Origin of the sequence: Candidatus Methanoperedens sp. (genome assembly GCA_027460535.1) — an archaeon.
In the GTDB taxonomy this organism is placed as follows: Archaea; Halobacteriota; Methanosarcinia; order Methanosarcinales; family Methanoperedenaceae; genus Methanoperedens.
This window is the reverse complement of sequence record JAPZAR010000029.1, coordinates 1-56349: the sequence shown is the minus strand read 5'-3', so window position 1 is coordinate 56349 and position 56349 is coordinate 1. Positions and strand designations below refer to the sequence as shown.

Annotated in this window: 63 protein-coding genes, 2 tRNA genes and 3 pseudogenes (1 of these 68 only partly in view); 36 read left to right on the top strand and 32 right to left on the bottom strand. The window is 43.0% G+C overall.

The window, feature by feature from the left end; translation table 11 throughout:
- The 3 genes in view from phaC to O8C65_13565 are tightly spaced (at most 2 nt apart) and all read right to left on the bottom strand, a layout consistent with a single transcriptional unit that may run on beyond the window.
- On the bottom strand, positions 1-614 hold the 5' portion of the coding sequence (gene phaC, locus O8C65_13575) for a class III poly(R)-hydroxyalkanoic acid synthase subunit PhaC (GenBank protein MCZ7357949.1). 571 nt of this gene lie to the left of the window's left edge; the window shows 614 of its 1185 coding nt (coding positions 1-614); the start codon lies at positions 612-614; its stop codon lies off the left edge, out of view.
- Entirely contained in the window at positions 601-1161 is a 561-nt protein-coding gene (locus tag O8C65_13570) for a hypothetical protein (protein ID MCZ7357948.1), read from the bottom strand. The genes phaC and O8C65_13570 overlap by 14 nt, the downstream gene beginning before the upstream one ends.
- Positions 1162-1163: 2 nt before the next feature.
- Complete coding sequence (locus O8C65_13565) at positions 1164-2249, bottom strand: hypothetical protein (protein ID MCZ7357947.1); 1086 nt, start codon at positions 2247-2249, stop codon at positions 1164-1166.
- 365 nt (positions 2250-2614) lie between these two features.
- Between O8C65_13565 and O8C65_13560 the strand changes: the two genes are divergently transcribed.
- Positions 2615-3040 carry an archease gene (locus tag O8C65_13560; protein ID MCZ7357946.1) on the top strand — a complete coding sequence of 142 codons (426 nt, stop codon included), beginning with the start codon at positions 2615-2617 and terminating at the stop codon, positions 3038-3040.
- Positions 3041-3105: 65 nt separating this feature from the next.
- Here O8C65_13560 and O8C65_13555 read toward each other — a convergent pair whose 3' ends face one another.
- Entirely contained in the window at positions 3106-4671 is a 1566-nt protein-coding gene (locus O8C65_13555) for a hypothetical protein (protein MCZ7357945.1), read from the bottom strand.
- A 274-nt stretch (positions 4672-4945) separates the two neighbouring features.
- Between O8C65_13555 and O8C65_13550 the strand changes: the two genes are divergently transcribed.
- Complete coding sequence (locus tag O8C65_13550) at positions 4946-6319, top strand: hypothetical protein (protein ID MCZ7357944.1); 1374 nt, start codon at positions 4946-4948, stop codon at positions 6317-6319.
- On the opposite strand, the gene O8C65_13545 is transcribed toward O8C65_13550, so the two are convergent.
- Positions 6316-7224, bottom strand: coding sequence for a UbiA family prenyltransferase (locus tag O8C65_13545; GenBank protein ID MCZ7357943.1), 909 nt, complete (start codon positions 7222-7224; stop codon positions 6316-6318). The two genes, O8C65_13550 and O8C65_13545, sit on opposite strands and share 4 nt — an antisense overlap.
- Positions 7225-7483: 259 nt before the next feature.
- On the opposite strand from O8C65_13545, the gene O8C65_13540 reads away from it, so the two are divergent.
- Positions 7484-7687 carry a hypothetical protein gene (locus O8C65_13540; GenBank protein ID MCZ7357942.1) on the top strand — a complete coding sequence of 68 codons (204 nt, stop codon included), beginning with the start codon at positions 7484-7486 and terminating at the stop codon, positions 7685-7687.
- Here O8C65_13540 and O8C65_13535 read toward each other — a convergent pair.
- The 3 genes from O8C65_13535 to O8C65_13525 all read right to left on the bottom strand — a co-directional run bounded on the left by O8C65_13535 (position 7650) and on the right by O8C65_13525 (position 8482).
- The gene (locus O8C65_13535; protein ID MCZ7357941.1) at positions 7650-7901 is read right to left on the bottom strand and encodes a hypothetical protein; all 252 of its coding nucleotides are present in this window, start codon (positions 7899-7901) and stop codon (positions 7650-7652) included. The genes O8C65_13540 and O8C65_13535 overlap by 38 nt on opposite strands.
- 147 nt (positions 7902-8048) lie before the next feature.
- A complete protein-coding gene (locus O8C65_13530; GenBank protein MCZ7357940.1) occupies positions 8049-8192 on the bottom strand; it encodes a hypothetical protein in 144 nt (47 codons plus the stop codon).
- A 71-nt stretch (positions 8193-8263) separates the two neighbouring features.
- Positions 8264-8482, bottom strand: a complete 219-nt coding sequence (locus O8C65_13525) for a hypothetical protein (protein ID MCZ7357939.1) — start codon at positions 8480-8482, stop codon at positions 8264-8266.
- Between the two features lie 429 nt (positions 8483-8911).
- Here O8C65_13525 and aroD point away from each other — a divergent pair, with 429 nt between their 5' ends.
- Positions 8912-9586 (top strand): type I 3-dehydroquinate dehydratase, encoded by a 675-nt coding sequence (aroD, locus tag O8C65_13520; protein MCZ7357938.1) that lies wholly within the window; start codon positions 8912-8914, stop codon positions 9584-9586.
- Positions 9587-10031: 445 nt separating this feature from the next.
- Entirely contained in the window at positions 10032-10340 is a 309-nt protein-coding gene (locus O8C65_13515; GenBank protein MCZ7357937.1) for a hypothetical protein, read from the top strand.
- A gap of 54 nt (positions 10341-10394) precedes the next feature.
- Here O8C65_13515 and O8C65_13510 read toward each other — a convergent pair whose 3' ends face one another.
- Entirely contained in the window at positions 10395-10544 is a 150-nt protein-coding gene (locus O8C65_13510; GenBank protein MCZ7357936.1) for an AbrB/MazE/SpoVT family DNA-binding domain-containing protein, read from the bottom strand.
- 210 nt (positions 10545-10754) lie between these two features.
- Between O8C65_13510 and O8C65_13505 the strand changes: the two genes are divergently transcribed.
- Complete coding sequence (locus O8C65_13505) at positions 10755-12272, top strand: AMP phosphorylase (protein MCZ7357935.1); 1518 nt, start codon at positions 10755-10757, stop codon at positions 12270-12272.
- Positions 12273-12275: 3 nt separating this feature from the next.
- Here the strand turns inward: O8C65_13505 and O8C65_13500 are convergent, their stop codons facing one another.
- The 3 genes from O8C65_13500 to O8C65_13490 form a co-directional block, all read right to left on the bottom strand.
- Positions 12276-12623, bottom strand: a complete 348-nt coding sequence (locus O8C65_13500) for a hypothetical protein (protein ID MCZ7357934.1) — start codon at positions 12621-12623, stop codon at positions 12276-12278.
- Between the two features lie 36 nt (positions 12624-12659).
- Complete coding sequence (locus O8C65_13495) at positions 12660-13571, bottom strand: ribonuclease Z (protein MCZ7357933.1); 912 nt, start codon at positions 13569-13571, stop codon at positions 12660-12662.
- A 68-nt stretch (positions 13572-13639) separates the two neighbouring features.
- Positions 13640-13750, bottom strand: a tRNA-Tyr gene (locus tag O8C65_13490).
- 93 nt (positions 13751-13843) lie between these two features.
- Between O8C65_13490 and O8C65_13485 the strand changes: the two genes are divergently transcribed.
- The 6 genes from O8C65_13485 to O8C65_13460 all read left to right on the top strand — a co-directional run bounded on the left by O8C65_13485 (position 13844) and on the right by O8C65_13460 (position 19481).
- Positions 13844-13930 (top strand) — tRNA-Arg (locus O8C65_13485).
- Positions 13931-14015: 85 nt separating this feature from the next.
- Positions 14016-14372 (top strand): fluoride efflux transporter CrcB, encoded by a 357-nt coding sequence (crcB, locus tag O8C65_13480; protein MCZ7357932.1) that lies wholly within the window; start codon positions 14016-14018, stop codon positions 14370-14372.
- Positions 14369-14716 carry a CrcB family protein gene (locus O8C65_13475; GenBank protein ID MCZ7357931.1) on the top strand — a complete coding sequence of 116 codons (348 nt, stop codon included), beginning with the start codon at positions 14369-14371 and terminating at the stop codon, positions 14714-14716. The genes crcB and O8C65_13475 overlap by 4 nt, the downstream gene beginning before the upstream one ends.
- Positions 14717-14739: 23 nt before the next feature.
- Positions 14740-15069, top strand: a complete 330-nt coding sequence (locus tag O8C65_13470; protein ID MCZ7357930.1) for a DUF190 domain-containing protein — start codon at positions 14740-14742, stop codon at positions 15067-15069.
- A 662-nt stretch (positions 15070-15731) separates the two neighbouring features.
- The gene (locus tag O8C65_13465; protein ID MCZ7357929.1) at positions 15732-16664 is read left to right on the top strand and encodes a hypothetical protein; all 933 of its coding nucleotides are present in this window, start codon (positions 15732-15734) and stop codon (positions 16662-16664) included.
- Between the two features lie 261 nt (positions 16665-16925).
- Positions 16926-19481 carry a valine--tRNA ligase gene (locus tag O8C65_13460; protein MCZ7357928.1) on the top strand — a complete coding sequence of 852 codons (2556 nt, stop codon included), beginning with the start codon at positions 16926-16928 and terminating at the stop codon, positions 19479-19481.
- Here the strand turns inward: O8C65_13460 and O8C65_13455 are convergent.
- On the bottom strand, positions 19471-19839 hold the full coding sequence (locus tag O8C65_13455) for a hypothetical protein (GenBank protein MCZ7357927.1): 369 nt from the start codon (positions 19837-19839) through the stop codon (positions 19471-19473). The two genes, O8C65_13460 and O8C65_13455, sit on opposite strands and share 11 nt — an antisense overlap.
- Before the next feature lie 128 nt (positions 19840-19967).
- On the opposite strand from O8C65_13455, the gene O8C65_13450 reads away from it, so the two are divergent.
- From O8C65_13450 to O8C65_13415, 8 genes and pseudogenes are all read left to right on the top strand, one after another.
- Positions 19968-20810, top strand: a complete 843-nt coding sequence (locus tag O8C65_13450) for a sulfide-dependent adenosine diphosphate thiazole synthase (GenBank protein ID MCZ7357926.1) — start codon at positions 19968-19970, stop codon at positions 20808-20810.
- A gap of 112 nt (positions 20811-20922) precedes the next feature.
- Entirely contained in the window at positions 20923-21159 is a 237-nt protein-coding gene (locus tag O8C65_13445; GenBank protein ID MCZ7357925.1) for an SHOCT domain-containing protein, read from the top strand.
- Complete coding sequence (locus O8C65_13440) at positions 21156-21620, top strand: cytochrome c (protein MCZ7357924.1); 465 nt, start codon at positions 21156-21158, stop codon at positions 21618-21620. Before O8C65_13445 ends, O8C65_13440 begins: the two co-directional genes overlap by 4 nt.
- 56 nt (positions 21621-21676) lie before the next feature.
- On the top strand, positions 21677-23041 hold the full coding sequence (locus O8C65_13435) for a DHH family phosphoesterase (GenBank protein ID MCZ7357923.1): 1365 nt from the start codon (positions 21677-21679) through the stop codon (positions 23039-23041).
- Positions 23042-23585: 544 nt separating this feature from the next.
- Positions 23586-23759: a hypothetical protein gene (locus O8C65_13430; protein ID MCZ7357922.1), complete on the top strand. Its 174-nt coding sequence runs from the start codon at positions 23586-23588 to the stop codon at positions 23757-23759.
- 397 nt (positions 23760-24156) lie between these two features.
- Positions 24157-25180 (top strand): annotated as a pseudogene (locus O8C65_13425) (IS630 family transposase).
- Positions 25181-25270: 90 nt separating this feature from the next.
- Positions 25271-27196: an ice-binding family protein gene (locus tag O8C65_13420; GenBank protein MCZ7357921.1), complete on the top strand. Its 1926-nt coding sequence runs from the start codon at positions 25271-25273 to the stop codon at positions 27194-27196.
- Between the two features lie 505 nt (positions 27197-27701).
- Positions 27702-28256 (top strand): type 1 glutamine amidotransferase, encoded by a 555-nt coding sequence (locus O8C65_13415; GenBank protein ID MCZ7357920.1) that lies wholly within the window; start codon positions 27702-27704, stop codon positions 28254-28256.
- 99 nt (positions 28257-28355) lie between these two features.
- Here O8C65_13415 and O8C65_13410 read toward each other — a convergent pair whose 3' ends face one another.
- On the bottom strand, positions 28356-29105 hold the full coding sequence (locus O8C65_13410; GenBank protein ID MCZ7357919.1) for a DUF128 domain-containing protein: 750 nt from the start codon (positions 29103-29105) through the stop codon (positions 28356-28358).
- Positions 29106-29212: 107 nt separating this feature from the next.
- Here O8C65_13410 and O8C65_13405 point away from each other — a divergent pair, with 107 nt between their 5' ends.
- The 3 genes and pseudogenes from O8C65_13405 to O8C65_13395 all read left to right on the top strand — a co-directional run bounded on the left by O8C65_13405 (position 29213) and on the right by O8C65_13395 (position 30990).
- Positions 29213-30217 carry a hypothetical protein gene (locus tag O8C65_13405; protein MCZ7357918.1) on the top strand — a complete coding sequence of 335 codons (1005 nt, stop codon included), beginning with the start codon at positions 29213-29215 and terminating at the stop codon, positions 30215-30217.
- Positions 30218-30269: 52 nt separating this feature from the next.
- Positions 30270-30581, top strand: a complete 312-nt coding sequence (locus O8C65_13400) for a DUF5611 family protein (protein ID MCZ7357917.1) — start codon at positions 30270-30272, stop codon at positions 30579-30581.
- Positions 30578-30990, top strand: a pseudogene (locus tag O8C65_13395) (chorismate pyruvate-lyase family protein). The gene O8C65_13400 and the pseudogene O8C65_13395 overlap by 4 nt, the downstream one beginning before the upstream one ends.
- Positions 30991-31038: 48 nt before the next feature.
- On the opposite strand, the gene O8C65_13390 reads toward O8C65_13395, so the two are convergent.
- The 4 genes from O8C65_13390 to carA all read right to left on the bottom strand — a co-directional run bounded on the left by O8C65_13390 (position 31039) and on the right by carA (position 34282).
- Positions 31039-31218: a hypothetical protein gene (locus O8C65_13390; GenBank protein ID MCZ7357916.1), complete on the bottom strand. Its 180-nt coding sequence runs from the start codon at positions 31216-31218 to the stop codon at positions 31039-31041.
- Between the two features lie 3 nt (positions 31219-31221).
- Positions 31222-32523, bottom strand: a complete 1302-nt coding sequence (locus O8C65_13385; GenBank protein ID MCZ7357915.1) for a hypothetical protein — start codon at positions 32521-32523, stop codon at positions 31222-31224.
- A 41-nt stretch (positions 32524-32564) separates the two neighbouring features.
- Entirely contained in the window at positions 32565-32696 is a 132-nt protein-coding gene (locus O8C65_13380; GenBank protein MCZ7357914.1) for a hypothetical protein, read from the bottom strand.
- A 488-nt stretch (positions 32697-33184) separates the two neighbouring features.
- Positions 33185-34282: a glutamine-hydrolyzing carbamoyl-phosphate synthase small subunit gene (gene carA, locus O8C65_13375; GenBank protein MCZ7357913.1), complete on the bottom strand. Its 1098-nt coding sequence runs from the start codon at positions 34280-34282 to the stop codon at positions 33185-33187.
- Positions 34283-34411: 129 nt separating this feature from the next.
- Between carA and O8C65_13370 the strand changes: the two genes are divergently transcribed.
- The 3 genes and pseudogenes from O8C65_13370 (at position 34412) to O8C65_13360 (ending at position 36795) form a co-directional block, all read left to right on the top strand.
- On the top strand, positions 34412-35770 hold the full coding sequence (locus O8C65_13370; protein MCZ7357912.1) for an asparagine synthetase B: 1359 nt from the start codon (positions 34412-34414) through the stop codon (positions 35768-35770).
- Between the two features lie 151 nt (positions 35771-35921).
- A pseudogene (gene tnpA / locus O8C65_13365) lies at positions 35922-36341 on the top strand (IS200/IS605 family transposase).
- Positions 36342-36387: 46 nt separating this feature from the next.
- Complete coding sequence (locus O8C65_13360) at positions 36388-36795, top strand: hypothetical protein (protein ID MCZ7357911.1); 408 nt, start codon at positions 36388-36390, stop codon at positions 36793-36795.
- Positions 36796-36817: 22 nt separating this feature from the next.
- Here the strand turns inward: O8C65_13360 and O8C65_13355 are convergent, their stop codons facing one another.
- The 4 genes from O8C65_13355 to O8C65_13340 all read right to left on the bottom strand — a co-directional run bounded on the left by O8C65_13355 (position 36818) and on the right by O8C65_13340 (position 39440).
- Positions 36818-37627, bottom strand: a complete 810-nt coding sequence (locus tag O8C65_13355) for a hypothetical protein (protein MCZ7357910.1) — start codon at positions 37625-37627, stop codon at positions 36818-36820.
- A gap of 164 nt (positions 37628-37791) precedes the next feature.
- Positions 37792-38286: a CPBP family intramembrane metalloprotease gene (locus O8C65_13350; GenBank protein ID MCZ7357909.1), complete on the bottom strand. Its 495-nt coding sequence runs from the start codon at positions 38284-38286 to the stop codon at positions 37792-37794.
- Positions 38287-38654: 368 nt separating this feature from the next.
- On the bottom strand, positions 38655-38861 hold the full coding sequence (locus O8C65_13345) for a hypothetical protein (GenBank protein MCZ7357908.1): 207 nt from the start codon (positions 38859-38861) through the stop codon (positions 38655-38657).
- A 30-nt stretch (positions 38862-38891) separates the two neighbouring features.
- Positions 38892-39440: a hypothetical protein gene (locus O8C65_13340; protein ID MCZ7357907.1), complete on the bottom strand. Its 549-nt coding sequence runs from the start codon at positions 39438-39440 to the stop codon at positions 38892-38894.
- A gap of 551 nt (positions 39441-39991) precedes the next feature.
- On the opposite strand from O8C65_13340, the gene O8C65_13335 reads away from it, so the two are divergent.
- Positions 39992-40240 carry a hypothetical protein gene (locus O8C65_13335; protein ID MCZ7357906.1) on the top strand — a complete coding sequence of 83 codons (249 nt, stop codon included), beginning with the start codon at positions 39992-39994 and terminating at the stop codon, positions 40238-40240.
- 102 nt (positions 40241-40342) lie between these two features.
- Here the strand turns inward: O8C65_13335 and O8C65_13330 are convergent, their stop codons facing one another.
- Positions 40343-40681 carry a hypothetical protein gene (locus O8C65_13330; GenBank protein ID MCZ7357905.1) on the bottom strand — a complete coding sequence of 113 codons (339 nt, stop codon included), beginning with the start codon at positions 40679-40681 and terminating at the stop codon, positions 40343-40345.
- Between the two features lie 50 nt (positions 40682-40731).
- Here O8C65_13330 and ahcY point away from each other — a divergent pair, with 50 nt between their 5' ends.
- From ahcY to O8C65_13295, 7 genes are all read left to right on the top strand, one after another.
- The gene (ahcY, locus tag O8C65_13325; protein MCZ7357904.1) at positions 40732-41988 is read left to right on the top strand and encodes an adenosylhomocysteinase; all 1257 of its coding nucleotides are present in this window, start codon (positions 40732-40734) and stop codon (positions 41986-41988) included.
- Between the two features lies 1 nt (position 41989).
- Positions 41990-43075 (top strand): phosphotransferase, encoded by a 1086-nt coding sequence (locus O8C65_13320; GenBank protein MCZ7357903.1) that lies wholly within the window; start codon positions 41990-41992, stop codon positions 43073-43075.
- A gap of 7 nt (positions 43076-43082) precedes the next feature.
- Entirely contained in the window at positions 43083-43634 is a 552-nt protein-coding gene (locus O8C65_13315) for an adenylyl-sulfate kinase (protein ID MCZ7357902.1), read from the top strand.
- The gene (locus O8C65_13310) at positions 43624-44421 is read left to right on the top strand and encodes a hypothetical protein (protein ID MCZ7357901.1); all 798 of its coding nucleotides are present in this window, start codon (positions 43624-43626) and stop codon (positions 44419-44421) included. The genes O8C65_13315 and O8C65_13310 overlap by 11 nt, the downstream gene beginning before the upstream one ends.
- Positions 44418-44633, top strand: coding sequence for a hypothetical protein (locus O8C65_13305; protein ID MCZ7357900.1), 216 nt, complete (start codon positions 44418-44420; stop codon positions 44631-44633). The genes O8C65_13310 and O8C65_13305 overlap by 4 nt, the downstream gene beginning before the upstream one ends.
- Before the next feature lie 59 nt (positions 44634-44692).
- Complete coding sequence (locus O8C65_13300) at positions 44693-45118, top strand: hypothetical protein (GenBank protein ID MCZ7357899.1); 426 nt, start codon at positions 44693-44695, stop codon at positions 45116-45118.
- Positions 45119-45350: 232 nt separating this feature from the next.
- Positions 45351-45485, top strand: a complete 135-nt coding sequence (locus O8C65_13295; GenBank protein ID MCZ7357898.1) for a hypothetical protein — start codon at positions 45351-45353, stop codon at positions 45483-45485.
- 23 nt (positions 45486-45508) lie between these two features.
- On the opposite strand, the gene O8C65_13290 is transcribed toward O8C65_13295, so the two are convergent.
- The gene (locus tag O8C65_13290) at positions 45509-46108 is read right to left on the bottom strand and encodes a hypothetical protein (GenBank protein ID MCZ7357897.1); all 600 of its coding nucleotides are present in this window, start codon (positions 46106-46108) and stop codon (positions 45509-45511) included.
- 61 nt (positions 46109-46169) lie between these two features.
- A complete protein-coding gene (locus O8C65_13285) occupies positions 46170-46895 on the bottom strand; it encodes a hypothetical protein (GenBank protein MCZ7357896.1) in 726 nt (241 codons plus the stop codon).
- A 437-nt stretch (positions 46896-47332) separates the two neighbouring features.
- Between O8C65_13285 and O8C65_13280 the strand changes: the two genes are divergently transcribed.
- Positions 47333-47512 (top strand): hypothetical protein, encoded by a 180-nt coding sequence (locus O8C65_13280; GenBank protein MCZ7357895.1) that lies wholly within the window; start codon positions 47333-47335, stop codon positions 47510-47512.
- Positions 47509-50928, top strand: coding sequence for a DNA polymerase II large subunit (locus O8C65_13275; protein ID MCZ7357894.1), 3420 nt, complete (start codon positions 47509-47511; stop codon positions 50926-50928). Before O8C65_13280 ends, O8C65_13275 begins: the two co-directional genes overlap by 4 nt.
- On the opposite strand, the gene rsmA is transcribed toward O8C65_13275, so the two are convergent.
- The 7 genes from rsmA to trmY all read right to left on the bottom strand — a co-directional run bounded on the left by rsmA (position 50921) and on the right by trmY (position 56159).
- Entirely contained in the window at positions 50921-51715 is a 795-nt protein-coding gene (rsmA, locus tag O8C65_13270) for a 16S rRNA (adenine(1518)-N(6)/adenine(1519)-N(6))-dimethyltransferase RsmA (GenBank protein MCZ7357893.1), read from the bottom strand. The genes O8C65_13275 and rsmA overlap by 8 nt on opposite strands.
- 8 nt (positions 51716-51723) lie before the next feature.
- Complete coding sequence (locus tag O8C65_13265) at positions 51724-52314, bottom strand: DUF655 domain-containing protein (GenBank protein ID MCZ7357892.1); 591 nt, start codon at positions 52312-52314, stop codon at positions 51724-51726.
- A gap of 79 nt (positions 52315-52393) precedes the next feature.
- Positions 52394-52747: an RNA polymerase Rpb4 family protein gene (locus O8C65_13260; GenBank protein MCZ7357891.1), complete on the bottom strand. Its 354-nt coding sequence runs from the start codon at positions 52745-52747 to the stop codon at positions 52394-52396.
- Positions 52748-52758: 11 nt separating this feature from the next.
- Positions 52759-53049, bottom strand: coding sequence for a 50S ribosomal protein L21e (locus O8C65_13255; GenBank protein MCZ7357890.1), 291 nt, complete (start codon positions 53047-53049; stop codon positions 52759-52761).
- Between the two features lie 36 nt (positions 53050-53085).
- Positions 53086-54333, bottom strand: a complete 1248-nt coding sequence (locus tag O8C65_13250; GenBank protein MCZ7357889.1) for a tRNA pseudouridine(54/55) synthase Pus10 — start codon at positions 54331-54333, stop codon at positions 53086-53088.
- Positions 54334-54435: 102 nt separating this feature from the next.
- Positions 54436-55275 carry a hypothetical protein gene (locus O8C65_13245; GenBank protein ID MCZ7357888.1) on the bottom strand — a complete coding sequence of 280 codons (840 nt, stop codon included), beginning with the start codon at positions 55273-55275 and terminating at the stop codon, positions 54436-54438.
- 290 nt (positions 55276-55565) lie between these two features.
- The gene (trmY, locus tag O8C65_13240; protein ID MCZ7357887.1) at positions 55566-56159 is read right to left on the bottom strand and encodes a tRNA (pseudouridine(54)-N(1))-methyltransferase TrmY; all 594 of its coding nucleotides are present in this window, start codon (positions 56157-56159) and stop codon (positions 55566-55568) included.
- Positions 56160-56349 lie beyond the last annotated feature (190 nt).

Below are 56349 nucleotides of genomic sequence, written 5' to 3'. Positions count from 1 at the left end.
GTGAGCAGGAATCCAACATTCAGCAGATCCCCTGGTACTATCCCATAGTAGTCAACCATCTTGTCAACATCCAGGCTTTTTGCCCAGATATGGAGAAGTCCTTTATCCGTATCGAAATTCACCGGTGTCACAAGGGCAACAAGGTTCTTCACTTTTTCAGGATAAAGTGAGGCGTACATCACGGAAAGCGTTCCCCCCTGGCACACCCCGAGCAGTGTGATCTTTTCCGTTCCCGATATTTCCCTGACTTTGTCCACTGCATTATTTATATAGCCGTTAACGTAATCATCAAGGGTCAGGTACATGTCTGCCCCCGAAGGGTATCCCCAATCAATGATGTAGACATCGAGGCCCTCATTCAGCAGCTTTTTTATCACGCTCTTATCGGGCTGGAGATCCAGGATGTAATACCTGTTAACAAATGCATATACTATCAACACCGGAATCGGATACGATTTTTCTGATGTTGGAATGTAATGCAGAAGCTTCATGTCGTCTTCTGCATAGACGACCTCCGAAGGGGTAGTCCCAACTGTAATTTCGGGAGGTTCCAGCAGTATTTCCATCCCTCTTACGAATTTTATCTGCCTCTCTATGAAATCAAGACTGTTCATGGAGTCCTCCCATCCCCTGCGAGTTCCTTGACGCTCCTGCCAGCTCCTTTACCTTTTTCTTGAGAAAATAGACTTCCCTGTTTATCTCATCGATCTCGGTCCTTGTGGGAAGGCCCAATGTTTTCATGTAATTCTCCTCAAGCATTTCCCTGTTATTTTTCTGGAAATCGATAGAATATGACATGAGCCTGCCCATGCCCGAGGAAAAATGGCCTGACTTCAAGAATTCTTTGAACGTCTCGCTGTAAGTTTCAATCCATAACCTATAAAAATCCCTATATGCTTCAGGGCTGACCTCCCCCTCCACTGCCATCTTTTCGCGCATCCTGCGCATGGCTTCAATGAAAACACTCTGGAAATCGGCCAGGGATTCCATCCATGCCGTGTAAAGGTTGACTGAAAGCGAAAAATTCTTCATCACTTTTTCTGATTTCTCGCGCATCGGGCCCATGGGAGGCATTTCTATGAGCCTGCCATAGGTTGCTTCATAGGTCTTTAACCACATCTCAAAAAACTCGTGGGTGGATTCAAAACAGGTTCTTTCCATACTCAGGCCCGGGCTGTGCTGGGAAAAGACTCGATCCACATATTTGACATGTTCGCAAATGTGTCGGCGTATATCTTGGCCGCGCTCTTTACAGGTTCCATCATCTTCTTCATAGGGCCAATAGTGGGCATGTTCTCGAAGAAGTCTTCGAAAGCTTTCTCATATGTCGTTACCCAGAGGTCGTAAAATTCCTTATAAGCTTCAGGATCGGACGTGCGTCCCGACAGGTCTTTGACCTTTTCCGACATCTTTTCCATGGCAGCTATCCACGTTTTATACATGTTGAGATAGATATTGGTGCTCTCGAGGAAATTTTCAAGCATTTCCTTTGACGGCTTCATGGATTGGACATTGAACATCTTGCCATATGTTTCCTGGTATGTTTTCATCCAAAGATTGTAGAATTCCTTGTAGTCTTCAGGAGTTGCGTTTCCCCTTGAGAGCTCAGCCGTCTTCCCGGAGAGCCTGAACATGGGGTCAACCCAGGGCAAGTACAAGTCAGAGAACGAATTCTTCCATATTTTTGACATCTCTGCAAAATTCTTTAAGTACATATTAGGTATGCCGCCATAATTCCCGAATATTTCCTTCGTGCTTTCCATAGCCGGCATGGAAATGAACTCATCGAATATTTTTTCATAGGATTTCATCCACATATTAAAATGATCCCTGTACTTTTCGGGGTCGGGTGTACCTTTCAGCAAATCTTGCGTTCTCTGCGTGTTCTCCTCTATCTCGGCGACCCAGGATTTGAAGAGGTTGTTCGCTTCCTCCGCGCTTACAAGAAGTTTCTCAAGCGTCTCCCGGTCGGATTTCTGCATCGGGATAGGATAGATTTTCCCAAACGTCTTCTGCTGTGCCTTTATCCATTCATCATAGAATTCTTTGTACTTCTCAGGCGTGGCTTCCTTTGATAGCTCAACTGCTTTTTCGAACATTTCACCCGTGGTTTCTATCCAGGGCTTGTACAGGTTCATGTAGGATTCCTCCCACATTTTTGAAACAGCGGTATAGCTGTCGGCCCATACTTTGAAAACATCTTTTTTTTCTTGACCTTCTTCTTTCTTCATCTCACTTTTCTTCACCATATAAACTCCTCCGATTACATAGTTGATTTTTTCGATCTAAATTTATAATTTTCGAAGATTATAAATTTATAAAGTTGATCTGCTAAAATCCGTTTTTCCCCATAATGGCTGCAATTTTTGCAAATCCATTCCAACCCCTATTATGCGATTTGCTTATATAAAGTTTTTTTATATTGATTAATCATTTAATTTCGCCAACCCTTGCCAGCAATCACTCCTTTCCCTCCCCAGGCGGAAATCCTGGGCATATTAAAATTCTGTCAAGATTTAATGTAACCATAATTCCTTTCGACCCCGGTTTCGATTATAATTTCCACTGTCCTTTCAGGGAAATCATAAAGAGTGCAGGATTATAATAAGATTATATGCCTTTTCGATATCTTGAGGACATCGCTACTTCGGATGTTGCCTTTGAGGCCGAAGGCAGGAATCTGGAAGAATTGTTCAGGGATGCGGCATTCGCGATCTCTGAGGTCATGGCAGATACGAAAAGCATAAAACCAGCGGTTAGCAGAAAGATCGAATTGAAAAACGAATCTATTGAGGGGCTTCTTTTTGACTGGCTCTCAGAGCTGGTCTATCTTAAGGACGCCGAATCGATTCTCTTTGGAAGATTTGATGTGACAATCAAAAAAAATGATGAATACGAACTTTACGCAATAATATCCGGCGAGACCATCGACCGGGAAAAGCATACCTTGAGATCGGACGTAAAAGCAGTCACCTACCATCTATACGAGGTCAGGAAGAAAGGACAAAACTGGATCGCAAGGGTCGTACTTGACATTTAGAAGAACTTTCTATTTTACGAATAGGTTTTTATTGAAAATTTCGCACCCGAAATGTTCTTTGAATTTTATTTTTCCATTTTATTGTATAGTTCAAGCGCATTTAATCCCAAATAGGTAAAATATATGGGGTCATTATAATAAATACCGAAATAGATTCCTGTATAAGATCTTGAAAAAGATCCGTCGGGGTTTTGTTCATCCAATAAGAATTGAACTGCCTTATCAACATCCACTTTTTCAAAAAGGCATGCCATGAATGCTGTTAACGCTAATGACGTTTCTGGTACGGTGCCATTGCCAAAACTCCCATCAGAGCGCTGTTGACCACCAACCCATTCTAAACCTCTGGATATAGTTTCTCCCTCAATGCCAAATTTATGCAAAGTGGTTATAGCCTCAGAAGTCGCGTAGATATTACCCCTGAACCATGTCGATTCCCATGAGCCATCTTTGTTCTGAGCTGAGACTAACCAGTCGAGAGCCGACTCTATGAAAGGTTCTTTATTTGTTAATGGTTCGTCGTATAAGGCTTTTAAAACATGACACGTTACATCCACACTTGGTAAATGAACAACTTTTCCTGAAATGCAATACGGGGGACTGCCAAAGAACTCCGGGAATGTGCTCCAGCTTCCATCTGCATTCTGCATAAATTTTAAATATCGAGATGTCTGTAGAGTTTTCTCTGAACAGAGATTTTTAAGCCCTATTAAAGCCACTGCAGTGTCATCAATATCCGGCCCTGCATGTGGCAATGTGAACCCAAAACTTCCGTCCAAATACATTCCATCTTCAAGATACTTTTTCGCTCTTTGTAGTCTTTCATCCCGCAAAAATTTTCCAGCAAGAATAGAACTGGCCCAACCTATATCCCAACAAGCTAATTGGTTGAAAGCTGGCCAAGCACCATCTGAATATTGCACCTCGGAAAACCAATGATTCGGATTTATTCTGGGATTTATTTTAGCTTTTTGAAACGCCAATGTTGCGAAAGAAGTAAGTATAACCTCTTGATCCCAAGAACCATCCAGTCCCTGAACACTTTCTAAAAATCCCAGTGTTTTGTTAGCATTTTCCTTTTTAGCCAACATTTCCAGCGCGGTAAGGCTAAAAACCATATTTTTCGCAGTAGGATTCAGATTAGCATAAAATGAAGGTGTAAATCGCAGTTCCGGAAGAGGCAATCTTGAGGCACCAACACCTGGAGTACGAATCTCATCCGGGGAGTATTTGTCAAATAAACTTGAAATCACTTGAACAAACCATTCTGTTTTTGAGAAACCACCATTTTCTTTCATGAAAATGCGGGCTCTTTTTTCTATCTGTCTTTCAGTCTCTTCCAGAGCCAGAATGCATAGAGCAGTGCTATTAATATCGCTGGGCACGCTATCCGCAAAACCCCATCCGCCATCCTTATTCTGTATTTTCCGAAGCCAGGTGATTGCGTTTTTTACTGGTTCACAATTTCTCTCGGATGCTAGAATTGCAAGGGCTGTGGCTAATGGGCATGGATTTATTAGGAATTCTTGCTGTCTTCTCCCATTTAATATCAAATGGTTCTCTACGCCTTTAAGCAGAAAAGCCTGACTTTTTCTAATAGCCTCTCTGACCTGACTTTTTTCCAAGCTCATAATTTTTCCTCCCTCGGATTAATAATCGATGGATACCTGTATCGGATTAAAATTAATCTCCAAAATAGATATAGTTCTGCCTTTGCATCCTCATAGAATGTTTATCAAGTTGACCTAGGCATTCTCCCTTTAAACCTGGTGAGAAGGTTAAAATATTAAGAACACTGCATCTTAATAATATAGCGGAAAAATATATATTCCCAAACAAACTAATTGAAATTCTGGATATAATGGAAAGTAAAAACGCCCCGGAGACAAAAATACAAAAGGTGAAATGAGATCTCTTACGCTTTTCAGTAATAAAAAAGACCATAAGCAGGCTGCACTGGATATTTTAGAGCAAGCTCATTTGCATCTGGATTTTAAACCTGACCTTGCTTTATTCTATGCCACGTTAAAGTATGGCGGCAAATATCAGTCCATGCTGGATATATTCCATGAAGAGTATGGCGATATACCACAGATAGGCGCTTCTGTGGATGGAATGATATTTCCAGATGATTTAAGAATGGATGGTGCCGCGCTGGTACTATGCACTGACCCTGACGCAAAGATAAGAGTTCAAGGAGCGAATGAAAATGGTGCAATAGAATCTGCGAAAAAACTCGCCAAAAAAATAGATTGCAAGAAAGGGGTTGTTATATTACATTTTCCATTAGCACATATGGCAAGTGCGTTTAAGGTCAGTCAAATTTGTGCGAGAGGATTATATTACAGTACATTATGCAAAAGAGCGAATCCGGAAAAACAAAAAGAATATGCGGGAAAATTCGCAGATTACTGCGATAAAGAGAAATTTATCTACCCACCTCCGACTGTACTTGATATTTTTGCACAAAGTACCGATTATAAAGTGCCGATTATAGGAATTAACGTATTGCATACACAACTGAGGTTTAATTCTCCCAGCATTTTCTGTAACTTCAGGGATATAGAAGAAGGCATTGCTGCACTCACAATCGAGAAAGAGAATATAAATGCTGTATATGATGAGATCTTTCCTGATAAAGGTAAAACTCTTGATGAAACAAGATGCATAATCAATAATAACTTTAAAGTTATAAAGGAATTTAAAGCAAACTTTGAAAAAAATATTTTAATATCGCTGGATGGCATACCCTCCCCCGAAGCAGTAAAGAATCTGATACATGTATTTGATAAAAAAGAGAAAGAAATTTTAGGGAATCTTGACAAAGGAGACTATAAAATCTTCATACCGTATGGGTTGTTTTTTTTCAATAAAAAAACAAAGGGAGCGTTTGTTATTGGTATGGGCAACTTTTTACCATTCGACCTGTTCCCTCTAATTATGGATGTTTCAGATTATTCAGAAAAGGTTGCCCTAGTTTATGAAATGGTGAATGATAAATTTGATGCATTCATCTCAAGTTTAAATAATTTGAAATATAATAATGGTAGTTTTATTTATTTCTGCATTGATGTAGGAGTTGCAACCACATTCGGAGAGAAAACTTTTGAATATAAAGATAAAGTGAAAAAACTATTAGGTAAAAATTATTTTGGAATTTTATCTTACCCTCCTTCAGCGTATATTCCACCTGAATTCCAGTTAAGAAATTATTTATCAGAAGCGAATGATAATATTTTTTTTACAAATGCTGGTACAAATACCTGTTTGGAAATTTAATGAAAAGCGCTCAGCCCTATAAATATCACCGATGCATAGATAGATTTGCCTATGCATTTCAGTGCTTTCATATCTTCTAGCTCTAAAACCCAGTTTTTTTTATACATGTGGGCAAAGGTATTTTTAAAAAAATAAACGAATGGAAAGATCATGACCAAAATACCGATACCAAAAAGATTTAAAGAAAGTGGATTCAGTAAGATAAAATAAAATAACAACATCATGTAAGAGGAGTATCGTATTAGTCGAGAAGGGGAGAATGTTACTCCAAAAGTTTTTAAACCAGCTTTCCTATCTCCTGTTATGTCTTTTAAATCCTTTAACAGTAGCGCTGATATGCTAAGTAAAAAGAATGCCGCAGATGTCAATACTCCTTTGGCATTTAAATCAGAATATACAAGCCAGATGCTCAATGTATACGTGGGCCATGCAACGCCATAGGTGATAAACTCACCTATATAATGCTCTTTTAGTCTAAAACCAATAATTTTTTTAAGAATTAGATTATCCGAATACCACCAGGTTGCAAAAGCCCAAATTAAAAAAAACAAGTAAATTGGCTTTTTAAGTTCGATTGATAAATAATAAACAAAGAGTATAGAGAATGCGTAGAGCATGACAGCGATAAACAGTGCTGTTTTTTGCATTGATCTATCCTGTGTTAAAATCGTTTTCTTGCCTTGTGCCAAATCCTCTTTTATATCATTGCAATGGTTCCATAAGTTAGAACCAAAGTTCGAAAAAAGTGAGATAACTATTCCGGCAAATAGAATGGGTAAATCGTGAATATTGAACTCTCTGCGAGATATTAGAAAAAGGGAAATTGCAAAAATAGGGAAAGGTGAAATTATAGAAGCTGGAGAGTTGCACAATCTTAATAGTTCAATATTGTTTCTCCAGCTCATTTTAAGATGCCTCTTAACCGAAGTTTAGAGGATATTTCTGGAATATTTCCTCTGCTGCCCTTTCTTCTTCTGTCCTATTCGGTTTCTCGTTATTCATTTTATCACCTGTTTTATCCTGCCCATGAAGGGCAAACACTCCTACGCTTGAAGGTAATATAAAATATTAGTAAATATAGTTAAGAAATTATATTAAGAAAGCACGTTAAGGAACTCTGTTAAGTTGAGTTATATATACTATTTCATCATTATCAAGAAAGGTATGACAAAATTCGGAGAAACCGCAGATAGAATCCTTGAAATAATCAGTGAGAAAGAAAAACTCCGTATAAATGAAATTGAAAAAGAAATTCCATCAAAGGTTGCTGCAACCCTGGATTTCATGAATGAGTATGGGCTTGTAGAAATAAAAAATGAGGAGATTGGTATTACCAGTTTCGGTCAGGCTCTTCTAAATGTAGATTGATTTCTTTGGCTTTCTCCAAAAAGATCTTCCCTTTGTCTGTTGTTATATATTTATCCACTCTATTCTCTACAAATCCTTGCCTCTGCAGTAACTCAAGATATTTATCCGCCAGCCTAAAATTCAGATTCGTCCTGTAGACAACGCTCGTTTTATTCACGCCCATCCTTGCCACCTCCAGAACATCGATAATGATATCTATCCTGCTTCGTCGCATATTCCGCCTATCATTATACCTTAGGTTATTTGTATTTATAGGTTACTCTTTAATTAATTATGATTATAATAATGAGATTCCATTCTTTTTTCAAGTATCCCGTATTGAAGACCACATTATCAAATAAAAACATGAGGGGTTTACTGCTTATCGAATGGCAGCGCTCTTAACATGCTTGACGTAGCCGTATTTCCATGTATGATCTATATCAAGCTGCTTTGCCCTATTGCAGGCATCTTCATTCTTCTCTATTATGAAAATATAATTGTTCCTGCAAAGCATCTTTTCCACACGATGCCCACCTCATCTGCACGCATGATTATTAGCCGCATTGTAAAGGAAGAGCTCCTGCACGTTTACTCTCATTCAAGCAAATTTTTACCCTTGGTAAAACCAAGCAGGAACGCGCCTGCCGAAATTAATATTATAATTATTAAAGAAATATATATCGTAGTTACCCTGTCTAAATTTTTAAGGATTAAATTGAATAAGAGGTCTGCGCTCCATATCCCAATAATAAGTCCCATGAATCCAAATACAATAGCATAGGCAGAGTTCTTGAGCAGTTCAGATATTGTCATATTCAGGTCAATTACGGCTTCTTTGTATAATAAATATATCGAACGATTTCACTTCTTGGGATAGGAGTTTAATTTCGGTCAACAAAATAGTACCCGCAGGGTTGATGTAACTGCTCCTCCTTGGTCCTTGGATATTTCCTGCACATTGGAGGTCTGAGTCTGTGTACTGTGCATACGGCTTTATGAGAGTTGTGGTTCTCAAATCTCAGGAAAGGGCATTTATATAAAAACATGCAACATGAGCCGCAATTCTTGCATTCTCCTACCCTTCTCTCATCGACCTCGAGCACTAAACTTGCCGCCGCCCTTTTAACCTTTTCCGACAAGTGGTTCATTCTTATGTTTAATTTACTTCAAACGATATAAATATGTTGATAGATTAAATTACTCTAATAAATCTTATTATCACGGAGAGACATTTACCTTCATATGGTGCGCTTAGGAGGTCTGGAACTTAAAAGATCGGTGGTTGCGGCATTAGGAGAAAATCCTGTCGAATATGCAAATAAAGCAAAACAGCTTGGGGCAGATATCCTGGAATTAAGGATCGATCTCCTGGATGGCGATGCCCGTCAATCACTTCAGGATGTTAAAGGAATCGGCCTCCCTGTAATTATTACAAACCGGATGAAGCAGGAGGGAGGAGAGTGGCACAGGGATGAGTCATTGCGCATTAAGACATTGGTCTCTTTATTGCCTCTTTCAGATGCAGTTGACATTGAGTTATGCTCGGATAAGAGAGATGATGTCGTTAAAGTAGCGAGTGATGCAGGGAAAACAGTTATAATATCCACACATGATTTCCAGAAGACACCGAGGTTAGATGTTATGATGGGAATATTCAATGAATCATTTGAGGCTGGGGCTGATATCGCTAAACTCGCTGTAATGCCGAATTCCCTTGAAGATGTGCTGCGATTATTTGAGGCTACCCTGCGAGCAAAAGGACCGGTGTGCACCATTGCCATGGGTGAAACAGGAAGGCACTCGCGTGTTATAGCTCCCATCTATGGATCTGTCATGACATATGGGTATGTAGAGAATGCGCTAGCTCCAGGGCAGTTGCGTGTAGATGAGTTGAAAAATATCTTAGGAAAAATCTGATCCCGGCTTTACCCCATACGAGTCGGATCATGTTTTCGCGCCCGTTCTTTGTTTTTTGATACCCTAATAGAGGAGATGACAGCCTGAGAACTAATCATGAAAACATCCTGCGGATTAATCAATAGTGCTAAATACAACCTATTTGCCGATGACTTATAAATTTATTTTACCTTAAGTTGCATGTATCGACAGTTATAAATATTATATAGGTAATTAAACTTTGATGGTACTATGGTGAAATATAATTTGAATGTACTATTTTTAATAGCAGTCATAGGTTCGTTTGTTATTGTTTCGGAAGGTATAACTTCAAATGACCTGCTCATAAAATTTCATAAAGGAGGAATTAGAGATTTTAACAAAAGGGCTTGTTGAGGTTTTCTTAGAAATATTTACTGCATGTGCTGCGTTTATTTTAATCATCCTCATTGGGCAGATTCTCTTTATGATACGCAAAGCGGACAGGGACTTATCAAATACTGATTTATTTCTTGACAAGGCAGTGCTGGAGCGAACTTGGATATATATTTCAGTTGCTGGAGCAGGGTTTGCTCTAAATATACTAATCAAGTTTACGATTTGGTTCAGAGATGCAGGAGATGTGCTAAACACCTATTATATTGCCGAGATAACACAGGTTGTCTTCCTGATAGCATTTATCATGGCACTTTACAATAAGATGCTAATTGTGAAATCACAGATATATGCGGAGGAAGGGACAGAAATCTGGAGTAGAATGTTTAAAAATGGGTGAGCATATTTATCAACCGGATGGTTTATCTCCGGAAGGGATAGGTAAAAGTAACGGTCATTTTACCTTAAGCTGCATGGAGCTAGAGGTAAATGGCTCAATCTCTACCAACGATCCTTCTTTGAGGTTAAACATTTCAGCTATTGCCATTGGTATGGTTATGATCAGGCTTTTGCCCGACTTCCGGAGCTTTACAACTTTACCCATAATTTCTAATCTCCTTTTTATAATAAATTATTTTAGTATTACTTTGATATCTATTAATATAAAGCTTTTTATCGAATAAGAGCCTATTTTTGGTATTAGTAAGAATGTTATTAAAAATGGCACTGTTTAACAAATGTCTCTAAAAACATTAAAAAATTATATCCTAAATATTGCAAACAGTAAATATAGACTGAACAAGGGTACGATAAAATGGAATTAAAAGTCCAACCACTTCAAATAAAGGCAGGAAAATTCAAGGTTGTCCTAAATACCGAAGATGCTAAGGAACTGGGGGTTCGCGGCGGCGACCGAGTTCAATTAAAAGATCATAGTTATATCACTGCGATCGTTGAAACAGGCGATATGATTCAAAGAGGTAACCTAGGGGTATACCAGGAATGTTGCGAGAAACTTGGAAAGATATGCCCACTTACAGTAGATATCATACCCACTTCAAGACCCAGCTCCGTCGGCTTCATTAAAAAATATATGGATCACCAGAAGCTGACGCAGGAAGAGATATACCAGATCGTCCAGGATATTGTCAGGGATAACCTTACGGAAATAGAGTTGTCTGCATTCGTTACCTCTTCATACATCCACGGAATGAGCTCGGATGAGGTCGAATGGCTCACAAGGGCAATGATCGATACGGGCGAGAAGATCGAATTCGATACCCATCCCATTGTGGACAAGCACAGCATCGGGGGTGTACCTGGGAATAAAATATCGCTGCTGGTCGTACCCATAATAGCTGCGAACGGTCTCCTGATACCCAAGACAAGCTCACGGGCCATTACCGGCGCGGCAGGCACAGCTGACCTTATGGAAGTGCTTGCACCAGTAGAATTCGGGGCCGAGGAAATAAAATCCATTACAGAGAAGGTAGGAGGCGTGATCGCATGGGGTGGCGCTACAAATATAGCTCCGGCTGATGACAAGCTGATACATGCTGAATATCCACTCGGGATAGACCCCCATAACCAGCTTCTTGCGTCCATAATGGCGAAAAAGGGGGCAGTTGGCGCAGACTGTGTCGTCATCGATATACCCATCGGCAGCGGGACAAAAGTTCCCACGATTCAGGAGGGAAAAAAACTGGCAAGGGACTTGATCGAACTGGGAGAAAGGCTCGGGATGAGTGTGGAATGCGCCATGACCTACGGCGCCTCACCGGTCGGAAGGACGGTCGGTCCGGCAATCGAGGTCAGGGAGGCTCTCAAAGTACTGGAAACAATGCAGGGGCCTAACAGCCTTATTGAAAAGAGTACGGCACTTGCCGGCATCTTGCTTGAAATGGGCGGAGCAGCGGCCAAAGGGCACGGTAAGGATATAGCGATGGAAACACTTCGTTCAGGCAAGGCTCTGGGCAAATTAAGGGAAATCATAGAGGCACAGGGTGGAAATCCTAAAATAACATATGCCGATATAAAACCGGGTGAACATAGGGCTGAGCTTGCATCCCCGGCAGAAGGTTATGTTATTGAATTCGACAATAAAAGAATCGTGGAGATAGCGAGGATTGCGGGAGCCCCCATTGACAGAGGGTCGGGGGTGTGGATCCATAAGAAAAAAGGTGAGATCGTTAAGAAAGGTGAACCCCTGATAACGATTTTCGCTGACAAGAGCTGGAAACTAACAAATGCATTAAAGAGTGCGGAGACGGACTTCCCCATAATTGTGGAAGGCATGCTTTTAGAGAGAGTCCAGGCAACGAAGGTCTTTTAGAGTTTATTTTACAAAATCGTTCTCAAGCTTAAGCGAATAGAAAAATATGGGTTCGCCCTCAGGGACATCCTTCCAGAGGAGTTTGTCAACGCAGCCCTCCCCCAATTCTTTTTTGAGCCCTTCGTATGTGACAGCCGCTATTTTATCAATATTCACAGCAATAGTCTCAAGGCGCCCGTTCTTTGTATTGCGCACCCTGTAAACCCCTTTATTAAAGAATTTCGAAGAGATCAGTGTGCTCTTTCCTTGTTCGCTGGCTTCTTTTATTTTGAACTCATCCAGGTCAATTATGTGCCCTATTCTTTCAATGTCCAGTTTGAATTTCAACAAAGAAGCGTTCAATACCATCACCTATGAGGTATATACCTGCGTGTATTTAATGTTTATTTATTCACTGAGAGGTATTTCTATTTCCATGAATTCTTCTGCGATTTTGACATTTTCAAATACGCTCTTTGCATCACGGTATAGCATCTCTACATTTTCCGAGTACCTGGAACTGACATGTGTCAATATCAATTGCTTTACTTTTGCTTTTTTCGCAAGAGCTGCGGCTTCCCCCGATGTCGAATGTTTTGTTTCAAGAGCCCACTCCTTCAGCTCATCGGCAAGCGTCCCGTCGTGGATAAGAAGGTCCGCTCCCAAGCTTTCCCGGGCAATTGATCCACAGGGCCGCGTGTCCCCGCTGTAAACCAGTTTTCGGCCGGGACGGCTTTTCCCTAATACCTGGGAGGGCAAGATTTTTCTGCCATTTATCATGACAGACTCCCCATTCTGGAGCTTTGAAAAAAGATGCCCCACCGGAACCCCGAGTTCGATAGCTTTTTCCTTGTTAAACCTGCCGATACGTTTTTTTTCCTCAAGCACATAGCCAAGGCTGGGAATGCCATGATCTGTGGCAACAGCCTTTATAAAATATTCTCCTTTATCAATCGTAGACCCATTTTCCAGTTCATGCGCGTTTATGGGAAAACCGAGCTTGTAGTAACCCAGCTCCATGAGGAGATGTACCATCTGCTTGGTCCACTCCGGCCCGTATATTTCAAGCGGTTCAGTCCTTCCGTTAAAAGACATGGTCTGTATTAGTCCCGGGATCCCGAGAAAATGGTCGGCATGGAAATGAGTAATGAAGATGGAATTTATCTTCATGCCCACTTTGCCTCGCATCATCTGCTGCTGCGTGCCCTCGCCGCAGTCAAAAAGCATCATATCTCCTTCCCTGTTGACAAGTATGGCAGAAGGGTTGCGGTTCGGCGTAGGCAGGGTGCCTCCTGTCCCGAGAAAAGTCACTCGCAGCATAATGGGCTTATTTGCGCTTTGGCTTTAAATAATTCACTTATTTGTTAATATTATTATAAAAAATAAAATCCCGCCTCCCAGACTCGAACCGGGGACTTCGCGGTGCCTGCGCGGTATTGTGTGCATATGCACATGAACCATACTACAGCCGCGCACTCTAGCCACTGAGTTAAGGCGGGATTGCCTTTGAATAAGCACAAATATACTTAACCCTTTCTTTCATAAAGGCGATAAGTTAAAGATAACACACTGATATTTAGGAGCGAACCAGAGGGCGCGTGGCCTAGAGGATATGGCGGCAGCCTCCTAATTTCTAAGGAGCAAGCTGTAGGTCGGGGGTTCAATTCCCTCCGCGCCCGTTATAAAACAATACGATTCTGCTCCATTCCGTAAGGTGGCAGACACAATGGAAATTATTTATTTAAAATATAAACAAGCGAAAAAATGGAAAAAACGAGATTTTCTTACATCATCATTGGTGGGTTTTTGGGTTCTGCTTTGAGGGAACTTATTTTCCAGTATTTTCAGGGAGTGGGGGGTACCTTAATTGTCAATGTCCTCGGAAGTTTCATCCTTGGTTACCTGATGTACGGAACTGAACTTGGTTTTTTCAGCGAGAGGGAAAGATACCTTGCCGGGATAGGTTTTTGCGGGGGCTTAACAACATTTTCGACTTTCATGCTGCAGACACTTCAATATTCCGCAGCACCTGCTGCATGGAATATATCTGCAAATATAATTGCCTGCCTTTTCGCGGTTTTTGCCGGACGAGCCATGGCAATGAAGGGGCTGGGAACATGAACATTGCACTTATCCTTCTTGTTGGGGCAGGAGGCGCGCTTGGAGCTATTCTCAGGTATATTGTTTCCGGAATATTCCCGGTCTGGAAAGACCTGCCCACGGGAACCCTGCTCGTGAATTTTACAGGTTCCGCCCTGCTTTCCATAATAACGTACGGCTCAAACCCGCTGCCATATTTTGCAGATGCAGGCATACTTGGAGGATTTACAACGTTTTCAACATTCAGCTATGAGAGCTTCCGGCTGCTTGAACGTGGTGAGTCCCGGATTTTTGCTGCTAACATATTGTTGAGCCTGATCCTGTGCGGTGGCGGTGTAATTGCAGGTAAATTGATGGTAATGTAAGTTTGTAAAGGAATTATGGAGGAATGATGAAAGCAAAAATGTTGCGGATATACCTTGGAGAGTCAAACAGGCAGGAGGGTAAGCCAACATATCATGCGATTATTGAATATCTAAGACGCAAAGGTATAGCAGGCGCAACGGTATTCCGGGGTTTTGAAGGATATGGTGTGCACAGCATCATCCATACCCCAAGCATCATGCGCTTGAGCGAAGACCTTCCGATAATCATCGAGGTGGTGGATACCGAAGATAGGTTGATGGCTGTTCTTCCTGAAATTAAGAAAATGACAAAGAACGAACTGATAACGATCCAGGATGTGAATATTGTGACGGGGCATGAGTATGAAGCATGATGAATTGCAGGGTATAGTTGATTAGAATCCTGTAAAAACCGATACCGTTACGGGCTGGTAGATTATTTATTTTTTGCTTACTTCTGCTATGAAAAAGTGCTGCCAATGAGGCAGGGAACACGGATGACACGGATTCGACGGATATTCACGGATATCTTTAATCCGTGCCAATCCGTGTTATCCGTGGAATCTGTGTTCTATCTTTTTCATTGGATTTGTGAACACAGTTCATGTGGGTATCGACAATCACCACAAAGGGCGCAAGTTCCTTTACCTGAGGCACCCTGCGGATATTCTTTTGCGTGAGCGGAGTATCTCTGAGGTTTCGGGCATCCTTTTTTCGTGAACAATTTCAAACGTGGAAACATACCCCACGACTCTGCGCAGTTCGCAGGGTCGCCCAACCACACCCGATTCATCGGGCGCGCCGGGCCAATGGGCGCTCGTCTGAATTTTGCGTGAGGGTGATTAGTAGATTGTCAAAATTGGTCGTAAAAATTACACTAAGGATGGGTTGCATAGCGAATTTTTTTCGGTATCTATAGGGATTTTATGTAAATCTCGATAGAGGAATCCCAAAAATACCTGAAAATCCTATTGTGATAAGATTTATGTTTCAATAGACTTTTATTAGTGAGGTTCCAAATAATTGCGGGTTTAAAATGAAAGATATTCGCTATTTGAAAATCTCCCCGTCGAATTGGGGAAGGGATCACAGAGGTTGGGAAAGGCAATGGTCTATTTGCATTGAAGAGAAAAAAATTGCAATGGGCTGGTCCAAGGTCGGCGATTTATCAGAATTAAGTTTAGACCAAATTAAAGATAGACTACGAACGTATTATACTTATTACACAGCCCCTAATTATAAAACCCGTCTAACACGAGATGCTCAACAACTTTTGGACTTCAGAAATGTTAAAAAGGGAGATATTATAATTGCTAACAAAGGGCAAAAAGAAATTGCAGGGATTGGTAAGGTGGATGATGAATATTATTATAATCCTATACCGGTTGACTATAAGCACACGTTACATGTTAACTGGCTGGGCACAGAACTAAAAAAAATCAATAAACAAGAGGGTTGGTTGTCAACCGTCATGCCCTTAACAGAACAAAAGGTGCGAGGGCTAGGAATATGGAACGTCGTGAAAAAAGACAAAATTATTCAGGAATATGAAGAAGGTATAAGGAAGGGTGCTACATTTTCGGAGAGAAAGGTTAAAACCAGAAATTTTCAACAGGCTTTTCGTAATATACTATTAGAGTGTTATCAAAGTAAGTGTGCCATGTGCGATGTTGATGATGGGCAGTTTTTGAGAGGTTGCCACGTTGTGCCAGTAAGCAAGGATATAAAAATAGCGTCATATCCTACAAACGGTATTTGTCTCTGTGTTCTCCATGATGTCGCTTTCGAAAATGGGTTAATCTCCATTTCTGATCAATATGAAGTAATTGTGACAAAGTCATTTAAGCCGAAGAGTAGTATACTTGCAACCGCTATTTCTGATTTAAATGGGAAGAAGATTAGAATGCCTATAAAATACATTCCAGACAAAACTTACCTCAAAAAGCATAGAGAGATACATAACTTCTAAAAAGGATTCTTGAAGAACAGAAAATTATAACCGTAACTACAATTCATTATAATTGACCGGGATCGAGAGATGGATTTTGTGATGGTTGTGTAAAATTTTTACTTAGCGCATAAATTAATAGTAAAACCAAGAAATAACTCATCTTATCGGTATTGTTTTTAGATACAAGGTATTGATTTCAGGATAACTACCACCACGAATTGAAACAGTCACTAAAAACCGATAATTCTATTAACAATGTAAGTTATCAGAGCGAGAGTTATGGAACTCCCGAAAGAATACGATTGCAACGCGATCGAAGAAAAATGGATGGATGCATGGCCCGACTCCATGTATTATTTTGATTGGGATTCAAAAAAACCCGGGTTCATAATCGATACGCCTCCACCGTATCCTACAGGGAATTTCCACATCGGCAATGCGCTGAACTGGTGCTATATCGATTTCGTGGCGCGCTATAAAAGGATGCGCGGATACAATGTGATGTTCCCCGAAGGCTGGGACTGCCACGGGCTGCCCACAGAAGTGAAAGTGGAAGAGGCGCATGGTATCACGAAGAGCCAGGTCTCGCGTGAGGAATTCCGCCGCCTGTGCGTCGAACTCACGACGAAGAACATCGAACGCATGAGAAAAAGCCTGCGCCGCCTTGGTTTTTCCATCGACTGGAGCAATGAGTACATTACAATGGAACCGGCGTATTTTGGAAAAACGCAGAGGTCTTTCGTGCAGATGTACAACAGCGGCAGGATATACCAGCAGAACCATCCTGTGAACTGGTGCCCGCGCTGCGAGACAGCTATCGCATTTGCAGAAGTCGAATACGATGCTCGAGACACCATCCTGAATTACCTTAACTTCGATAAACTAAAAATCGCCACCACGCGTCCGGAACTGCTTGCTGCCTGCGTGGCTGTGGCGGTAAATCCTGATGATAATAGATATCGCGAATATGTTGGATCAGAGATAAAAGTGCCAGTATTCGGCCATAGAGTCAAGGTAATCTCTGATAAGAACGTCGATCCCTCCTTTGGTACGGGAGTGGTAATGATATGCACCTTTGGCGACAAGCAGGATGTGAGGTGGTGGGTTGAACACAATCTGCCCCTGCGTAAAGCCATCGATAAGACCGGCAAGATGACCGAACTTGCAGGCAAATATGCAGGATTAGCGACTGAAGAATGCAAGAAAGCCATAATCATGGACATGAGAGAATCCGGCATTCTCTACAAACAAGAAAAACTCGACCAGAACGTTGGCCTGTGCTGGCGCTGCAAAACGCCTATCGAGATACTCTCTGAAAAACAGTGGTTCGTTAAGATTATCTCCGAGGATATCCTGAATACCGCGAACGAGATAACATGGGTTCCGGATTATATGAAAGTGCGTCTGGAGAACTGGACTGGCACCATGGAGTGGGACTGGTGTATATCAAGACAGAGGATATTTGCCACGCCTATTCCCGCATGGTACTGCGCAGGTTGCGGTAAAACGAAAGTCGCAAAAGAGGAATGGCTGCCGCTTGACCCTACACAGAAAGACCCGCCCGAAGCATGCGAATGCGGTTCCACGAAGTGGAAAGGAGAAGAGGATGTACTCGACACCTGGATGGACTCATCCATATCTGCCCTGCATGTTGCAGGCTGGCTGAGCGAGCATCCGCTGCTCTTGCCTGCACAGCTTCGTCCGCAGGGTTATGATATTATCCGCACATGGTCTTTTTATACCATCCTGAGGGCTAAAGCACTTCTCGATGTAAAACCCTGGGACACGATCCTGCTCAACGGAATGGTACTTGGCGAAGACGGCCATAAAATGAGCAAATCCAGAAACAACTTCGTTGTTCCGGAAGAAGTGATGAAGCAATACGGCGCCGATGCGTTCAGGCAATGGGCAGCTATTGGCGGCACGACTGGGTCGGATATCATATTTTCTTGGAAGGATGTAATAGCGGGTTCAAGATTCCTCCAGAAACTATGGAGCATCATGCGATTTTCCTTGCCACACATTTCGGATGAACCTGCTTCTCTTACGCCAGTTGACAGGTGGCTGTTAAGCAAATTGAACAGGCTTGTGAAAGAAGCGACACAAAAAATGGATGCCTACCAGTTCGATGAAACCTTTAAGGCAATACGGGGGTTCGCCTGGGATATCCTGGCAGATAATTATATTGAGCTAGCTAAATCAAGACTTTACGGCGACAAAGAAGGAAAACAGGCTGCCCAGTATACGCTCTATGTCACCATAGACACATTATCAAGGCTTCTTGCACCATTTTTGCCGTATTTTTCCGAGGAGATATATTCGCACCTGAATCAGGGAAGCGTGCATCTTCAGGCATGGCCTGAAGCGGATGAATCGCTTATCGATGCAGATGCAGAAGCGACCGGTGAATTGATAAAAGAAATGGCAGGTGCAATAAGGCGCTATAAATCGGAGCACGGCATGGCCTTGAATTCGCCTCTTGGGGAAATAGAGATATACTCCTCCATAACAGACGCATCAGATATTGCAGGAGTAACTAATTCTGATATCAAAATTAGAACAGGAAGCCCTGACTTTGACCTTAGGCCGGTGGCGATCAAGCCAGATATGAAGGTTCTGGGCAGGACATACAGGAATAGGGCAAAATCCATTGTGGAAGCACTTACACGCTCGGATCCGGTGGATGCAGAAACCGGCAGTGTCTCGCTTTTTGTTGAAGGTGATAACATAACCCTTGATGGGTCATTCTTCAGGGTGGAAAAAGAGATCCTGTTAAAAGGAAAAGCTGTGGACGTACTTGAAGTAGGAAGTGCAGTAATCGTAATTATGCGCTAAATAAGAAGGGCTTGTCTTCCAGGTAAATTATCCTGTACCATTCGTATGCCAGCACAACGATGAATACGAGTGTTATGAACTCAAATATCTCGGAAATGCTTTCGAGACGAATATCTGCGACATGATATAATGAGGATAGGAATTCTATGGACTGATGAACCGTCATGGAAGCTCCCGAAAGAAAGACGTATGTCCAATTCTTTGTCAGGAATTTCTTGTTAAGAAAAACCCTTGCTTTGAGAACGTCCTTATCCATTTTCTTCCACCTTACACATATCTTTGCAACAAAATATAGCCCAAGAACGGAAAGGATAACTGAACTTCCTGAAAGTATGGTATAGAGGGGGATATTTTCCATTTTTCGACCTATTGGAGTATTTTTTTTCCTTTGTATAAATCTTGTTATTTAATCCTATTCCTGCTTCTTGCAGTACTCCTTAGAAAAGTTTATGGTCAGCAGAAGCCCTATTGACATAGGTGAAATTTATGACAAGCCTTAGTGAGATACATGTTACGAAAACAATAGTAAATGAATTCCTGGATGATTTTATAAAGAATATTCTTGATAGCGATATCGTAATTGTGGGTTCGGGACCGTGCGGGGTGGCAACTGCAAAGTATGCGGCTGAGTTGGGACACAAGACTGTCATGATCGAGAGAAATATTTACGGCGGCGGAGGCATGTGGCAGGGAGGTTTTCTCATGCCCAAAAATACGGTGAGAGCACCGGCCCACAAGATACTTGAAGAGTGCGGTGTGAGACTCAAGGAAGTGGAAGAAGGACTCTATGTCTGCGATTCTTTTGAGATGGTCTCGAAAATGCTCGCAAGCGCGTGCGATGCCGGCGCGAAGTTGCTGAACTCCACGAACGTAGAAGATTTGATCCTCAAGGAAGATCATGTTGAAGGGGTAGTTATCCAGTGGTATCCCGTGCAGCAGATGCCTAAATTCATTACTTGCATGGATCCGATCGCGATAAGATCAAAAGTGGTAATAGATGCTACAGGCCACGATTCTTTCCTTGTCAGGCGTCTCTGGCAGCAAAAGAGATTAAATATTCCCGAGCCGCCAGGCTGCGGATCCCTCTGGGTGGATGAGGCTGAAAAACAGACTGTCGAGCTTACACATGAGATATATCCCGGTCTTATCGTTGCAGGCATGTCAGCCACCTCAACATATGGCGCGCCGCGAATGGGACCCACTTTTGGCGGTATGCTCCTTGCGGGAAAGAAAGCGGCAGAACTTGCGCATGAAAAGATCAGCGGGATAAAAGCAAAAAGTGCTGGCAGGATAGGACATCGAGCCCCGGATGTTCTCGTGACCGAATAATATTAGCATTACAAGGCGCTGTGGGCAAGCGCCTGCCTTTTTTATATTTCTTTCAGCCCCTGTCTTTTTATAGTACTAAATCAATTATTAATTATCTTAGTGGAGGTTGATCATGCAAGGAATGATGGACGGTTACGGTTATGGAATGATGGGAGGAGGTTACTGGATCCTGGGGCTGATATTCTCGATATTGGTGCTCATCGGTCTTGTGTTGCTCATCAAATATCTGTGGGAACATGGTGGAGCTAAAACAGAACAAGAATCTGCCCTTGAAATTCTGAAGAAAAGATACGCCCGCGGTGAGATAAACAAGGAAGAATTCGAGGAGAAAAAGAAAGACCTGGTATGAAAAAACCGGGAAACCTGCAGATCGCAATAATTCTTATTGTTGTAGGAATGATAGGTCTTTTCCTGCTCTCTTACAGATCCCCATCTTATTACACCAGGCAGGCAACGGCTTTCCAGAGCAACGGTGAGAGGATCTATTTCACCGCTACAACCGATTCTGGAGAAGCTATAATCTCATCCATAGGGACGATGACAATGCGCGGAGGGATGATGAGCTGTGCCGCGTGCCACGGTCCTGATGGAACAGGAGGGAGGGGAAGAATGATGATGTGGACATTCGATGCTCCTGATATACGATACTCCTCGTTGGCGGGCGAAAATTATACTGATGACCTAATTAAACGTGCGATCACGAAGGGTATCGACGAAGACGGAGAACCGCTTGATACTCCCATGCCCGTGTGGCATATGTCTGACAGCGACCTTAATGATCTCATAGGGTACCTTAAAAGCCTGAAGTAATACTTTCCCCCTGCTGGCAAAATGGTTTAATATATTAACGAACTATAAAAACGCGTATGACATTTCAATTGAGAGCCCAACAATGTGCGGATTATATTAAGAAGCACGCTTCTGCTCTCGTGGTGTCACACATCGATGCAGACGGCCTGACATCTGCGGCCATAATGTGTAAAGCGCTTGAAAGGGCGGGCATCGAATACGAAACCCGTTTTTTAAAACAGCTTGATATATCTGCGCTCACAGAGATTGCAGATAAAAACCCCGAACTCGTCGTATTCACCGACTTGGGGAGCGGAATGCTTGATGCAATAAGCTCTTTGAATATCAATGCTGTGATCTCAGACCACCACCAGCCTCATGGAACGCATGAACGCCACCTGAATCCTCATCTTTTCGGGATAAACGGCGCGAATGAAATAAGCGGGTCAGGTGTGACATATACCATGGTATCATCGCTTGGCGAGAACAGGGACCTTGCCGCACTTGCCATTGTGGGAGCTGTTGGGGACCTGCAGCACATGAAGCACGGACAGTTGATAGGCGCTAACCGGTCTATCCTGGATGACGGGACAAGGTACGGGGTATTGTGCCATGAGAAAGACCTGCTCCTTTTCGGCAAACAGACAAGACCGATCTTCAAGCTGCTGCAATATTCCTCTGACCCATACCTTCCGGGAATCACCGGAAACGAAGACGCCAGTATAGAATTCCTTAAAAAGATCGGCATACGCCAGCATGGTGAAAAATGGAGGCGGTGGATCGACCTTGAAGCTCATGAAAAGCAGCAGATAGTTTCTGCCCTTATCCAGTTCTGTCTTTCCTCCGGGTTACAGGCACGCAATGTCCAGAGGCTGGTAGGCGAAGTTTATACATTGCTGCAGGAGCGAGAAGGGACCGAGGTCAGGGACGCCTCCGAATATTCGACTCTTCTTAATGCCACGGCGCGCTACGACCATGCCGATATCGGACTTGCGGTCTGTATGGGCGAGAGGGGCAAGAAATATGATGAGGCTATCGCCCTTCTTAATGACCACAGGAAAAATCTTGTCGAAGGGCTGAATCTCGTCAAGGAGCAGGGGACCACTAAAATGGAGAACCTGCAGTATTTCGATTCCGGAAATAAGATAAGGGAGACCATAGTGGGCATAGTTGCAGGGATGAGCGCATCTTTTATCAATAACAAGAACCTGCCGATTATTGCATTTGCCGATTCTGACGGCGGGGTCAAGGTATCATCCCGGGGAAATTACGACCTTATCAGAAAAGGCTTGAACCTTGGAGTTGCTATAGGCCAGGCTGCGAAAGAGGTGGGAGGCACAGGAGGCGGGCATGACATTGCGGCAGGGGCTTTTATCCCGAGAGAGGCAAAGAATGAGTTCCTGAGGATACTTGATTCCAAGATAAGGGCGCAGTTGGAATAAAGAGTAGCTATTAATCACTTGGGTGATGGGAAAAATATCTCAAGTTTAGGATGATATAAATAATATATAATAAATTTAACTATAATAGGTAATGCAGCTACAACCAAAGGTAGAATTAGAGATGATTGTATATAATCCGTCATATTCGACCCAGCATTAATTGATGTACTATACAATATTCACCATGTAATACAAGTTAGACTTTCATCATTATGAACATGGATAATCTTATTAATTAATGCAACGGTTATAATATTGATGGGCAGGTAATCCCGTTTTTTTGTGACTTATTCAGTATCCGTATACCCTCCCTGCCCATCTTCCTTTTCCTTCTCCATCAGATATGGCGATGAAAATTACTTCATGGAGCTAACATCACCATCGGAATGAGAGATCAGTGAATCCATAAACTTGAAAGATTTTTCAAATCATAAACGAAGACAAATTTGAAATCTATTAGATGAACATATTAAAAAATTGAAAGTTAGAGAATATGTTCTGAAAGATGCTAATTAGATGTCTATTGGTGGAGCAATAAGGATGCATGACCCGATTTTCAGCCAGAATAGAAAAACTTATATTAAAAATAATCTTAGCAGTAATTGGAATAAATATTGAGGAAACAAACCAAAAAAAAGAAATATTTTTGGATAGGATAGGATGGTGGTTTGGTGGTATTGGTTGGTTCGTTCCTCAACGAATTAAATGTGTTTGTTGATATAAAGCAATTTTCCAATATTATACCCAAATTATTCCTGAATAATTTGAATTCTATTCTTTCTGTTTTTCGTTCATTCTTCATCATCAAACCACGCATCTTGTTTAGATAGTCTAGAAATCGGGGTTGCAGAAGGTAATATACACAATTCATTGTTTGGCATAATGGAATCCGACATAAATGGTCAGTAATACATGGAATTATTTTATATTCTGTGCCCATTTGTTCCAAGGTATCAGTTACTTGTTCAGAATTAACACCATCAGAAAATAACAAAACTTCATCAGCTTGGCAATGCCAGAAAGATGTTTCTCAGGCCTCTCTTTCCCCGCAATAATAAGATGAATTATAGTTAAAAACGTAACTTTTATAACTAATTAGAGCATTATAGTTCAATGTGGCAAGACCAGAAAATATCACTATTGAACGGCACATTACAGCCGAAGAACTGCAAAAGAGAATAAAATCCCTGGAAAAAGATGTAAAAGTCTTGCAGAGATTGTATTTCATAAAATATCGATATGAAGGAGTGACGGTTGAAGAGGCTGCTGAGCGTGTGGAAATATCAAAACCAGTGGCTTATATCTGGCAGGATAGGTGGAATAAAGAGGGATATGAGGGGTTAAAACCAAAATTTGCAGGAGGAAAACCATCAAAACTTTCTGATGATCAAAAAGAACAACTGAAGAAAATCCTGAATAAACGGGATGACTGGACAACAGATGAAATTAAGAAACTCATATCAGACGAGTTCATGGTTGAATATTCTCTGAAGCAAATACGAATTATCTTGAGAAAATTTGGCATGAAACTTGCGAAACCATTTCCACACGATTACCGAAGACCAGATGATGCAGAAGAGATCTTAAAAAAAACTACCCAATTTGAGTGAGGATGCAATCATAGGTTTTCTTGATGAATCATCACCTCAAACAACAGCAAATACTCAAAGATTATGGTCGTTTACAAAACCAACAATCTGCAAGAATACAACAAAGCTAAGAGCAAATTCGTTTGGATTTTATGCGTTGAATGGAAACTCTGTAATTAACTTTAAGGAGCATTCAAGAAAAGAGGATGTCTGTGAATTCTTAACAGAAATTAGATCCAAAAATCCTACAAAAAATATTATTCTTATTCTTGACAATTTCCGTTCGCATAGAGCAAATTTTACAATGGATTTTGCAGAAGAAATTGGCATCAAATTGATATATCTGCCTCCATATTCTCCAGATTTGAATCCGATAGAATTCATCTGGAAAAGCATCAAGAAAGTCATTTCAAAAAATTTCATCGTTGACGTGAGTCATCTGAAAGATATCATCTATCGCAGTTTCCAAAATTTTTCATCAAAAATGAGCTTTGCCAAAAGATGGATTGAAAAGTTCCTTATTAATAAGTTAGAAATGTTAGGTTCTTAACTATAATTTGACCATCTTCCCACCTGGGAGAAAATTACATCTACTCCAAGTCACCATATTTACTCAAGCGATATTAGAGTGGAGGTAAATATGTCGACAAACAATAAAAAAATAGTCATCATCCCGGCTTTAGTCGTGATGATAATTTCTGTGTTAGTTTTTTCTGGGCTAGGAGCACCAGCACCAGGCCCAGTAAACCTTGGAAAAGCTAGCACTTTCGGTGTACTCGCTCAGACCTTAACCAACACCAACCCAACCACCGTTAACGGAGATGTTGGAAGTGGTATCGGTGGGCAAACGACGACTCCAAGTACAATTACGGGTACCAACCACCTGAATGATGCTGCATATACCAAGGCAAATTCTGATTTGGACTCTGCAATAAATAACGCAAATTCCAGAACATGTGATGATACTAATCCAGCCGCTGTTGATTTAGGTGGCTCGACCGTGGCACCTGGCGTCCATTGTATTGGGGGTGCTGCTTCTGTTACAACAACACTTACTCTTAACGGTCCCGGAGTTTACATCTTCAAGATTACTGGTGCATTGAACACAGTAGCCAATTCAGTTATCACATTAACCAATGGCGCCCAATCTAATCAAGTTTTTTGGGTAGTAACAGGAGCCTCAACACTTGGAGCGAACAGCAATTTCCAGGGAACTATAATGACCAAGGCGGCTGCTATTACAGTAGGTGCGAACACAGCTATGAACGGCAGAGTATTAACTGAAGGACCAGCTACAATAGCTACTGCTGTTATTACAGTTCCAACACCAACTCCTCCGACAGCAGACTTCTCCTTGGCCGCATCATCTGTCGCCATCTCACAAGGTAGCCTTGGAACTTCTACAATAACTATTACTCCATCAGGCGGATTCAGTTCTCCAGTGACATTCTCGCTAAGTGGGAATCCTTCAGGTGTCGCAGGAAATTTCGTACCTAATCCCGCTTCAAGCACATCAACACTAACATTAATTGTTGACCCATCAGTACCAACAGGCTCCTATACATTAACTGTAACTGGAATAAGTGGTATACTTTCACATACTACTACAGTTTCGCTTTTAGTAACTCCACCAGTTACACCCCCGACACCTACCCCAGCAATTATCATATTGTCTGATCAAACATCGTGTCAAACAATAGGAGGAAGCTGGGCTACCTCAACATGTACCACCACTACTTTAACAATTAACTCTGGAAACACATTGATTGTCAACTCCAATGTGGTTCTAAGCAACATAGGTCTTATCACGGACCTGGGTACAATCACCAACAGCGGCCCCATTAACAACGCTGGTACCATTACAATCGGCCCCACGGGCATCCTTACCACCTCTAATACACTCACCAACAGTGGCACCATCACCAGCTCTGGCACCATCACCAATTCTGCTACCATAACCAATGCAGCCCTCAGTACTCTCACAAGTAGCGGGCTTATCACTAATACCCTCACCGGTACAATAACCAACGCTGGTACTGTTACCAACAGCGGCCCGATAACTAACGCTGGTACGCTAACCAATAGTGGTACGCTCACCAACGGTCCCACAGGTGTCATCACCGATGGCGGCACCATCACCAACAACAACGGCGGCATCATCACCACCTCTGGCGCCATCACCTTGCCGACCTCTGGTAAACTGACCAATAACCTCGGTGGGACTGTCACCAACAGTCTCAACATCATCAACAGCGGTACCATAACCAACTCTGGTGCCCTCGTCACCAGCGGTCCCATAGCCAACAGTGCCACCGGCATGATCATTAATAGCATCAGCGGCCTCATCACCAATTCTGCTACCTTAACCAGCTCTGGCACCATAACCAACAGCGGCCCCATAACCAACAGCGGTCCCATCACAAACAGCGGAAACATAACCAACTCCGCTCCAATCACCAACAGCGGCCCGATAACCAATTCTGGCAGCATCACAGACTCTTGTGGTGGTACTATTAGTGGTCTAGTTGTAGGAAATCCAGTGATAAACACCTGCCCGATTGTTTGAAAATAACTCACCAGGATCAATTTGGATCCTGGTGCAGGTCTTTTTTGTTAAATCCTGCACAATGTATGCGGGACATTAGTTATTTAGATATCATTACGATAATCGACAGAGCCCCGACAGACACACTTGACCATGCATTGCCCAACCTTGGTTCCAAGATGGGGATTGATGCCACGCGAAAAGGTCGACCATAAATCCGCTTGGGATATGAGATAATGTACAAAAGAATTCAAATCAATTGCGCGATTGATGACAAAATAAGATTTACATTATTTACAATTTAATGAAATAAAGGCAGAATCGGTAGTAAGTTAGACCGAAAGATTTGTTAAGAATAAGACCCCTTCAATATCCCTGTTCTATAATAATCAAATAGGCAATACTATTTCTATACCGAAATGCATTCAATAATACAAGGAGTGAAACATCTTGAACAAAATCGCCAAAGGTCGAGCTCTTGACGTTTCTATTGATTTACTACAATGCAACAATTAAGGAGAAATTTATGCAACTTCCTAAAAATAAATCGAACCGCAAAGCTGTTGTACTCACTGCAGATAAGTTTGAGGATATGGAAGTCTTCTTCCCTCTTTTCCGCTTGCTGGAGGAAGGATGGCAGGTGGACATCGCCGCACCCACCATGAAGGAGATGAGAGGAGAAAACGGATACGTTTTAAAACCCGACAAAACTATTGAAGAAGTTGATCCCGGCGAATACGATCTTCTTATCATTCCGGGCGGAGCGCCGAATGGAGCGCCGGCAACCGTGCGCAGAATCAAAAAAGCGCAGGAGATAGCTAAATCATTCTTTGCCAAAAATAAACCCATCGCCTCTATCTGTCATGGCCCCTATACTCTTGTGTCAGCCGGTCTTGTGAAAGGGAGGCACCTTACTTCTTATTGGTATGATGGGGTGCCCGAAGAGATAAAAGAGGCAGGCGGAATTTGGGAGGATAAAGAGGTGGTCGTTGATGGGAATCTCGTCACCTCGCGCTGGCCGATGGACCTGCCCGCATTTATGCGAGAGGTAATGAGGATGGTCAGACTGGTTGAAAAATAGCAAACGAAAAACGGTAGATACAGGCCTCTACATCGTATGGGGTTTGTGACTTAAAGGTTTTATGGCAATGCTGACAGTGGTTTTCAATAAAATGCGGTTTTATTCTCTTATCTCATCTATATGGCTCATCTCTTCAATATCAAGGAGTATCGACATCTCCTGCGTATTGATATCAATACCATGCTCCTGCACAAGGGCCATTGGGTTTGTCCCTCCGATCACCGCTATCCCAAGCTTGTCCCTTCCCACCTGGAAGCCCAGGATATCACTGTTGGGTTCTCCCACTTCAAGTATGCAGGAGAATCCCGCTTCAACAAGCGAATCGAGCACCTGTTCTATCCTGTTGCGCGCTCCCATGGGTGCTTCACGCAGATTCGCCAGTATCTTTCCCGAGCCAGTGCCGATCATCTCGGTCACAGAGGTGAGTTCCTGCGACATCAATACATCAAGAGGATCGATAGTCGTGCTATCATAGGCCAATATATCGGTAAACCGCAGCGGAGAACCGTCATGGATTTCCACGACCCCGCCGAACCTGGGTTTAACAGGTACCCCGGCCTTTAACAGTACGCCGTCTATAGTAATGCTGCAGGCTGTGGCTATACCTACTTTTCCTTTGTCAATTTTGACATTGCCTATTTTTTCACCGGAATGTACTATTTTTATATAAGGACTGACCGATAAGCCGCTATGGACCGCCTGCCTGAACAATTCAATAACCTTCTTGAGATCGGATTCATCAACGATCGATATATTGGCGATTATTTTCCCCTTACGGCTGATAGGGTCAAAAGTTACCTCATACATCTTGCTCTCAATCCTGGAGATCATGAACATGATTTCTGTCATATTTAAACCGGGGATTATAATTACAGTACGTTATAAATAGTTACCGAATCAATATATTTCATTTAACAGAGATAAAGTATTTTAATCCGGTGAGAAGTATTATAGCCATGAATAAGCAGGCAGTAATTGGAATTATTAAAAAAATTTTCAGGTATTATGGATATAGCTTAAATGCTTCCGATATATCAGAACTGCTTGCAGAGAAGGACTCCGAGCATCTGTTCATCAAATTTGATACCGTTGTTAATTTCAATAGCATCAGGCACTTTTCTAACAGTGTTCAGAGATACAGCGGCAAAGGCATAATCGTCCTGGAATCTATCGATGAAAAAACCAGATCTTTCGCCCTTGAAGAAGGGCTTACTATCTGGGACCGGAGCGAACTTGAATCGTGGATAGGAAGAGCCGTGCTTGTTGGTGCTCTCGGAGAAGAGATAAATAAAGAACATCCGGAAGTGACAACGGCAAAAACGGAGAACATTTTTGAATCCATCACAGCTCCTCCCCATGAAGTTCTCCAGGAACTTGTAAAATCGGAAAATGAAAAAACCATCAGGATACTGTTGCGCTCTGTTCCGATAAATATCGGCAAATCAGACGCTCTCTCAATAGCAGAGGCCAAGATCGGGAAGTCAAAAAGCCAAAAATTGAAATTCATCCCTGTATGGTATTATAATTATTCTTTTAACACCCAGAAAAAATTCAAATCAAGGACGGTTGACCTTGTGGGAGATGGCGAGGGTTATATCCATGCGCTGACTGGTGGTAATTCTTTCAGGAAGTGCAAGGATTTCCAGGATAATACCTTTGTGCCGACCCAGAACTATGAGATAAAACAGCCCATTGTCTCAAAAAAAGATGCCACGGGAAAAGCGACAGACGCCATAATAATGGAGCATGCAAAAGAGATCAGGCTGAATGAGATGATCGGGGACACCATAGTATTCGAGAACAAAGTGTTTGCCCCCGAGCCAGAAGAGGTCACCCTCAAAATCGACCTCATCCATATTCCTGTATGGGAAATTAGAGGATTGGGGGAAACAATAGAGATCAATGGATACGATGGGCAAATCATAGCTATTAAAGCTTACAGTGATGCAGAATTCGTGTGAGTTTTTCGGTAATTTTTTAATCTTATACCACCTATGAGTCGTTGGTGATATTATTCAGGAGTATTCATTTAAACGTGGTTATTCACCGGACCCGGCAAGGATCCGGAATGTACTGGAGAAGAATTTCCCCGCAGAGATTAAAGAAGCGAATGGTCAGCTCACTATGAGTTATGGCGCTTTCGGGCGGTTAATAGTATGGATTGAAAACAAAAAGCTCAGAGTGGATACTGAATCTAATAAGGATGTAAGCAACGAAGTGATCCTTGAAACCAATAAGCGCTACAGGGTATTTCTTGAAGAGGCCACGGGTCATACCGCCAAGGAACGACTGAAACAAGCCAAAAAAGCAGTACAGGGAGATTGAATTTGTGGGATATCCTTAAGAGACCGGAGATTCCCACCTGTCTTCGTATCTGTGCCGGAACCGATGGCTCGATCACACAGCTTCTTGAAGTGCTCACAGGGAAAGATGTAGAAGTCAAAACCCTGGAACAGGCTCTAATAAAAGCAACACCCTCCATTGCGGAGCTTCTGGAAATAGAAAAAGGGGATGAAGTTAACAGGCGCATCGTTACCTCGATATACCGATAGGCAGGATCCTGAGGGACTATAAGCTTGAGACCCGCAGGGATATTTTAAAGATGGAAATCATCCGGCATGAGTTCTTTGGAGATATTCCCGTGCTTTCGAGGGAATACAAAATTATCTTTAATGAAGAAATCTTGATGTGGATAAATGAGTGTTTTCCCATCGATGACAGATGGAAAATGTAAGGTTTTATATCGCGATATTATTGAACCTGTCTAACCTTTCTCCAAGTTTCAACATCTCGCGAAAAGCTCTTCTTCCCCGCTTCTTTTTATTTGCTCAACAGCCATCCATGGGATTATGGATGAACCTCTTCCTTTCATGGCCTTCTCAAAGTCAGGTGGCGAAGATTTCTTGGCTGCTTTCCTTCCAGTGCCTCTTGAAGCGGTACTTCTGAAGCGCCTCTTTATCACAGCTTAATGTTCCTCTTTTTTTGACTTTGTGTACTTCCTTTCAGTATCCGATTTAAAGCTAACATCCGTGATAGCCCCAATATTCTCAAGCCTGTCCAGCAGCTTTTCCGCACCATCGGCCTTCAATCCAAGCGAACTTGCCATATCATGAGCTATAAAGAATTCATTTGTCTCGATGAACTTTTCTGCGCGCTCTTCCAGTGTCTCATATTTTTGCTCATTATTGAACCAGAACTCGTAATGGCTTGCTGCGGAATTCTCTTTATTGTAAAAAAGTCCCTCTTTCAACCCATACAGGTAAAGAGATAACTGCGGATGGAAATAACTCACTGCGAAATCCCTGCTCTCCCTTTCCCACGAAGTATTAACAAGGCAGAGGCATTTATACTGGTTCTTTTTAGTACCCTCGGCTTCTTTCTGCACGCACTCTATCACGCCGCTATCCTGCCACCTTGCTTCTATTAAAAGTGGGGTCCCAAATCCCTGGGATAATTTTGCGATGACATTCTTATCGCCTGCGCGATATTCCCATCTTGCATCTGGAAGGTAATCTCCAGTATGAAGTATTTCAGGTCTGTTCGATGCATATTTTGCCCGAAGGGTGTTCAGGTAGAGCTTTAATTCTGAAGAAGCTTCCTTCGGTATTTTCTTCCTTTCGTATTCTTCTTCTTTAATGCTCTCAATATATAGATCTTTTAGATCTTTAGTTAGCGTTATTCGGCTATGGACAGCTTCCCCTGCCGCATCCACAAGGCGAGCAATGGCATTTATATTCACTTCGCCCGTCAATTGCAGCTCAAGTTCCTCTACAAGCTTTTCCGCGCACTCAACAACCAGTTGCTCCGATGAGTTGAATTCTTCTATCGTCGCCGGTCTTTTATTGAACTTCTCCATGTTCGGGTTCTGAGCTTCAAAGATAGTGGAAGTGAGCCTTGTCCTTAAGGTGCGAAGCTCCGTCACCTCACCAGAATTCTGAATAATGCGATCAAGAATAGTGCGGGCACTGCTCAGGCTATTTAGCATTTTCCTGCTATTCGCTTCCCGTAAGTCCTCAAGTTTTGCGTGATTTCTTTTATTCTGCTCCAGTATCCTGAGCGAGTAGTGTATTATGCCCAGTGTCACAAGGAACATTAGGAGAAGACGCAATAGGCTCCCGGCAGAGAAGATTCCTATGTTTGAGGTGGCCTCGTTCGCCACGATGCTGATAAGCAGCGAAACAATCCCCTCTTTTGCCACCGATGGGATTTTTGCCGATGCGCTAGTGCCGGAAAGTAGTTTTTCTAATGGATTTTTTTGTTGTCTCATATTTACCTCTTATTGAAATTCAGCCACGTTCAGTTTGGTTCTTATCCTGTCTTACTCCCCGCTGAAGCCTGCCTGTATGGAGATGGGTCGAGCCACAGCCCGAACATTTCTTTTCCCTGGCTCCAATGGTCTTTGGATCCGTTTGGTTTTTTGATACCACATTTCTGGGGCATTATTCGATTTTTCCTCTCCTTTTTTGTTCCAGTTGAATATCATTAATATCATCACATTTAACAAAGATAGCTAAATTATAATTATTAGTATCATTATGATTTAAAGGTAATCCTTATGGATATATATCGTTTTCCATTGTATACATTAGCAAACACAGAGGTTTCTAATATCGTAAGCAGATAATACGCAATAAGCGCAAGAATTTCGGAAGACTCAAAGCAATACCTGGATAAATTAGTAAACAGAGGCATTACAATAGACACCTCTGAAGCCTGCATAAGGTATGCTAAACAAAAAAAGATGGAGGATTAATTGCAATAGGAATTTTAAGAAGGTACGACCACGATGACCGCGGCCATGGACGCAGCCATGTGAGGAACCAGGAACTCTCTGAAGTGCATCTGCGAAGCGAACTCATGGCTGACGTGGACCGGGCACAAAAACGAAAGCTCGGGGAAGAGATAAAGTCGGGGATGAGGCAGAGTGGTTATTTAACCTTTACTTTCATCATTCTGGTTTTCTCAGCAACCCTATCAAAAAAGATCTTCTCAGTATCCAGGGGCCCGGGATGTGCCTCTGGATGATACTGGACCGACATGATATCCAGATATTTATGCTCCAGCCCTTCAACCGTCCCGTCATTGGTGTTGAGCTGGGTTATGGAAGCCTCCTTCTTATCTATGCTGCTTTCATCCACAGCATAGCCGTGGTTCTGCGAGGTGATATACACGATGCCCTTTTTCAGGTCTTTTACGGGTTGGTTGGCTCCACGATGGCCGAATTTCATCTTATAGGTCTCTCCGCCGAGGGCAAGGGATATGATCTGATGTCCGAGGCAAATTCCAAAGATGGGAAGCTCCCCTGCAAGCTCTTTGACAACAGCTATGCCGTTAGTTGCCTGCTGCGGGTCACCAGGGCCATTAGATAAAAGAATAGCATCAGGTTCGTATTTCAGGATATCCTCCGTCCTTGTTGCTGCGGGGACAACGGTTACATTTATACCCCTGCTGTTCAGGCTTTTAACGATATTCCGCTTCACGCCGAAATCCATGAGCACGATATTGCCCCCTTCCTCATGGCCTTTTACCTGATATGGCTCCCTGCATGTGACTTTACTTATAAGGTCAAGGCCGCCTATGTCGGGCTGCTCCCGTGCAAGCCTGACCGCCTCTTCGCCGTCGTCATCTCCGGTGATTATTGCAGCTTTCATTGTGCCGTATTCCCTTGTTTTTATGGTGAGCATCCGAGTGTCCACTCCCATTATGCCTGATTTCCCTTCATCTTTCAGGAACTCATAAATGGAGCGGCGGGATCTGTGGTGGGAGGGATGGTCGCAGGCTTCTCTTACAACCAGTCCTTCTGCTTTCATGCCGTCTGACTGGAAAGTCTCACCGCTTATGCCGTAATTGCCAATTAGCGGGTATGTGAACATGAGTATCTGGCCCTTATACGAGGGGTCTGTGAGAGCTTCCTCATATCCCGTGTACTGGGTAGTAAAAACGAGCTCTCCCTGAACGATTCCTTCTACCCCTAATCCTTCTCCTTTGACAAAAGTCCCATCTTCAAGGCCTAATACTGCTTTCACGACCGTTAAAAGGGTAAAAGCATGGTAAATAGGTTACGATTCCTGATGCGGCATGGAACCATTTTTAAACAAGGCAGTGTTATAGCCCCATTGATTGAAAAAATTTTAGATATATTATAGACTGCTACCATGTGCGGAATAGCCGGTGTGAAAGGGAACGATTCGGAAATACTGGTCAGGAGAATGATTAATGTCCTGAAGCATAGAGGGCCTGATGGCAGTGGCGTATACACTGCCGGCGATATCTCAATAGGCAATGTTTTGTTGAAAATCACAGGTGAAAAAAAGCAGCCTGTATATAATAGAGGCGCGCTCACATACAATGGGGAAATTTATAATTTCAGGGATATTGCGAGAAGGCTTGATATTGAAACGGATTCAGACAGCGAGGTGCTTTTTTCGCTCATCGAAAAAAAAGGCATTGAGTCAGCCATCGGGGAATTGGATGGCGATTATGCCTTCGGATATGCGTCAGGCGATCAACTCCGACTTGCTCGTGACCCGGCAGGTGTAAAGCCACTTTATTATGGTTATGAAAACGGAGTATTTGCTTTCGCGTCTGAGAAAAAAGCGCTTCATGTGATAGGCATCAATCAAATATCATCCGTTCCACCCGGATACATGCTCTCACATAATGGGAACGGCACAACACAAAAGAAAGTAGTAAGTTTCGCATGTGGTGAGAGGATTACAGATGAACAAACTGCTTCTGATGCACTATTCAGTGCAATAGAGATGGCTGTGGAAAAGCGCAGGTATAAGCCGTGTGGTATCGCTTTTTCAGGAGGGCTTGACAGTTCTCTTATCGCGGCGTTATCTTACGATTCTGAATTGTACTCAGTGGGTATGGCAGGATCGCACGATATGAATTGGGCAAAAAAAGCGGCTCTTGCTCTTGGATTATCAGATAGACTTCATTGGCATGAACTTGCAATGGATGACCTGGAATCGGCTCTTCCGGACGTGCTGGGAGCGGTTGAATCAACCGACCCTCTCAGGATAAGCATAGCCCTGCCATTGTATTTTGCATCCAGAGACGCGAATGAGGACGGGATCTGCGTGATGATGTCCGGACAGGGCGCAGATGAACTCTTTGCAGGATATAAGCGATATGAATCCATGAAAGCGGATGAGCTCGAAATTGCGCTCCGTAAAGATCTCGATAATATCGCACAGACAAATCTTGAGAGGGATGATGCCGTAACAATGGCAAATGCAGTCGAACTCCGGGTGCCTTACCTTGACCGGGAGGTTGTGGAACTCGCCTTGAGGATCGACCCCGTGCTTAAGATACATAACGGTGTGCGCAAATACATTCTGCGGAAAACAGCAGAAAAAGTAATACCTGCTGATATTGCCTGGAAAGAAAAAAAAGCTGCACAGTACAGCAGCGGATTATATTCGGCGCTTGAAAAGCTCGCGAAGAAAAATGGGTTCCATGGGATTCGATCTCCTGGAAAATATCTGGAAAGCATAAAAGATTTCTGAGCGCATTATACACATCGCACCACATTAAAGCCCTGCACCGAATCTTAAGTTATGAACAGTTTCGCCCCGCTCGCGTGTTTATATAGCAGATGAACAAGTGAAATATCCGGGTGGTAATATATGAACAGGAAAGAGCTGCGCCAGGCATACGGTTTCGCTGCTCACTGACCATCTTGTTTTTTCCCCGAAATACAGGGGCAGGATGCATGTGGCTATGATATGCGAGGGGATAATTTGTAAGACATGCGTGGAGATGGTCATCGAGATTGCTGTAAATCCAGACCATGTGCATATTTTCTTCAAATATCCTCCAAAGTACTCGCTGAGTTTCATCGCAAAGAAGATAAAAGGAGTTTCAAGCAGAATATTAAGGAAGGAGTTTCCCCACCTTCAGGAATGGTGCGGTGATCATCTCTGGGCACCGAGCTGTTTCCATGGGAGTGTTGGGAATGGATGGGAGGTTGTGGAAAATATATTCGTGAGCAAGATGTATATGAATATAATAGGGGAAAATAAGAGAAACGGTATCTACAGGCCTTGGACAATTTGTCCGGGGTATACCGTGACTTGAATGATAATCCTCATGCTCCCAAAACGCAAGGGACATAACAAATAAAATGATTAAAACAACAGAATACAAAAAGATTCCAGCTACAATTATTCATCAAATAACGGGTGTGATAGATGTTGAGGAGGTAAAACGCGGTATAAATGAAGCCAATGAAATTATCAATAAAGTAATTCACAGATATGGCAGGTTTAACCTGATTATCGACATGAGAGGCATTAGTTTTACGGATTTGGCTGCACATAAGACGTGGAAGATATGGTCACAAAGTAGATTAATCGAAGAAAAAGTGAACTACACTGCCATTGTTTTGGTTGATTCACCGCATACCAGGGCAGAAATGGAATTAATGGAGACAGAAACGGTGCAATTCTTTTTTGATTTCAATGAAGACTGCAATTGGCTGAACAATATTTTGAGTATTGAAAAAACCAATTGCAAAGCCCAGATGTTATGAACTTTTAAACGGTTTTCCAGTCTTAACTTTTTGCGCCTATAAGGCGCGAAGCTGCGTACCCGTATACCACCGAATCGGCGAGTATCTCAACCATGTGGTAAGGCGCGACTGCAGAAATGAAGCTCAACGACATCATGCTGGAAATTAAAGGCAGGAATGCTCCCGGAATGTAGAGCAGTGCCGAAGCGACTGCAAAGTTCAATCTCTGCTCTGTTTTGATTCCGGCAAAAACAACTAAAAGGACAACAGCATAAATGAATCCTCTCAGAAGCTCAAGGGGTATCATTAGCGTAATGGAAGGTATAACCAGGCCTGAAGATGGTTGCGAGTAGTACGGCATCACGAACGGTGATACCATCAAGCCGAAAATGAAATAAATAAGGAAATATACGGCCGATGCTGCGATTATTCTTTTCACCCAGGAACTTGCGGTTCTTGATCTTATATGGCTTTTCAATGCAGCAGTTATATCATTGCTTCCTTCAGGTCGTAACAGGAAAATCGCTGAGGCGCTTTCCAATAGAGAGATGAAAAGAGAAATTAGAATTGCCATTATCAAAGATTCAGATTGGTACACTTTAGTGAAGAAATACGCTTCTAACAAATTATTGAAAAATCCAATCATAAAAAGGCTGAACCAGATGAGTATAAATGCACTACGGGGTTTCAAATCCACTTTCGAAATGAACCATGCAAGAAATATGGCAAGCACAAAACCTTCGAAAACTGGTATCAATGTGAAAGAGAAAGCCCGGGAATAAATCAGAGACAGTATTATGCCCAATATTAAGACTCTATAAGCAGATTTTGTCATTGCCATTTCTGACTTCATAACCGTTCTTCACCTAGCACCTTAATAGCTCCATAGTATATTTTAATGATTGTGCATTGCAAACCTGAGATAATTGAAAAAAAATCAAGTCAGATTTTATTTATCTAAGCGCGATATGATTTGACCCATCATCAATATTCCAAAGTTACTAAGTTTCATCTTGTTCACATCTTAATTATTTGTCCTAACACCAAGCCTATTGTTAGAAGACCTCCTATGATATTCAACAAGCAATGCGTAATAATACCCAGTCTGATATTGCGTTTCCACCATAACGCCAGTGTTAGTGGTAGCACACCCAAAAAGACGGTTGGATAATTGTAAGGCTGCCAGAAGTGATATATCGTGAAAAGAAAATGCCCTATCACAGGAGTCCACAAACCAAATCGGGAAATTCGTGGCATCAGGTATCCGCGAAAATAAATCTCCTCGATGAGTGGAAATACTATTCCATTGAGCATTAATGCAAGTGCAAATGTTATGATAAGTGATGATTTGGGATAATGCACATATTGGGTCGTATCCGCCATAACGAACCATTTAGGCAGCCACGATAACATGTCAATCAGAATCGTATCAAGCGGGCTTGTAAGTATCAAAATAATGAAAGCTAGAATTGTAAGCAATGGGACCAGATAGGCATATAGCCTGATTGGCATATGTTCCCGGTAGAGAACTATTCCACGTAGAGACCATTTGCCATTTCTCTTTTTTCCCTGATAGATTAGATGTCCCAACTCGAAAGTTATCAGAATGAACAGTGAGACCAGGAGCATTGCAAAGATGGGTGGATATCCCAACGTATGGCGATGGGTGCTGTTCCAACATACAATATTACAATCAATGCCCCAGGCAGCAAATGCAGGATGATAGATTTTGTAATGGAATGCTGTTGAATATGAATTGCTACCTCCTTATAATATTATTTTATTCTTCCTTTTTGTTTTTCGAATTGTTAATATTATGCAGACTCCACAGGTATTAAAGTGGTTCTTGACTGCCCGTGCCTCAATGAGAAGGTAAGATATTAACGCATAAACCCTTCACGAAAGACGGCGTTTGCCATGAGCCCAAATGACAGTGCTGCTGCCAGCAAATATATTCCTGTACTTAAAAAATCCCCATTTACAAAGGGAAAAAATGCCAATATAAGGCTGGCAAGTCCTGTGATACCGCTACCATACAAAGTAAAAAGTTGGATTGTCAAAACCAAAGTTTTCGGATCATTATTCATTTTTTATTCCTCTTTTTTGTTTTTCGAATTTTATTGCTGTACAGAATGCACAGGCATCAAAGTAGTTTTCGACTGCCCGTTCTCCATCCAATCAAATTGGACAGTTATATTTAAATCCGTTTCTGGCATGGTCTTCTCTCTTGTATATTCCGAATCAAATGACATTAGTGATCCTGTGTTCGGAGGCAGGTCGCCTCCTATTGGAATATTTTTCCTGACAACTTTACTATTCGCCGTATCTTCAAATATTATTACGGCAGCTAGATTTTTGGCAACCATGTTTCCATCATTCCAGAATGATCCGTGTACTTTTATGATTTCCATTTTTGTATTATTTTCTACTGCTCCCTGCGAAATACCAACTTCGCTAACAATATGTACATATTTACTTTTTTGCATTGGGGCAAAATATGCAAGTACTGCTATTGCACAAACTGCCAGAATTGCTACTACAATAATAACCAATTTTTTTCTTTCTATGTTTTTCATATTTATCCACCTGTAATACATTCGACCTGTTTTCCTTGCAGTATTATAAGAAAGGTCTTGAGGATACTCAAGATACAATCTCTTTTCCATCCAGGGTGATATTTTCTCCTGCAAGGTATGTTCCACTATCGGTTGAGTTTGCAGTATAGTTTGTATCAATATCTACTGAATCGTTTTCGCCATTGACATTTGCATCAGCTTTTGTATTATCCAGGCATCCTGATAATAGAAGAATGGATACAATTCCCTATATAATATATATCTTTTTCATTGAATCACCTCCTTTAATTATCATCTATTAAATTACTCCTAGACATCTAACTCTTAAAAGACTTTCTTAAACTACGAATGGTTTCGTAGTTATAGCAGTCGACCCTTACTGAATATTGAACTATTGCTCTTCGCCCAATTCTGACCTGGCATACCTGAATACTTGGTATAAAAAACCTATCTCGTCCAAACATGTTGGACTGTGCGGCGGCGGCGCAGGCTCGTAACTCTGGTTTGGGGTGTAGTATATGTTAAAGAATTTCTTGTCAGGATAATCATGGTCTACAGCCTACCCACGCCTGTTGTACTCATTGTTTCTCCATTTATCATCGGCTTCGCTACCATTTTCACTATTATCTGGACGTTCTGGTATGCAAAAAAGATTCGCGAACGGTTATCACCCTGAGGAGTTATCGCATAAAGGCATAAGAGGTGTGGCTATCGATATTGTCGAGGAGGTCAAAGAGGGAAAGGGCGCGGAATTGATAGTTGGCGGGGAAATCCGCGATTTTACGCCCCGCTTCAGGGAATCAGCATATATGCCTAAAGAAACTTGCGGGCGAGAAGACGCCGCGGAATTTGAGGCTATGAAGAGGGCTGTGGGCGGCGCAGGCTGTTGAGAGGAACAGAAGGGTAGTTGAAAGAGTGAGGGGGAAATAGATATTCATGAAAATGGGATATACAGGCCTCGTACATCGTACGGGGTTTGGGTGACTTTTATATCAACTCAAGTCTGTATTGATTGCTTCAAATCTGTGATCCATGCTTTCAAATCTATAATCCAGACCCTGAAATCCAGACATCATTTCTTTCCTGTAGCTCTCAATTTCCTTTCTAAGACCATCAATCTCAATCTTTGTCTCATTTTCGAGACCTTCAATCTCTATCTTTGTTTCATTTCTTATGCTCTCTATTTTAACATCCAGGGTTTTGACATCGCCGCTGATCTCACTGAGCCTTGGCAATGATGCACGTTCTATCCGGCCAGGTATTTTTTCAGCCCATGATCTGCATTTAAAGCACATTCCATTTAACTTTTGGTTGATAGCAATAGAAACCATTAATAAGTATCTTGGGCATTTGAGTCTGGTTTAAAATTAAAGGGATTTTGATGAAAGATTATATTATAAAAGACATAAACCTTGCAGATGAGGGAAAACAGAGGATCGAATGGGCACGAAGACATATGCCAGTTCTCCAAAAGATAAAGGAACAGTTCGAAAAAGAAAAACCGCTTAAGGGCATCAATGTGGTGGCATGCCTTCATGTGACGGTCGAGACCGCAAATCTCATTCATGCCATGAAGGCGGGGGGCGCAAATATCGCCTTAACTGCCTCAAACCCGTTGAGCACACAGGATGATGTTGCTGCAGCCCTCGCTTCCGAGGGAATCAAGACATTCGCGATAAAAGGCGAGGACGAGAAACAATATTATGAGTGCCTTGAAGAGGCGCTTAAGATCAAACCTCATGTAACATTAGACGATGGCGCAGATACCATAGCACTTGTGCACTCAAAGCACCAGGAATTGATAAAAGGCATAAAAGGCGGATGCGAGGAAACCACGACAGGTGTGATAAGGCTTCGAGCCATGGCTGCAGAGGGCGCTTTGAAATACCCGGTGGTCGCAGTTAACGATGCCGAGACCAAGATGATGTTCGATAACCGCTACGGCACAGGGCAGAGCACCATACACGGGATAATGAACGCAACGAACATACTTTTTGCCGGGAAAAACATCGTAGTTGCCGGTTACGGTTGGTGCGGAAGAGGAGTATCTTCACGGGCTCGCGGACTGGGCGGCAACGTTGTCGTTGTCGAGGTCGAGCCCAGAAAGGCACTTGAAGCTGTCATGGACGGGTTCAGGGTAATGCCAATGAAGGAAGCGGCAAAAGTCGGGGACTTATTTATCACTGTCACCGGGGACATCTCCGTTATCAGCAAAGAACATTTCCAGGTCATGAAAGACCAGGCGATAGTGTGCAACTCAGGGCATTTCAATGTTGAGATCGATATCCCGGCACTTACCGCGATGTCAAAGAAAGTCAACCAGATAAAGAATGATGTGCAGGAATTTGTCTTGAAAGACGGGCGGAGAATCTACCTTCTTGCTGAAGGCAGGCTCGTGAACCTTGCCAGCGCATTCGGGCATCCCCCTGAGGTCATGGATATGAGCTTTGCGAACCAGGCACTTGCCGTCAGGTACATCGCAGAAAAAGGCAGCACGCTTGAGAACCAGGTCTACAGGGTGCCGTTCGAAATAGACAGCCGCGTGGCTAAACTCAAGCTTGAGGCCATGGGTATTGAGATAGAAACCCTCACCGAAGAGCAGGATAAATACCTCCATTCCTGGACAATGGGGACATAAGATGCAGTTGGGGATAAAAGCGGTCGAAGATTATCTGCAGGAATTATACGGAAGCGCGAAAGTTACCGCGATAAGCGAACTTGGCGGAATACCCCTCGAGGTTGAAGAAGGCATCAAAGGATTCGGTTACGGCAAGCCCTATCTTATCGTATTTGAGGCAAAAGGAAAAAAGCATTCTGTCGTTCTTTCATCCATGCGCGTACAGAAGGGTTTCGGGCATGACCATTTCTCGGACAGGGCTCAGATATTGATATGGCAGAATTCTGTTTTTAATAACTTGCCCTCTCATGCGCGATCTCTTGACGTTGGGTACTTCACGCACGAGGGTGAACTTTTTTCCGCCGGGAAGGCTGAAGAGTATTTCATTCTAATGGAAAAGATCGAAGGGAAGGAATATTTCCTTGACCTTGAAAGGATAAAGAAGGAAGGAAAACTCACTTCACTTGATAAGGAGAGGACAAGGGCGCTTTCCTCATATCTTGCCAGGATCCATGCCGCAAAGCATGATGACCGGGAACTGTACCTGCGGAAGATCAGGGATAATGTTGGGCACGGCGAGTGCATCATGGGATTGACGGACAGCTATCCTGAAAACCTGGATTTTGTGAGCTGGGACGACCTGTGCGAAATTGAAAAAAAATGCGTGGACTGGCGATACAAAATGAAAGGAAAGGTTCATCGCCTCTGCATGACACATGGCGATTTCCATCCCTGGAACATCATGTTCCGCGATGGTGCGGACTTTACTGTTCTTGACAGAAGCCGGGGGGAATGGGGCGAGGCTGCTGATGATGTTTCTTCTATAACAATGAACTACATTTTCTATTCATTGCAAAAATATGGTGAGCTTGCCGGGCCTTTCAAGGAATTGTATGAACTCTTCTTTAACAATTACCTTGAAAGAACAGAAGACAGGGAGCTGTTGGAAGTGATCCAGCCTTTCTATGTTTTCAGAAGTCTTGTGGTAGCCAGCCCCATATGGTACCCCAATCTCGACCCCGGCGTGCGCACCAAGCTTTTTAATTTTATCGATAATGTGCTTGATAGCGCAGAATTTGATTATCAAGACGTAAATTCTTATCTATAGGGGAAAAATGGCCTTTGCAGTCTGGTTCACGGGTCTTCCGGGAAGCGGTAAGACGGCGATCGCATCGCGTACAGCGTCCATCCTTAGGCAAAAGGGATCCAATATAAGGATCCTTCAGCTTGACGAGATCCGAAGGGTCCTTACGCCTTCTCCGAAATATACGGATGAGGAGAGGGATATTGTATATGCCTCCCTTGCATATATGGCAAAACTTCTCACGGAATGCGGGGTCAATGTATTTATTGATGCAACTGCGAACAGAAGGAAATACCGTGATGCAGCCCGAAGGATAATCCCGAATTTCGCCGAAGTGTTTGTCCGGTGCCCACTCCCGGTATGCATGGAACGCGAGGCCCACAGGAAAGCTGTGTTTTCACCAAAGGGGATATACAAAAAAGCAGCGGGTTCGGGGGCAACCGTTCCGGGTGTAAATGTGCCATACGAAGAACCCCTTAAACCTGAGATAATTATAGATTCTGATAAAATGAGACCTGACGAGAGTGCACAAAAAGTCGCTGATATCATAATCACTCTTTTTGGAGAATTGCATGCAAATTGAAACTTTGATCGAGATAGGGATCGAGATCAGGGATGTTATCAATTCTTTCATAAAGGAAAATGAGGATTACGGCGAGATGGTCGTGAAAAGGCCAAAGGACATTACGCGCAAAATGGATATGGCCGCAGAACATGCGCTCGACGATGCCCTGAATGAACGCGGGCTGTCTGCAAGAATAATATCGGAGGAACTCGGGGACAGGACAGTGGGAAAGCATCCGGAGTTCATGCTTATTTTTGACCCCATAGACGGCTCTACCAATGCCACATGCGGGATTCCGTTTTTCTGCACATCGCTTGCTTATACGGATAAGACTGATATCGCAAATTTCGGGGATATCGGAATGGCTGTGATCTGCGATATACAGAACAATATCTATTGTGCCCAACAGGGAAAAGGCGCTTTTTTGAATGGAGAAAGAATGATTGATAAAAAAAGGGGCACCCGCCTAAAACCTGTGGTTTCGGTGTATTCTTATGGCGTGCCTGAAGTACCCCCCGGTCTAATTGAACTTGAAAAATCCATCATAGTCAGGGCGTTTGGCAGCATTGCGCTTGATATGTGCTACGTGGCAGATGGAACGCTGGATGGTGTGATCGATACGAGGGGGCTTGTGAGCGGTTATGACATAATGGCGTCGGCTTTGATTTTGAAAGAGGCGGGAGGAGTGCTCACAGATCTTGAAGGAGAGGTTATAGCTAATGATGTCAGGGCGACCGGTCTATCTATTATCGGGACGAAAAATAAGGAACTGCGCGATAGAATTGTGAAGGCATTGGAGATGTGATTGCGCTACCCGGGCTGGAGCTCTGCTTCAGATTATCAGGGAAAAGGAATCCATCAGCGAACTGGCTGAAGCATAAAGAGTCAAATATGTATAATGACCTCACTTTCTTAGAAGGTAAAGGTTTACTTGAGCTTAAGGAAGGTAAAAATCATGTCAAGAAAGTGCCTGTTATTGATTACGATGCGCAGTCCCGCAGACTGCATGATTCATGATGTTGCTTATTTACATTGATAAAGAAATTACAAACTAAGATAACAGTTATAGGTGAGTTATGAAATTTCAGTTTAGAGTTAATGACGATTTTCCACCTAAAAAAGATGGTGCAAATTCGATGTGGGGCAAACCAACAGAGGCAAGGCGACTTGAAAAACTTCGTCTGGCTGCCCTACGAGTTTTACAGGGCAGAGAACCTTTAAAATGGAACATCCGACTTTCAATTGAAATTCATGTTGGACCTGTTAATAATACAATTACAGGGGATCTCGACAACTTTATCACTGGAGTTTGTGATGGACTTATGGCAGCAGATGAACGGTCCAAACTAGATATGCGATGGTCTAATCCTGAACTGAGGGATATTCACCCGAGTAAACCGCTGGGAATATATGACGATAGTGAGATTTTATCTATCAAGGCAGAAAAGGTAGTAGGAGACACTGACATACCATGGTACGAAGTCATCCTTGAAGGAGATTAAGATGTAGGTTATGGATTCTGGAAATTTCACAGAACGCCAAAATCACATCTTTCAGGGAATTTATCTGGCTTTTTATCGCTTCTCTGAGTAGGAGATATGTCTTTCCACATGAGCTAATACATGATTGGAACCGAAAAGCATAATTTAGTGTTTATACATTAAACAAATATTGAAATAGGTAAATAATATGACCAAAAAAACCCGCAAACGATGTGAGAACTGTGATGGCTTCATGAAACCAATTGAAGGTACGAAATATAGTTGGTTTTGTGAGTTTTGTGGCGCAAAAGTAATTAGTTCTTTGGATAAAGAATTAGCGGATGCGTATATCAGACAATTAAAAGCTAAACGTGAATTAAATAAATAAAACAAGATCCATTAAAGAGATTTCTAAAATGGACATTGTTTTTTCGACCATGTTATTCCTTCAGTAAGAAGGACCTTTAAGGGTTCTATACTTGATTTGATAATCTCAAAATCATCTCCGGATCCTGATTCTTCTTTACTTCCATGAACAAGATTTGATCTAACCAAATATAGAATTTGCCCCAAAGATACGATTCGCTCCAGTGCAGGCCGATATTCATCTTGAAGTATCTTTTGATATCTAATGCCGTCATCTGAATATCCAACCATAAGTTTTTCGCCAATTCTTCTATTCATTTTCTGTATCGGTTTACGTCGGCAAAAGTACTCGACTTCGTTCTTAACTTCATCAATTATTTCTTTAGCCTTTGAATCACCAAGTTGTTCAAGCAAATTTTGAATTTTCTCTTGTTGACTACCATCAATTTTATTAATTACTCCCCATTGAAAATAAATGGCGTTAAATCCTGCGAAGTAAAAGAAGAACTTAGAGTATATATCTTCTGTCTCATTCCCCTTTCTCAGCCAACGTTCGGCTATATTATGTTGATTTCTAATAAAATCATCCACGCCCCATAAACTAGCTTTACTAGGAATATATCTTTTTATATTTTTAGAGTTCATATAAATTATTCAATTGCTTGCTAAACTAACAAGTTACGTTATTGTCCATTTTTAGTATCCATCATTTTTTAAGTTTTATTGTGCAGAAATCCATAAAATCTTTACCCAAAGGGGAAACCCTACCACTGATAATATCTACTCCGCTGCCTGCCGTCATGGTACCAAATATATTCCTATCTGTATTCGTAAAACCCATTTGGTAAAGGTCTCCAAAAATGCCTTTCAAAACATCCAATGGAACCTCATTAAAATAAGTTTGAAGTGTTCGAGAAAAATTATAACCTTTAACATTTCCAGGTTTTATTCCAATTTCTGCAAAGCAATCAACAGGGAAGCTCAGAAATCTCAACATACCGAGATGAAGTGGAGATAATGTCTCAATTTTTTTCAAATAGTACTCCATTGTATCCGCCTTAAGATCTCTTCCTCTTAATGAATTTACAAGTAGCGCCATTAAAAACTCTAATTTCTCTTTCTGATAATTCTCAAGAACAAGTTTATATGTTTGCTCAAATAGATATGCAAATTCATCCGTTCTTACGAAATCTTCGTTTATTTCATCTTTAAACCTTTCGATGTTTTCAGATAATTGTTTAATAAAATCAAGAAGTCTTTCTAGTTTTTTATTTGGAATATAATCATTGACAAGCGAACCAAGAGCCCCTCCGATAATTGGTATTCCTGAAATCGCAGCTTTAACTAAATTTACAATATGGTCAGAACTAGGGGTTTTATCTAAATATGCTGGAACAATGGTCTTTTTTGTGAGTTCCTTCTTTTCACTCATTTTTTATCACTTACCAAATTTGCAGATTCTTTCATTCTTTGCATAATTCATTCGTATACGATATTGGTATATAATATTATTCGCGCCTATTTTTAATTTACATGGGGGTTTTCCTATAATTTTATACCTTTCCGAGCATGAAAGACCCATCGTTTTAAGTCACAAACCCCGGACTTAATTCCATGGCCTGCAGATAGTGTTTTTATATAATGCAGAAGCTCTCCTTTCAGTTCTTTTATTCAAATCGATACTCAGGGTTCATACGCAAAATCTTATAGCAAGAGCGAAAGTATTAAAATACATAAACCAGTCGCAGTACTTTTAACCTCACCAAAAGCCGCCGGTAGGCATAATAAGAAGCTGCCTCATTAAAAATCCAATTTGAATATAAAGATCATAACAATCTTTATCTCATTCCAGCCTGATTTCAGCCTGTAATGTTTGTTGAAGGGTCGAATCAAATAATAAAAAAAGAGCAGAGGGCGCAAAGTAATCGCGTATCTGCGTTCATTCGCGTTACTGACACGTATGGCGAAGCCATACGTGAATGCGCCCTCCAGAGGCGTGACTCTGGGCGCCTTCATCTGCGGTTTGTATTTAGAGGGCTCGATACATGAAATTCGCCGCCAGCGAAGCAATGCTGGTTTATTTCAACGGGCTTGAAACAGAGCTCAACCGCGCGATCGCCCTCGCCAACAGCGCGCGCGCCAACGGCGCAGACCCGAAGCCGGAGATAGAGATCCCGATAGCGAAAGACCTTGCAGACAGGGTTGAGAAACTCATAGGCGTGGAGGGGGTTGCCAGGCGGTTAAGAGAGCTTGAAGAGTCAATGTCGAGGGAGGAGGCTTCGCTGCAGCTCGGTCTTGAAGTCGCGAGCGGGAAGATCAAGCAGTTCGATTCAAAAAAGGATGCGATAGAGGCCGCTGTGAGGATCGCCATGGCTGTGCTCACGGAAGGCGTTGTTGCTGCGCCGATAGAAGGAATAGCAAAGATCGACCTTGCGAAAAACGATGACGGCTCGGAGTATATCAGGATCTATTATGCCGGTCCCATACGGAGCGCAGGCGGCACGGCGCAGGCGCTTTCCGTGCTTGCCGCTGATTATGTGCGCATCAACCTCGGCATCAACAGGTTCGTACCGCGGCCGGAAGAGGTCGAAAGGTACGTCGAAGAGATCACCGCATATCACAGGGCAGTTCACCTGCAATACCTGCCTACCGATGAGGAAATTCGCCTGATCGTGCGCAACTGCCCTATCTGCATAGACGGCGAGCCTACGGAAGAAGCAGAAGTGGAAGGGCGCCGGGACCTTGAAAGGATCGAGACGAACAGGATACGCGGCGGTATGGCTCTTGTCATCGCCGAGGGCATCGCGCTCAAAGCCCCGAAGGTGAAGAAACATGTGGACAAGCTCAAACTCGACGGCTGGGACTGGCTTGAGAAATTCACGGTCACTGTCAAAAGCGATGATACTTCGGCACAGCTAAAGCCGAAGGACAAGTATCTGCAGGATCTGATCGCAGGAAGACCCGTATTTTCGTATCCCTCAAGGCCGGGAGGCTTCCGGCTCAGGTACGGGAGGAGCAGGAACACCTGTTTTGCAGCGGCTGGTATCAGTCCTGCCACAATGATCCTGATGGACGATTTTCTTGCCGCAGGAACCCAGATAAAGATCGAACGCCCTGGAAAGGCCGCAGGCATTGCGCCCGTGGATACGATCGAAGGGCCTACCGTGCGTTTGTTCAACGGGGATGTTTTGAGAGTTGATACTGCCGAAGAGGCTCAAAGGATCAGGCCCTCAGTACAGAGGATCCTGGATATCGGTGAGATATTGATAAATTATGGGGATTTCCTTGAGAACAACCATCCTCTGGTGCCGTCGTCATACTGTTATGAGTGGTGGGTACAGGAACTTGCTTCCAAAACACCTATAAAAGACCTGGGAGATTTGAAAAACCCGGATGAAAATAAAGCACTCTCGCTCTCCGATACCTACAAAGTACCCCTTCATCCAAAATACACCTATCTCTGGCATGATATCAGCCTTGATGAATACTGCGAGCTTGCAGAATACATCCAGCAAAATGGTAAATTCAATGGAAAACTCTCAATTCCACTTGATAGTAAAATAAAAACTATTTTGGAGACCCTTCTTGTCCCGCATATCGTGCGCGAGAAGCAGATTCATATCGAAGAGCCATTGCCATTTATCCGGTGCATGGGACTTGCAAGGGATCTGAAAAAAACATGGACAGCAACAGAAACTGATATCATGGAAACTGTTTCCAGGATGAGCGGAATTACTATACGCAGGCGGGCTCCCATCAGGATCGGCGGAAGGATGGGAAGACCTGAAAAATCTGACAAGCGTGAGATGAAGCCGGCGCCTCATGTACTTTTTCCCATCGGTGAAGCAGGCGGACGGCGCCGCTCGCTCCAGAGCGCCAAAGAATACGTTGACGACGATGGTGGGGAGAGGAATAATGAATTCAAAATAGGGCTGTCTGTCCAGAAAGAAAAGGTCGGGACGATAAAAGTACAGATAGGCGAGCGCATCTGCCCATCATGTAAAATCCGGACTTTCAAGAACAGGTGCAAATGCGGAAAATTTACGAATGCGGTCCTGCGATGCCATGCATGCGGGATTGAGGTGAACAGGCCGGTATGCCCGAAATGTAAAAAAGAAACTACCTCAGTGACAGAGACTTCTGTAGATCTCAAGAAAGAGTACATGGATGCCCTGGAAAATGTCGGGGAAAGGGATAATGTTGCAATAAAAGGGGTCCTGGGTCTTACTTCGAAAAACAAGACGCCTGAGCCGCTTGAAAAAGGCATCCTGCGTGCAAAACACGACATTGTGATGTTCAAGGACGGCACTGTGAGGTATGACCTTTCCGACCTGCCCCTCACCCATATCAGACCCAGAGAGATAGGCGTTCCGGCGGCGAAACTGAAAGAACTGGGTTATGAGAAAGACATATATGGCAGGCCGCTTACAGACGAGAACCAGACCCTTGAACTGAAAGTGCAGGACATCGTTGTCTCAAAGGATTGCGCAGAATACCTGCTAAAGACCGCGAGATTTGTTGACGACCTCCTTACGAAATATTATAAAGTGGGTTCTTACTATAACATGAGCAGGACAGACGACCTCATAGGAAAACTTGTTATCGGACTTGCCCCCCATACCTCTGCCGGGGTACTCGGGCGTCTGATCGGTTTCACCACTGCATCCGTGGGTTATGCACATCCCTTTTTCCATGCTGCAAAACGGCGCAACTGCGATGGTGACGAGGACTGCGTAATGCTTCTGATGGACGGGCTTTTGAATTTCTCGCGCTCATACCTTCCCGACAAGAGGGGAGGACAGATGGATGCGCCGCTTGTGCTGACCTCGCGCATCGACCCCAATGAAGTCGATAAGGAAACACATAACGTAGATGTGACATTCCAGTACCCTCTCGAGTTCTATGAGGCCACAATGAAATTCATGAACCCCAGGGATATCGTGAAACTAATGGATACAGTGAGCGGCAGGCTTGGTACTCCAGCACAGTACGAGGGTTTTGGTTTCACCCACGACACTTCCAATATTGCAGCAGGGCCTAGGAACAGTGCATACAAGACACTGGGGACCATGATAGAGAAAATGGACGCTCAACTCGCCCTGGCACGGAAAATAAGGGCTGTTGACCCCCAGGACGTTGCAGAAAGGATCATAAACTCGCATTTCCTGCCTGACCTGATAGGGAATCTGCGCTCTTTCTCTAAACAGAAGGTCAGGTGTACAAAATGCAATGCAAAGTTCAGGCGTCCGCCCCTGCGCGGCACCTGTCCCAAGTGCGGCGGGAATATCGTGCTTACCGTCCATGAGGGCTCTGTGAGAAAGTATCTTGAAACATCGCTTCGCATCGCAGATGAGTACAATGTAAGGCATTACACGAAGCAGAGACTGGAACTGCTCGAGCTTGAGATGAGGTCATTGTTCGAGAGCGATAAGGTGAAACAGAAAGGGCTTGCGGATTTCATGTGATTGGAATTTTCATTTTTCCGCTGGCCAGGATGTCTGAAAGCTCCGCAAGTTCCTGGGATGACAGCGTCTCTGCCCTGACGTCCAACTTTTCCCGCGGCAGCCTTTCCACATCACTTTTCTTGATCCCAAGTGAAACTGCATTATTCAATATGGCATTCCTGAGCTTTTTCCTCCTCTGGGAAAAGGCTGCAGTGATGAATCTCATAAAAAAATCCTGGTCGCTAACTTTGAAAAGCGGCGGTCGGGGAACCAGCCTCACAATGGCAGACCTGACCTTTGGCGGGGCGCTGAACGCGCTTTCTGGAACGACCTCCAGCAACTCGGCGTCAGCATAATACTGGACAGCAATTGAGAGCCTGCTGTAATCCTCGCTGCCCGCCTTTGCGACCATCCTTTTTGCAAACTCATACTGGTACATCAAAATCCCAAGTTCGAATTTATATCTCAGCAGTTTGAAAGTGACAGGGGAGGATATGGAATAAGGCAGATTGGATATCACTTTATTAAAATTCGGGAATTCAATCTTCCGCGCATCTCCCGTTATCACCTCAACATTATCCCACCTGTCAAGAGATGCTGCAAGATCAGGATCCGCTTCAATTGCTATGACCTTTCCGGCTTTTTCAGCTATCGCCCCGGTAAGATTGCCATAGCCCGCGCCAATTTCCAGCACGATATCGGAGCGATTTAATCCGCCGAAGTCTATTATCCTGTTGAGAACCCGTTTATCTATTAAAAAATGCTGGTCCTTTTTATACCATTTCACAGTGAACCCGCTAATGAATATCTTCGGCTTTATCTTTTTGGAGGCGTCGGGGTCGTGAAAATCCGGTATTTTATGGTCTCATCCTTTAATTCATCCATAACCCTGTTCGCGATCAGTTTCTCCGGAGCATGGAGACCTTTGACCCTTTCAACGAGGTTCTTAAAAGATGTGAACTCTCCTTTTTTCCTCTCGTCTATTATACCCCACATGAGTTTTTTACCTATTCCCGGCAGCAATTCAAGCATATGCAAACGCGTTGTTATGGGATAAGCATCATTAAAGAAAGATAAGAACCTGTTTTCATCGGTCAGGACTACCTTTTCTATTACGGGCGGAAGTTCCATCTGGGCTCCATGGGTAAGCTCATTATAGATGATACGCCTCTTCACATGGTCTATTACAGGCCTGTCCCCTTCCCCTATATACACCCTGTCCTGGGCCTTCGGCATCACGTTCTCTTTCGGAGTCATCTCCATTAATACAAAATGTTTTTCGCCGACTCCCTGTGCAAGAGGTTTCTTCTGGTACATCGGACGATTGTCATCAGAACGTCCATAATGCAAGTAATCCAGTATATATGCAAAATCTTCTTTTTCCGCCTTTTTCCCGAAAGTTATCATCAAATACCACTGACGCTAGCGTCTCCTTGCTCAACCACTAATAATTAGAATAGAAGTTTATATAGTTTTACAATCAGATTCAAGCAAATTTAAGAACCAGTTCCAGAATCTGTTTCAATTCCTGTTCTGTAAGGGTATACCGTTCCTTTGCATATATCGATCTTATCTCATCATTGGATAGTGGCAGAGTATCAGCGATCCTTACTGCTATCTCAGGTTTCATTTTTTCAAGTTTTATAAGTTCATTCACAAGTTCCCTGGATTTGATCGGATCGAGCCTTGCAAACATCTCAGCATGTGATATTGCTTTTCGCAATTCATAGCCCAGTTCCTTGCCCTCTTCATTCTCTCTTTCTTCTCTCACCTGATCAAGCACTTGCCGAACTTCAGGCAGGGTCAGTATTTCCTCGCCGAGAATCTGTTTTACTATCATTATTTCACCGGTTATTTTTGTGAGGTCAAATGTTCAGGCAGCGCAATAACTTCTTTCATAAGCCCGCCGTCCCGAACCTCAACAAGATATGCACGACCGCGCTGACCTACGACCCTTCCAGTCTTACCCTGGAATTTGGGGTGCGGCATGCCATTCTGGATTCCCGGGTCAAGATCAATATTTACGAGATCACCTTCGGCAAATTCCTGTACAGCCCTGCTTATTGGAGATAGTCCTTTTTCTCTTACTGTTTTCTTGAGTTTATATCTTGATTTTCTTCTTGTTCCGTGGGTTTTTGCCATAATAGTCCTCCGAATTATAAGTGTTATAATATAAGTTTATTCTTTCCCGTCTACTTTAATGACTTCAAGTTCTATAACCTTTGCTTCACTTCCGGTAAGGCCAGCCAAACTGGGCATTGTGCGCCCGCCATCCCCGGAAACAAGTTCCTTGACATAAAGCCCACCTTCGCAATGGATAGTGATGACTGCGGTATTATCACCGAAGGATTCGATAGCCGTCGAATGTACCTTGCGTACCCTTTCAAGGTCGGCCCGCCTGTGAAGCACTCTAGTGGGTGTTTTCTGTTTGATAAGGGTTCCGCTTATTATGTCAAGGGATGATTTAAGTTTTTCCTCGCTCGTATTATGTTCTATCTTAAGGCGATAAACCTTATTCGCTTTCATTGATTTTATCTTCTCTACTGTTTCGCTTTCAACGAATTTCAGCCCCGTTACCTCGATTTTTCCTTCTGCTTTGCTGTTTATTTCATATTCGAGCGAAATTAGATCGATATTTCTCAGATGAGGCTTTTTTGCCTCGACCACGAACGGTCTCCCCTCGCCAAGCATCAAGGCATCGATGTCCTCGCGCCCCGCTCCGTGAAACGCCGTATCCTCGCATTCTGCAGCCTTGATAAGATGCGGTCTTATGAGCTCGTCCACTGATTCCTGATACATCCTGCCTGTGTTGTCACAGCGCTCGCATCCCTTGCCGCCGCATACCCTGCACGGCCATCTGGTCTGTGGGATACCCCGGACCAGTTTCCTGTACCTGCCGTATATGTACAGAGAGTTCACTTCGAGTTCAACCGCATCATTTTCAAGGTCAAGAAGTGCTACTATTTCCGGTTTTTTGAGGTTTGCCCGCTTTCCTGTTATTTTTTCTACCCTTTTCCCCACTTCGCGGTTAAGTTCTGTCTTCAGGGGTTCTGCAAAGGTAGTCCCGCTTTCTGCCCAGACAATCTCTTCATTTTCGGCAAGGAGACCCGTCATCTTCGTGCCTACAAGAAAATTGCCGTATTCATAGTCCGAAAACGCACCGAGGACCTTCTCAGCCCACGGATCTAAGTGCTTGAAAAGATTGTTGCATACCCAGCATTTGATCTCACCTTCGCTTCTGGCAAGCTCTCCTTTCAGTGTATCATCATTTTCTGCACCCGCCTCCATGGCAAGCACGAGTTTTAATGCTTTGCCCCGCCTGTCATTTGACAATCCGGTTGAAAGCTTAGCGAATTGTCTCCCCAGGCAGTTATCGCAGATAGGGCCTTCATGTACGATTTTGCGCGCCGTATCCAGAATTGTCATCCGGGTCTGAATAAGCGCTGGATTCTATATACATTTCTATGGGTAGTCGTTCAGCGAAATAATTTTTATAAAATTACAATATTATATTATATAATAATTATTTCATTTCCATGATTTATATCCACCAAAATAATGATCGGTGAATTCAAAAACTGGCCTGGCTGTTGTCTTATCTTTCTTTTCCACAAATTCAGTGGCTGATTTTTTTTCAGTCAATTCGCCAACCCCGACCGTGACCAAGGCGGTCGAAGTCAAGAAAATCTTCCCATGTACGTTGTATTCGACCCATCCATCGCGATATCCATTCATATAACCCAAAACGGCCTTTACCGGGATGACTTGTTTTGTAAAAGCGTCACCATCTTTAATTGACATCTCTCCACTGAGCATTAGACTTGCAACCGTGGCCATCCATGCTGAACATACACCAGTTCTTCCATGAGTTAGATAGTAATCCGGCATTAACCAGGGAATATTATCCCTATCAAAAATCCCATAAATGCCGAAGGAATAATTATTGACAAAGGGTTCATCCGTCAAAGAGAGAATATTGCCTTTTGCATCGATGCTTGCTGGAACCGATTTATTTTTATATCGGATCCTCCCGTCATAATTGACATACAACTGCGAAGCATAATACTTTACCCATTCATTATCTGGAGTGATATACGATGAGGGATCTTTTGCATACCATATATCATTGGCTTTATTTACAAGATACGGTCTCATAACAGGAACATATGAGGGCTCAGGATACGGCTTTTCCGCAAGTGAGATAATAGGAACCTGGGCTTGAATCGGCGTACTGGCCGCCACGGGTATCTCTGCCGCAGGTACGGCAATTTGTATTTCCGGTGAAGCAAGGATATTTCCCCCAGCAAAATTTGCCTGAAGCGCCAGCATGCCAGAAATAATTAATACAGGGGCGATTAATAGATTCATCTGCTCTCTCCAAAGGGGGCTTGAGCAATGCTGAGTTTTGGCGACCTGCGTTGCTCAATTATTATTATATTCCAGATTTTCCTCCCATTTCATTCAAGATGGTATTATTCAAAACCGTCAATGATTATTATAATCATTATAATATTACCTATTAAAACTTTCCCCTGGGAATATGCGTTGAAGCACATACCCTCAAAGTTCAAGGACCAGGCCTTCCTGGAAAAGCTCAAATTATCAGCCTAAAATCATTATGCGCATCAGGCCTTATGGAGTTCCATAAAGATTTGCGTTCAGAATGCTATTTTCCTATCCATCTCATTATGCAATAGAACAATGCAATGGTCGGCATGGAGAGAAAGAGGCCCCACGCTAACTATTTCATTGTCATGAGTTTCTATTGTTCTCTCCTCATCTTCCGTAAGGCCCATGTGGTCGCCCAGCACGAATAAAGCGTCACCGTAAGACACATCGGATGTCTTCATACGAATATCCCCCCCATCCTCCCGCAGATTGGTTATTTTTTTGCCCAGTTCACCCAGGATGTCGCCAAGATCCCCCTTTTTTATACTTACTCCGGGCGTAGATTCTGTCCAGAATTCCAGGGCATTTTTCTCAAGGGCCTTTTTTATAAGGGATGCTGCGCTTCGCTCATCCGGGCTCAGGTACCTTACATACCTTCCATCAAAGCAGATGAGCTTCGGCGGGGAAGGTTCCCCTTTCAGGACAAGATATATTCTGACATCCCTTCGCAGGTCATGGGAGAGAAAGAGCGCAGCATTGATGCATCTGCACAGGATATCCATGCGTCCTGCAGCGCCTGGGAGATCATTCAATGAAAACGGGGCAGTTACGGCTTTGTGGCCAATGATTATGAAATCTTTCATGGATGAAGAGGATGGCATCATTATTAATAAAAGATGGCTTGTTGGAGACCGTTCAATTCGTGACGACATGTTAATGCCTCCATTAATCTTTTTGGGTAGCGTGGTAACGGTCCGATTACCAACATGACCATATCGGTCGACTTCGTGACTGGACCTTTCCGCGCAGCTGTCGATATGCATAAAAGAACAT

What these genes read in the sequence shown, in the direction of transcription:
- ahcY (MCZ7357904.1), top strand. Translation starts at nt 40,732, where the DNA reads ATGAAAGATTATATTATAAAAGACATAAACCTTGCAGATGAGGGAAAA.
- O8C65_13545 (MCZ7357943.1), bottom strand. Translation starts at nt 7,224, where the DNA reads ATGAGCTGGAGAAACAATATTGAACTATTAAGATTGTGCAACTCTCCA.
- O8C65_13570 (MCZ7357948.1), bottom strand. Translation starts at nt 1,161, where the DNA reads ATGGAAAGAACCTGTTTTGAATCCACCCACGAGTTTTTTGAGATGTGG.
- O8C65_13495 (MCZ7357933.1), bottom strand. Translation starts at nt 13,571, where the DNA reads ATGCTGCGAGTGACTTTTCTCGGGACAGGAGGCACCCTGCCTACGCCG.
- crcB (MCZ7357932.1), top strand. Translation starts at nt 14,016, where the DNA reads ATGGAAAAAACGAGATTTTCTTACATCATCATTGGTGGGTTTTTGGGT.
- O8C65_13565 (MCZ7357947.1), bottom strand. Translation starts at nt 2,249, where the DNA reads ATGGTGAAGAAAAGTGAGATGAAGAAAGAAGAAGGTCAAGAAAAAAAA.
- O8C65_13355 (MCZ7357910.1), bottom strand. Translation starts at nt 37,627, where the DNA reads ATGAAGTCAGAAATGGCAATGACAAAATCTGCTTATAGAGTCTTAATA.
- O8C65_13345 (MCZ7357908.1), bottom strand. Translation starts at nt 38,861, where the DNA reads ATGAATAATGATCCGAAAACTTTGGTTTTGACAATCCAACTTTTTACT.
- O8C65_13415 (MCZ7357920.1), top strand. Translation starts at nt 27,702, where the DNA reads ATGCAACTTCCTAAAAATAAATCGAACCGCAAAGCTGTTGTACTCACT.
- O8C65_13440 (MCZ7357924.1), top strand. Translation starts at nt 21,156, where the DNA reads ATGAAAAAACCGGGAAACCTGCAGATCGCAATAATTCTTATTGTTGTA.
- O8C65_13315 (MCZ7357902.1), top strand. Translation starts at nt 43,083, where the DNA reads ATGGCCTTTGCAGTCTGGTTCACGGGTCTTCCGGGAAGCGGTAAGACG.
- trmY (MCZ7357887.1), bottom strand. Translation starts at nt 56,159, where the DNA reads ATGAAAGATTTCATAATCATTGGCCACAAAGCCGTAACTGCCCCGTTT.
- O8C65_13410 (MCZ7357919.1), bottom strand. Translation starts at nt 29,105, where the DNA reads ATGACAGAAATCATGTTCATGATCTCCAGGATTGAGAGCAAGATGTAT.
- O8C65_13550 (MCZ7357944.1), top strand. Translation starts at nt 4,946, where the DNA reads ATGAGATCTCTTACGCTTTTCAGTAATAAAAAAGACCATAAGCAGGCT.
- O8C65_13330 (MCZ7357905.1), bottom strand. Translation starts at nt 40,681, where the DNA reads ATGGTTTCTATTGCTATCAACCAAAAGTTAAATGGAATGTGCTTTAAA.
- O8C65_13245 (MCZ7357888.1), bottom strand. Translation starts at nt 55,275, where the DNA reads ATGAATCTATTAATCGCCCCTGTATTAATTATTTCTGGCATGCTGGCG.
- O8C65_13405 (MCZ7357918.1), top strand. Translation starts at nt 29,213, where the DNA reads ATGAATAAGCAGGCAGTAATTGGAATTATTAAAAAAATTTTCAGGTAT.
- O8C65_13540 (MCZ7357942.1), top strand. Translation starts at nt 7,484, where the DNA reads ATGACAAAATTCGGAGAAACCGCAGATAGAATCCTTGAAATAATCAGT.
- O8C65_13430 (MCZ7357922.1), top strand. Translation starts at nt 23,586, where the DNA reads ATGACCCGATTTTCAGCCAGAATAGAAAAACTTATATTAAAAATAATC.
- O8C65_13280 (MCZ7357895.1), top strand. Translation starts at nt 47,333, where the DNA reads ATGTTTGTTGAAGGGTCGAATCAAATAATAAAAAAAGAGCAGAGGGCG.
- O8C65_13505 (MCZ7357935.1), top strand. Translation starts at nt 10,755, where the DNA reads ATGGAATTAAAAGTCCAACCACTTCAAATAAAGGCAGGAAAATTCAAG.
- O8C65_13455 (MCZ7357927.1), bottom strand. Translation starts at nt 19,839, where the DNA reads ATGGAAAATATCCCCCTCTATACCATACTTTCAGGAAGTTCAGTTATC.
- O8C65_13475 (MCZ7357931.1), top strand. Translation starts at nt 14,369, where the DNA reads ATGAACATTGCACTTATCCTTCTTGTTGGGGCAGGAGGCGCGCTTGGA.
- O8C65_13320 (MCZ7357903.1), top strand. Translation starts at nt 41,990, where the DNA reads ATGCAGTTGGGGATAAAAGCGGTCGAAGATTATCTGCAGGAATTATAC.
- O8C65_13265 (MCZ7357892.1), bottom strand. Translation starts at nt 52,314, where the DNA reads ATGATAACTTTCGGGAAAAAGGCGGAAAAAGAAGATTTTGCATATATA.
- O8C65_13260 (MCZ7357891.1), bottom strand. Translation starts at nt 52,747, where the DNA reads ATGATAGTAAAACAGATTCTCGGCGAGGAAATACTGACCCTGCCTGAA.
- O8C65_13420 (MCZ7357921.1), top strand. Translation starts at nt 25,271, where the DNA reads ATGTCGACAAACAATAAAAAAATAGTCATCATCCCGGCTTTAGTCGTG.
- O8C65_13460 (MCZ7357928.1), top strand. Translation starts at nt 16,926, where the DNA reads ATGGAACTCCCGAAAGAATACGATTGCAACGCGATCGAAGAAAAATGG.
- O8C65_13560 (MCZ7357946.1), top strand. Translation starts at nt 2,615, where the DNA reads ATGCCTTTTCGATATCTTGAGGACATCGCTACTTCGGATGTTGCCTTT.
- O8C65_13510 (MCZ7357936.1), bottom strand. Translation starts at nt 10,544, where the DNA reads ATGGGTAAAGTTGTAAAGCTCCGGAAGTCGGGCAAAAGCCTGATCATA.
- O8C65_13275 (MCZ7357894.1), top strand. Translation starts at nt 47,509, where the DNA reads ATGAAATTCGCCGCCAGCGAAGCAATGCTGGTTTATTTCAACGGGCTT.
- O8C65_13465 (MCZ7357929.1), top strand. Translation starts at nt 15,732, where the DNA reads ATGAAAGATATTCGCTATTTGAAAATCTCCCCGTCGAATTGGGGAAGG.
- O8C65_13285 (MCZ7357896.1), bottom strand. Translation starts at nt 46,895, where the DNA reads ATGAGTGAAAAGAAGGAACTCACAAAAAAGACCATTGTTCCAGCATAT.
- O8C65_13300 (MCZ7357899.1), top strand. Translation starts at nt 44,693, where the DNA reads ATGAAATTTCAGTTTAGAGTTAATGACGATTTTCCACCTAAAAAAGAT.
- O8C65_13385 (MCZ7357915.1), bottom strand. Translation starts at nt 32,523, where the DNA reads ATGAGACAACAAAAAAATCCATTAGAAAAACTACTTTCCGGCACTAGC.
- O8C65_13340 (MCZ7357907.1), bottom strand. Translation starts at nt 39,440, where the DNA reads ATGGAAAAGAGATTGTATCTTGAGTATCCTCAAGACCTTTCTTATAAT.
- O8C65_13250 (MCZ7357889.1), bottom strand. Translation starts at nt 54,333, where the DNA reads ATGACAATTCTGGATACGGCGCGCAAAATCGTACATGAAGGCCCTATC.
- O8C65_13335 (MCZ7357906.1), top strand. Translation starts at nt 39,992, where the DNA reads ATGCAAAAAAGATTCGCGAACGGTTATCACCCTGAGGAGTTATCGCAT.
- O8C65_13350 (MCZ7357909.1), bottom strand. Translation starts at nt 38,286, where the DNA reads ATGCCAATCAGGCTATATGCCTATCTGGTCCCATTGCTTACAATTCTA.
- O8C65_13295 (MCZ7357898.1), top strand. Translation starts at nt 45,351, where the DNA reads ATGAAACCAATTGAAGGTACGAAATATAGTTGGTTTTGTGAGTTTTGT.
- O8C65_13555 (MCZ7357945.1), bottom strand. Translation starts at nt 4,671, where the DNA reads ATGAGCTTGGAAAAAAGTCAGGTCAGAGAGGCTATTAGAAAAAGTCAG.
- O8C65_13535 (MCZ7357941.1), bottom strand. Translation starts at nt 7,901, where the DNA reads ATGCGACGAAGCAGGATAGATATCATTATCGATGTTCTGGAGGTGGCA.
- O8C65_13525 (MCZ7357939.1), bottom strand. Translation starts at nt 8,482, where the DNA reads ATGACAATATCTGAACTGCTCAAGAACTCTGCCTATGCTATTGTATTT.
- O8C65_13380 (MCZ7357914.1), bottom strand. Translation starts at nt 32,696, where the DNA reads ATGCCCCAGAAATGTGGTATCAAAAAACCAAACGGATCCAAAGACCAT.
- aroD (MCZ7357938.1), top strand. Translation starts at nt 8,912, where the DNA reads ATGGTGCGCTTAGGAGGTCTGGAACTTAAAAGATCGGTGGTTGCGGCA.
- O8C65_13290 (MCZ7357897.1), bottom strand. Translation starts at nt 46,108, where the DNA reads ATGAACTCTAAAAATATAAAAAGATATATTCCTAGTAAAGCTAGTTTA.
- O8C65_13360 (MCZ7357911.1), top strand. Translation starts at nt 36,388, where the DNA reads ATGATTAAAACAACAGAATACAAAAAGATTCCAGCTACAATTATTCAT.
- O8C65_13255 (MCZ7357890.1), bottom strand. Translation starts at nt 53,049, where the DNA reads ATGGCAAAAACCCACGGAACAAGAAGAAAATCAAGATATAAACTCAAG.
- O8C65_13515 (MCZ7357937.1), top strand. Translation starts at nt 10,032, where the DNA reads ATGATACGCAAAGCGGACAGGGACTTATCAAATACTGATTTATTTCTT.
- O8C65_13435 (MCZ7357923.1), top strand. Translation starts at nt 21,677, where the DNA reads ATGACATTTCAATTGAGAGCCCAACAATGTGCGGATTATATTAAGAAG.
- O8C65_13445 (MCZ7357925.1), top strand. Translation starts at nt 20,923, where the DNA reads ATGCAAGGAATGATGGACGGTTACGGTTATGGAATGATGGGAGGAGGT.
- O8C65_13470 (MCZ7357930.1), top strand. Translation starts at nt 14,740, where the DNA reads ATGATGAAAGCAAAAATGTTGCGGATATACCTTGGAGAGTCAAACAGG.
- O8C65_13310 (MCZ7357901.1), top strand. Translation starts at nt 43,624, where the DNA reads ATGCAAATTGAAACTTTGATCGAGATAGGGATCGAGATCAGGGATGTT.
- O8C65_13450 (MCZ7357926.1), top strand. Translation starts at nt 19,968, where the DNA reads ATGACAAGCCTTAGTGAGATACATGTTACGAAAACAATAGTAAATGAA.
- O8C65_13370 (MCZ7357912.1), top strand. Translation starts at nt 34,412, where the DNA reads ATGTGCGGAATAGCCGGTGTGAAAGGGAACGATTCGGAAATACTGGTC.